At 70.6% G+C, this 56206-nt stretch carries 56 protein-coding genes and 3 tRNA genes (2 of these 59 running past the window's edge); 30 read left to right on the forward strand and 29 right to left on the reverse strand.

Annotated elements, in window-relative coordinates:
* Positions 1 to 99 carry the 3' end of an amidase gene (locus tag AC4D16_RS13790; protein ID WP_490955382.1) on the forward strand. Its footprint begins 1296 nt before the window's first position, so the window shows 99 of its 1395 coding nt (coding positions 1297-1395); the start codon falls outside the window, past its left edge; its stop codon occupies positions 97 to 99.
* 78 nt (positions 100 to 177) lie between these two features.
* Here AC4D16_RS13790 and AC4D16_RS13795 read toward each other — a convergent pair whose 3' ends face one another.
* The gene (locus AC4D16_RS13795; protein WP_490955383.1) at positions 178 to 471 is read right to left on the reverse strand and encodes a hypothetical protein; all 294 of its coding nucleotides are present in this window, start codon (positions 469 to 471) and stop codon (positions 178 to 180) included.
* A gap of 212 nt (positions 472 to 683) precedes the next feature.
* On the opposite strand from AC4D16_RS13795, the gene AC4D16_RS13800 reads away from it, so the two are divergent.
* A complete protein-coding gene (locus AC4D16_RS13800) occupies positions 684 to 1823 on the forward strand; it encodes an aminotransferase class V-fold PLP-dependent enzyme (protein WP_490955384.1) in 1140 nt (379 codons plus the stop codon).
* Between the two features lie 81 nt (positions 1824 to 1904).
* A complete protein-coding gene (locus tag AC4D16_RS13805; protein ID WP_490955385.1) occupies positions 1905 to 2078 on the forward strand; it encodes a hypothetical protein in 174 nt (57 codons plus the stop codon).
* A 57-nt stretch (positions 2079 to 2135) separates the two neighbouring features.
* Here AC4D16_RS13805 and AC4D16_RS13810 read toward each other — a convergent pair whose 3' ends face one another.
* The 3 genes from AC4D16_RS13810 to AC4D16_RS13820 all read right to left on the reverse strand — a co-directional run bounded on the left by AC4D16_RS13810 (position 2136) and on the right by AC4D16_RS13820 (position 3234).
* Positions 2136 to 2315 (reverse strand): hypothetical protein, encoded by a 180-nt coding sequence (locus tag AC4D16_RS13810; protein WP_490955386.1) that lies wholly within the window; start codon positions 2313 to 2315, stop codon positions 2136 to 2138.
* A 103-nt stretch (positions 2316 to 2418) separates the two neighbouring features.
* Positions 2419 to 2661 (reverse strand): hypothetical protein, encoded by a 243-nt coding sequence (locus tag AC4D16_RS13815; protein ID WP_490955387.1) that lies wholly within the window; start codon positions 2659 to 2661, stop codon positions 2419 to 2421.
* Positions 2662 to 2760: 99 nt separating this feature from the next.
* Entirely contained in the window at positions 2761 to 3234 is a 474-nt protein-coding gene (locus tag AC4D16_RS13820; protein ID WP_490955388.1) for a Fur family transcriptional regulator, read from the reverse strand.
* A 175-nt stretch (positions 3235 to 3409) separates the two neighbouring features.
* Between AC4D16_RS13820 and AC4D16_RS13825 the strand changes: the two genes are divergently transcribed.
* Positions 3410 to 4543, forward strand: a complete 1134-nt coding sequence (locus tag AC4D16_RS13825) for a DUF2382 domain-containing protein (protein ID WP_490955389.1) — start codon at positions 3410 to 3412, stop codon at positions 4541 to 4543.
* A 7-nt stretch (positions 4544 to 4550) separates the two neighbouring features.
* Here AC4D16_RS13825 and AC4D16_RS13830 read toward each other — a convergent pair whose 3' ends face one another.
* From AC4D16_RS13830 to AC4D16_RS13870, 9 genes are all read right to left on the reverse strand, one after another.
* Positions 4551 to 5336 carry a hypothetical protein gene (locus tag AC4D16_RS13830; protein ID WP_490955390.1) on the reverse strand — a complete coding sequence of 262 codons (786 nt, stop codon included), beginning with the start codon at positions 5334 to 5336 and terminating at the stop codon, positions 4551 to 4553.
* Positions 5337 to 5503: 167 nt separating this feature from the next.
* On the reverse strand, positions 5504 to 6949 hold the full coding sequence (locus AC4D16_RS13835) for a sensor histidine kinase (protein ID WP_490949661.1): 1446 nt from the start codon (positions 6947 to 6949) through the stop codon (positions 5504 to 5506).
* Between the two features lie 85 nt (positions 6950 to 7034).
* Entirely contained in the window at positions 7035 to 8162 is a 1128-nt protein-coding gene (locus AC4D16_RS13840) for a phosphotransferase (protein WP_490955391.1), read from the reverse strand.
* Positions 8162 to 9409, reverse strand: coding sequence for a phosphotransferase family protein (locus AC4D16_RS13845; RefSeq protein ID WP_490955392.1), 1248 nt, complete (start codon positions 9407 to 9409; stop codon positions 8162 to 8164). The genes AC4D16_RS13840 and AC4D16_RS13845 overlap by 1 nt, the downstream gene beginning before the upstream one ends.
* Positions 9409 to 11355, reverse strand: coding sequence for an ABC transporter ATP-binding protein (locus tag AC4D16_RS13850; protein WP_490955393.1), 1947 nt, complete (start codon positions 11353 to 11355; stop codon positions 9409 to 9411). The genes AC4D16_RS13845 and AC4D16_RS13850 overlap by 1 nt, the downstream gene beginning before the upstream one ends.
* 17 nt (positions 11356 to 11372) lie before the next feature.
* Positions 11373 to 12500: a glycosyltransferase family 4 protein gene (locus AC4D16_RS13855; RefSeq protein ID WP_490955394.1), complete on the reverse strand. Its 1128-nt coding sequence runs from the start codon at positions 12498 to 12500 to the stop codon at positions 11373 to 11375.
* Positions 12497 to 13765 (reverse strand): glycosyltransferase, encoded by a 1269-nt coding sequence (locus AC4D16_RS13860; protein ID WP_490955395.1) that lies wholly within the window; start codon positions 13763 to 13765, stop codon positions 12497 to 12499. The genes AC4D16_RS13855 and AC4D16_RS13860 overlap by 4 nt, the downstream gene beginning before the upstream one ends.
* Entirely contained in the window at positions 13752 to 14954 is a 1203-nt protein-coding gene (locus tag AC4D16_RS13865) for a glycosyltransferase family protein (RefSeq protein WP_490955396.1), read from the reverse strand. Before AC4D16_RS13865 ends, AC4D16_RS13860 begins: the two co-directional genes overlap by 14 nt.
* Positions 14955 to 15069: 115 nt before the next feature.
* Positions 15070 to 15714: a nucleoside/nucleotide kinase family protein gene (locus tag AC4D16_RS13870; RefSeq protein ID WP_490949654.1), complete on the reverse strand. Its 645-nt coding sequence runs from the start codon at positions 15712 to 15714 to the stop codon at positions 15070 to 15072.
* Positions 15715 to 15969: 255 nt separating this feature from the next.
* Here AC4D16_RS13870 and AC4D16_RS13875 point away from each other — a divergent pair, with 255 nt between their 5' ends.
* From AC4D16_RS13875 to AC4D16_RS13895, 5 genes are all read left to right on the forward strand, one after another.
* Positions 15970 to 18456 (forward strand): sensor domain-containing protein, encoded by a 2487-nt coding sequence (locus AC4D16_RS13875; protein WP_490955397.1) that lies wholly within the window; start codon positions 15970 to 15972, stop codon positions 18454 to 18456.
* 489 nt (positions 18457 to 18945) lie between these two features.
* A complete protein-coding gene (locus AC4D16_RS13880; RefSeq protein WP_490949652.1) occupies positions 18946 to 20406 on the forward strand; it encodes a hypothetical protein in 1461 nt (486 codons plus the stop codon).
* Between the two features lie 59 nt (positions 20407 to 20465).
* Entirely contained in the window at positions 20466 to 22160 is a 1695-nt protein-coding gene (gene pelF / locus AC4D16_RS13885; RefSeq protein ID WP_490955398.1) for a GT4 family glycosyltransferase PelF, read from the forward strand.
* Positions 22157 to 23251, forward strand: a complete 1095-nt coding sequence (locus AC4D16_RS13890; protein ID WP_490949650.1) for a putative glycoside hydrolase — start codon at positions 22157 to 22159, stop codon at positions 23249 to 23251. Before pelF ends, AC4D16_RS13890 begins: the two co-directional genes overlap by 4 nt.
* 150 nt (positions 23252 to 23401) lie before the next feature.
* Positions 23402 to 24820: a hypothetical protein gene (locus AC4D16_RS13895; RefSeq protein WP_490955399.1), complete on the forward strand. Its 1419-nt coding sequence runs from the start codon at positions 23402 to 23404 to the stop codon at positions 24818 to 24820.
* Positions 24821 to 24839: 19 nt separating this feature from the next.
* Here AC4D16_RS13895 and AC4D16_RS13900 read toward each other — a convergent pair whose 3' ends face one another.
* The 4 genes from AC4D16_RS13900 to AC4D16_RS13915 all read right to left on the reverse strand — a co-directional run bounded on the left by AC4D16_RS13900 (position 24840) and on the right by AC4D16_RS13915 (position 28755).
* Positions 24840 to 25838, reverse strand: coding sequence for an acyl-CoA thioesterase (locus AC4D16_RS13900; RefSeq protein ID WP_490955400.1), 999 nt, complete (start codon positions 25836 to 25838; stop codon positions 24840 to 24842).
* 19 nt (positions 25839 to 25857) lie between these two features.
* Positions 25858 to 26241 carry a DUF1801 domain-containing protein gene (locus tag AC4D16_RS13905; RefSeq protein WP_490949647.1) on the reverse strand — a complete coding sequence of 128 codons (384 nt, stop codon included), beginning with the start codon at positions 26239 to 26241 and terminating at the stop codon, positions 25858 to 25860.
* Between the two features lie 39 nt (positions 26242 to 26280).
* On the reverse strand, positions 26281 to 27330 hold the full coding sequence (locus tag AC4D16_RS13910) for an alcohol dehydrogenase catalytic domain-containing protein (protein ID WP_490955401.1): 1050 nt from the start codon (positions 27328 to 27330) through the stop codon (positions 26281 to 26283).
* A 207-nt stretch (positions 27331 to 27537) separates the two neighbouring features.
* Positions 27538 to 28755, reverse strand: a complete 1218-nt coding sequence (locus AC4D16_RS13915; RefSeq protein ID WP_490955402.1) for an MFS transporter — start codon at positions 28753 to 28755, stop codon at positions 27538 to 27540.
* Positions 28756 to 29100: 345 nt separating this feature from the next.
* Here AC4D16_RS13915 and AC4D16_RS13920 point away from each other — a divergent pair, with 345 nt between their 5' ends.
* Positions 29101 to 29811: a helix-turn-helix transcriptional regulator gene (locus tag AC4D16_RS13920; RefSeq protein ID WP_490955403.1), complete on the forward strand. Its 711-nt coding sequence runs from the start codon at positions 29101 to 29103 to the stop codon at positions 29809 to 29811.
* Between the two features lie 12 nt (positions 29812 to 29823).
* On the opposite strand, the gene AC4D16_RS13925 is transcribed toward AC4D16_RS13920, so the two are convergent.
* Together AC4D16_RS13925 and AC4D16_RS13930 are read right to left on the reverse strand one after the other, a co-directional pair.
* Complete coding sequence (locus AC4D16_RS13925) at positions 29824 to 30099, reverse strand: hypothetical protein (protein WP_490949643.1); 276 nt, start codon at positions 30097 to 30099, stop codon at positions 29824 to 29826.
* A gap of 161 nt (positions 30100 to 30260) precedes the next feature.
* On the reverse strand, positions 30261 to 31181 hold the full coding sequence (locus AC4D16_RS13930) for an AEC family transporter (RefSeq protein WP_490955404.1): 921 nt from the start codon (positions 31179 to 31181) through the stop codon (positions 30261 to 30263).
* 230 nt (positions 31182 to 31411) lie between these two features.
* On the opposite strand from AC4D16_RS13930, the gene AC4D16_RS13935 reads away from it, so the two are divergent.
* The 4 genes from AC4D16_RS13935 to AC4D16_RS13950 all read left to right on the forward strand — a co-directional run bounded on the left by AC4D16_RS13935 (position 31412) and on the right by AC4D16_RS13950 (position 34126).
* Positions 31412 to 31753, forward strand: coding sequence for a thiamine-binding protein (locus tag AC4D16_RS13935; RefSeq protein WP_490949641.1), 342 nt, complete (start codon positions 31412 to 31414; stop codon positions 31751 to 31753).
* A gap of 25 nt (positions 31754 to 31778) precedes the next feature.
* Positions 31779 to 32318: a GNAT family N-acetyltransferase gene (locus AC4D16_RS13940; RefSeq protein ID WP_490955405.1), complete on the forward strand. Its 540-nt coding sequence runs from the start codon at positions 31779 to 31781 to the stop codon at positions 32316 to 32318.
* Positions 32315 to 33157: a spermidine synthase gene (locus AC4D16_RS13945; RefSeq protein WP_490955406.1), complete on the forward strand. Its 843-nt coding sequence runs from the start codon at positions 32315 to 32317 to the stop codon at positions 33155 to 33157. The genes AC4D16_RS13940 and AC4D16_RS13945 overlap by 4 nt, the downstream gene beginning before the upstream one ends.
* Positions 33158 to 33235: 78 nt before the next feature.
* Complete coding sequence (locus tag AC4D16_RS13950; RefSeq protein WP_490955407.1) at positions 33236 to 34126, forward strand: cation:proton antiporter domain-containing protein; 891 nt, start codon at positions 33236 to 33238, stop codon at positions 34124 to 34126.
* Between the two features lie 497 nt (positions 34127 to 34623).
* Here AC4D16_RS13950 and AC4D16_RS13955 read toward each other — a convergent pair whose 3' ends face one another.
* From AC4D16_RS13955 to AC4D16_RS13965, 3 genes are all read right to left on the reverse strand, one after another.
* Positions 34624 to 35142: a GNAT family N-acetyltransferase gene (locus tag AC4D16_RS13955; protein ID WP_490955408.1), complete on the reverse strand. Its 519-nt coding sequence runs from the start codon at positions 35140 to 35142 to the stop codon at positions 34624 to 34626.
* 84 nt (positions 35143 to 35226) lie between these two features.
* A complete protein-coding gene (locus tag AC4D16_RS13960; protein WP_490949636.1) occupies positions 35227 to 36540 on the reverse strand; it encodes a hypothetical protein in 1314 nt (437 codons plus the stop codon).
* Between the two features lie 222 nt (positions 36541 to 36762).
* Positions 36763 to 38214: an NCS2 family permease gene (locus AC4D16_RS13965; RefSeq protein ID WP_490949635.1), complete on the reverse strand. Its 1452-nt coding sequence runs from the start codon at positions 38212 to 38214 to the stop codon at positions 36763 to 36765.
* A gap of 157 nt (positions 38215 to 38371) precedes the next feature.
* Between AC4D16_RS13965 and AC4D16_RS13970 the strand changes: the two genes are divergently transcribed.
* Positions 38372 to 38998 (forward strand): copper resistance CopC family protein, encoded by a 627-nt coding sequence (locus AC4D16_RS13970; RefSeq protein WP_490949634.1) that lies wholly within the window; start codon positions 38372 to 38374, stop codon positions 38996 to 38998.
* A gap of 137 nt (positions 38999 to 39135) precedes the next feature.
* Here the strand turns inward: AC4D16_RS13970 and AC4D16_RS13975 are convergent, their stop codons facing one another.
* Positions 39136 to 39789: an FAD-dependent monooxygenase gene (locus tag AC4D16_RS13975; protein ID WP_490949633.1), complete on the reverse strand. Its 654-nt coding sequence runs from the start codon at positions 39787 to 39789 to the stop codon at positions 39136 to 39138.
* 253 nt (positions 39790 to 40042) lie between these two features.
* Between AC4D16_RS13975 and AC4D16_RS13980 the strand changes: the two genes are divergently transcribed.
* Complete coding sequence (locus tag AC4D16_RS13980) at positions 40043 to 41074, forward strand: universal stress protein (RefSeq protein ID WP_490955409.1); 1032 nt, start codon at positions 40043 to 40045, stop codon at positions 41072 to 41074.
* Between the two features lie 8 nt (positions 41075 to 41082).
* On the opposite strand, the gene AC4D16_RS13985 is transcribed toward AC4D16_RS13980, so the two are convergent.
* Positions 41083 to 41454: a metallopeptidase family protein gene (locus AC4D16_RS13985; protein WP_490949631.1), complete on the reverse strand. Its 372-nt coding sequence runs from the start codon at positions 41452 to 41454 to the stop codon at positions 41083 to 41085.
* Positions 41455 to 41639: 185 nt separating this feature from the next.
* Between AC4D16_RS13985 and AC4D16_RS13990 the strand changes: the two genes are divergently transcribed.
* The 14 genes from AC4D16_RS13990 (at position 41640) to AC4D16_RS14055 (ending at position 52077) form a co-directional block, all read left to right on the forward strand.
* A tRNA-Glu gene (locus AC4D16_RS13990) sits at positions 41640 to 41712 on the forward strand.
* 88 nt (positions 41713 to 41800) lie between these two features.
* A tRNA-Asp gene (locus AC4D16_RS13995) sits at positions 41801 to 41874 on the forward strand.
* 70 nt (positions 41875 to 41944) lie between these two features.
* Positions 41945 to 42017: transfer RNA gene (locus AC4D16_RS14000), tRNA-Phe, on the forward strand.
* Between the two features lie 185 nt (positions 42018 to 42202).
* On the forward strand, positions 42203 to 44218 hold the full coding sequence (locus AC4D16_RS14005; RefSeq protein WP_490955410.1) for an alpha/beta hydrolase: 2016 nt from the start codon (positions 42203 to 42205) through the stop codon (positions 44216 to 44218).
* A 278-nt stretch (positions 44219 to 44496) separates the two neighbouring features.
* The gene (locus tag AC4D16_RS14010) at positions 44497 to 44997 is read left to right on the forward strand and encodes a hypothetical protein (RefSeq protein WP_490955411.1); all 501 of its coding nucleotides are present in this window, start codon (positions 44497 to 44499) and stop codon (positions 44995 to 44997) included.
* A gap of 144 nt (positions 44998 to 45141) precedes the next feature.
* Entirely contained in the window at positions 45142 to 45678 is a 537-nt protein-coding gene (locus tag AC4D16_RS14015) for an Asp23/Gls24 family envelope stress response protein (protein ID WP_490955412.1), read from the forward strand.
* Positions 45679 to 45685: 7 nt separating this feature from the next.
* Complete coding sequence (locus AC4D16_RS14020; protein ID WP_490949627.1) at positions 45686 to 45877, forward strand: DUF2273 domain-containing protein; 192 nt, start codon at positions 45686 to 45688, stop codon at positions 45875 to 45877.
* A complete protein-coding gene (locus tag AC4D16_RS14025) occupies positions 45874 to 46269 on the forward strand; it encodes a hypothetical protein (protein WP_490949626.1) in 396 nt (131 codons plus the stop codon). Before AC4D16_RS14020 ends, AC4D16_RS14025 begins: the two co-directional genes overlap by 4 nt.
* On the forward strand, positions 46266 to 46868 hold the full coding sequence (locus tag AC4D16_RS14030) for a DUF6286 domain-containing protein (protein WP_490955413.1): 603 nt from the start codon (positions 46266 to 46268) through the stop codon (positions 46866 to 46868). The genes AC4D16_RS14025 and AC4D16_RS14030 overlap by 4 nt, the downstream gene beginning before the upstream one ends.
* The gene (locus tag AC4D16_RS14035; protein ID WP_490955414.1) at positions 46865 to 47521 is read left to right on the forward strand and encodes a hypothetical protein; all 657 of its coding nucleotides are present in this window, start codon (positions 46865 to 46867) and stop codon (positions 47519 to 47521) included. Before AC4D16_RS14030 ends, AC4D16_RS14035 begins: the two co-directional genes overlap by 4 nt.
* A 171-nt stretch (positions 47522 to 47692) precedes the next feature.
* The gene (locus AC4D16_RS14040; protein WP_490949623.1) at positions 47693 to 49039 is read left to right on the forward strand and encodes an ABC transporter substrate-binding protein; all 1347 of its coding nucleotides are present in this window, start codon (positions 47693 to 47695) and stop codon (positions 49037 to 49039) included.
* Between the two features lie 95 nt (positions 49040 to 49134).
* On the forward strand, positions 49135 to 50100 hold the full coding sequence (locus AC4D16_RS14045; protein ID WP_490949622.1) for a carbohydrate ABC transporter permease: 966 nt from the start codon (positions 49135 to 49137) through the stop codon (positions 50098 to 50100).
* A gap of 74 nt (positions 50101 to 50174) precedes the next feature.
* The gene (locus tag AC4D16_RS14050) at positions 50175 to 51062 is read left to right on the forward strand and encodes a carbohydrate ABC transporter permease (protein WP_490950117.1); all 888 of its coding nucleotides are present in this window, start codon (positions 50175 to 50177) and stop codon (positions 51060 to 51062) included.
* A 4-nt stretch (positions 51063 to 51066) separates the two neighbouring features.
* Positions 51067 to 52077, forward strand: a complete 1011-nt coding sequence (locus AC4D16_RS14055) for a LacI family DNA-binding transcriptional regulator (RefSeq protein ID WP_490949621.1) — start codon at positions 51067 to 51069, stop codon at positions 52075 to 52077.
* A gap of 154 nt (positions 52078 to 52231) precedes the next feature.
* Here the strand turns inward: AC4D16_RS14055 and AC4D16_RS14060 are convergent, their stop codons facing one another.
* The 5 genes from AC4D16_RS14060 to AC4D16_RS14080 form a co-directional block, all read right to left on the reverse strand.
* Positions 52232 to 53077, reverse strand: coding sequence for a DUF8083 family protein (locus AC4D16_RS14060; RefSeq protein ID WP_490949620.1), 846 nt, complete (start codon positions 53075 to 53077; stop codon positions 52232 to 52234).
* Entirely contained in the window at positions 53074 to 53883 is an 810-nt protein-coding gene (locus AC4D16_RS14065; protein ID WP_490955415.1) for an exodeoxyribonuclease III, read from the reverse strand. The genes AC4D16_RS14060 and AC4D16_RS14065 overlap by 4 nt, the downstream gene beginning before the upstream one ends.
* A 26-nt stretch (positions 53884 to 53909) precedes the next feature.
* Entirely contained in the window at positions 53910 to 54734 is an 825-nt protein-coding gene (gene nadE, locus AC4D16_RS14070; RefSeq protein ID WP_490949618.1) for an NAD(+) synthase, read from the reverse strand.
* 155 nt (positions 54735 to 54889) lie between these two features.
* Positions 54890 to 55894: a sugar phosphate isomerase/epimerase family protein gene (locus AC4D16_RS14075; protein ID WP_490955416.1), complete on the reverse strand. Its 1005-nt coding sequence runs from the start codon at positions 55892 to 55894 to the stop codon at positions 54890 to 54892.
* Positions 55891 to 56206 carry the 3' end of a Gfo/Idh/MocA family protein gene (locus AC4D16_RS14080; RefSeq protein WP_490955417.1) on the reverse strand. Its footprint extends 893 nt past the window's final position, so 316 of the gene's 1209 nt are visible here — the last part of the coding sequence; the start codon falls outside the window, past its right edge — the gene reads right to left on this strand; the stop codon is at positions 55891 to 55893. The genes AC4D16_RS14075 and AC4D16_RS14080 overlap by 4 nt, the downstream gene beginning before the upstream one ends.

The raw sequence follows: 56206 nt of genomic DNA on the forward strand, positions 1-56206 counted from the left end.
CAGATCATGGGCAGGCCCTTCGACGAACGGACCGTGCTCACCGTCGGGCGTAGCGTGGAGCAGTCGAGCGACGCAGCCGGGCGGATCGCGCCGGTCTGACCCCGGCAGGTCGGGGACTCTTCCGGCGGGTGGATGGACGTCGCGGCCGTCGGGTGACGGGGTCGAGAAGCGCGCAGCTCAGGCAGGGGTGTTGAGGGAGCGCAGCCAGGCCTCGGCCTCGTCGCCCGTACCCGTGGGCAGGCTGATCCTGTCGAGACGCTTGCGGTAGCTCTCGGTGATCTCGCGCTGCAGCCGGAGCCGTGTCTCGTCGCCGGGTTCGGCATGACCCGCCGCCACGCGGTCCGCGATGCCGATGAGCTCGGCCTGGGATGCAGCGATGGCGGTGACCAGGAGATCGAGGTCCCTGGTGCGGACGGGGCGAGGACCGGTGGAGGGCCGCATGGAGCGGCGGATCCTGGTGAAGATGTTCATGCTGCCCCTGCTCTCCTCGGCCGGACCACGGTGTGCGGCTCTGCGGGTTCTACTGCAACCGTTCTTCGACAGTACCCGGAGCACTCATGACCCATCTCACTGTGCACGGGCAGCGTTGGCGCAGTTTTCCCCGAGGCGATCGGAGCCGGGACAGCGTTTCCGCACCGACGTTCTTCCGGTCGGCACCGTCAGCCGGGGGATAGCGTGGACCCATGACCAGCGCCGCGGCACGGCAGGATGCCGACCTCCTCGACACCTACTCCGCCGCGTTCTCCGAAGCGGAGGGCTATCTGAACTTCGCCTCGTACGGACCGCCGTCGAGCCGGGTCACCGAGCGGATCGCGCACCTCGCGGCGATCGCCGCAGCCGGTGGCCCGGACGCGATGGGTCTCCTCGCAGCGGAGGAACTCCGTGCGCGGCGTTCGCTCGCCCGGCTTCTCGGCTTCCCCGTGGACCAGGTGGGCCTGACCAGCAGTACGTCGCTGGGGCTCTTCCAGGTGGCCTTCGGACTCACCGGCGGCACGGTGCTCGTCGGTGCGGGCGAGTTCCCGTCCAACCTGTACCCGTGGCTCCGCACCACGGACCTCGGCCGTGCACGCCTCGAGTCCATGGGCACTCCCGGCGAGCCCGTGACGCCCGGCGTCGTCGCGCGTGCCCTGACTCCGGACACCGTGGCCGTGAGCGTCAGCGCCGTGGACTTCCGCACCGGCTTCCGCGCGGACCTCGTGGGTATCCGCGACGTCATGGGCCCCGACCGCCTGCTGGTGGTGGACGGCATCCAGGCGCTCGGCGTCGCCGACGTGCCGTGGACGGTCGCGGACGTGGTGCTCGCAGGCGCGCAGAAGTGGGTGCGCGGCAGCTGGGGCGTGGCGGGGATCGCCTTGTCCGAGCAGGGCGTGGAGCGCATCGAGCCCCTGCTCACGGGCTGGACGGGCGTCACCGATGCGAGGACGTACGACGGCGAGGAGCACGCGCCGCTGCCCGGTGCGCCCCGCTTCTCCATCGCGAACCTCTCGCCCTACTCCACCGGCGCGTTCGCCGAGGCGCTCGAGCTCATCGATCTGGTCGGGATCAGGGCGATCGACGGGATCGTCTCGACGCACGCCGCGGCGCTCATCGAGGCGCTCGACGCCGCCGGGGTACCCGTCGTCTCCCCACGCGAGCGGGGGGACCGCGCCGGGATCGTCGTCGCGCACCTCCCGGGTCGGGCGGCGGAGGCACACTCCGCGCTCGACGCCGCGGACATCACCGCGACCGTGCACGGCGAGGACCGCATCCGCCTGTCGGTCCACGCGACCACGCGCTCCGAGGTCTTCGCGGAGGCGGCACGGGTGCTGGCCGACTTCATCTGAGGCGACGTCGATCGCCCGTCCGGCTAAAGTAGTAAGCCACCTGATGTTCCGGGTGCAGAGGCGGAGTCGAAGGAGACCAGCATGGGTATCAGCAACATGATCAAGAACGCGGCCGGACGCTACATCGGACGCGCCGGCACAGGTACCGGTGCTCCGAGGACGGGCGCACCCGGCACCGGAGCGGCAGGTCGTGGCACACCCCTGCCCGCAGGGAAGGCCGGAGGCATCCTCCGGAAGCTGCTCAACCGCCGCTAGGCAGCTGCCGGCCCTGCCCCGATCCCCGGGGTGGGGCCGTCGCTCTGTCCCAGCTCGTCAGGAGCGCTTCCCTGCCCGCGCCATGGTCCTGAGCTCCTCCTGCACCCGCAGCAGCTCGAGGGAGCGCCGGAACACCTGGTCCACGGTCTGCCGGGTGTCCGGGGTGCTTGTCAGGTCTCGGTGCCGGTCCCGGTCCTCGGTGTCGAGCGGGTCGTGGAACAGGTCATCGCCGGTCATGGGGCTCCTTCTCGCGGGAAACGGATGCCGCGACTCTAATGGCGACGTGTTTCCGGCTCTTTTCCGTCAGTGGTGGTTGAGCGCCGCCGTCCTGCAGGTGACGTCAGCCGGTGAACGTGTAGGTGCCGCCGGTGAGTGGTGAGCGCGCGGGCGTCGTGACGTAGGTGCCGCGGGTCGCCGGAGCCGAGAGGGAACCGGTGCCGGTGTAGGAGCCCTCGACGGACGGCCGTCCTGCCGCGCCGGACACGTAGCGGCCCCCGAGGGGGCTCGGGAGTGCGGGATCGGCGGGCGACGTGGCGATCGTGGCGCGGTGACGTGCTGTGGGGCGGTCGATGATCGTGCTCATGGTGGATCCTTCGGTCGTGCGCCGCGGACGCGGCGACAGGGTTTCGGGCATGGGGTATCGCGGTACGTGCCCCGCTGGGGACACGGTGATGCGGGGTGGTCAGTCGGGGGAGTCCGACGGATCGGTGGGAGTGCTGGTGCGGCACGGGCCGCACAGACCGTTGAAGGTCACCTCGGCGGCGAAGACGGCGAAGCCGGACGTGTCCGACGGCGTGAGGCAGGGGGCTTCCCCGATCACACAATCGACGTCCTTGATGTCCCCGCACCGCACGCACACGAGGTGGTGGTGGTTGTCACCCACCCGACACTCGAAGAGGGCCGGGGAGCCCGCCGGGTCGAAGCGCCGCACGAGCCCCGCGCCGGTGAAGGCTGCGAGGATCCCGTAGACCGCCTGGCTCGAGGTGCCCTCCAGGACGGACCGCACCCGGTCGGTGACCTGCTCGGCACTCGAATGAGGGTGATCCTGGAGCGACTCGAGAACGGCGAGGCGCGGAGCGGTGACCCTGAGCCCCGAAGCGCGGATGGAGTGCCGCAGGGCATCCGTCCGGGCGGCGTGATCCGTGGTGGTGGTCATGACCCCAGCCTAGGTCTTCTTTTGAGTAGATCAAAAGAAGAAGGGCGTCGGCTTCGTCACAGCCCAGTGAGGCTACTCCGCGTGTCGATAATAAGCATGCTTGTTATCGGCGTCCCACAGACCTACTGTGGGGTCCTCCGCCGAGGGCGGCCGACGACGACGACAGGACCTCCACATGCTCACCATGGACGATCTCACTCCTCTGCTCCGCCGCCGCAGCACGGTGGTCACCGGCCAGGGCGAGAAGGTGGGGACCCTGGGGGTGGTGTACCTGGACGACGCCGATGAGCGGCCCACCTGGGTCACGGTGCACACGGGTCTGTTCGGCACGCGCGAATCCTTCGTCCCGCTCGACGGCGCCGTCGTGCAGGGCCGTGACCTCGTGATCCGTCACGAGCGTGATCTCGTGACGCACGCTCCGTCCGTGGATCGCGACGGTCAGTTGAGCCCGGAGGAGGAGGCCGTGCTGTACCGGCACTACGGGATGCGGGCGACGGCTCCGCCGGCTGCGTCGATGCCGGTTGCGTCGATACCGGCTGCGTCCTCGTCAGCGGAGGATCCGACTGCATCGGCGCCCAAGGCGCAGCCCGTTCCGTCCCTGCCTGCCGAGGGGTCGACGCCGTCGTCGCCCGCGGCGGTCACGGTGCCGTCGTCACCCGCTGCGGTCACGGTGCCGTCGTCGCCCACGGCGGCGCCGGACGTCGAGCGGTCGGATGTTCCGGACGCACCGACGGAGGGTGACGAGATGGCGCGCGAGGGGATGCCGCGCGACGCCGGCGGTACGCCGTGGGTGGTGCGGTCGGAGGAGAAGCTCCTCGTCGGCACCGAGCGCTACGAGGCGGGGCGGGCCCGCCTCAGGAAGTACGTGGTCACCGAGGAGGCGAGCGTCACCGTCCCCCTGGTGACGGAGACGGTGCGGGTCGACGTCGAACCGATCACGTCGTCGACCCCTCCGGGGTCGGGGACGCCGTTCCAGGAGGAAGCGGTGGAGCTCACCGCGAGGGAGGAGTTCGCCGTCGTCGGGACCGAGACGGTGGCCGTCGAGCGGGTGCGGATGAGGCGGGTCGAGGTGACCGGGCGGTCGACCGTGCGGGCCGAGGTGCGGAAGGAGCGCGTCGCTGTCACGATCGACGGCGAGGAAGCCGGGGGTGGGTTCGAGGCCGGTACTCGCAGCGCACGCCGCCGTCCCAGGAAGGCGCGTCCATCCGCACAGGGGCCTGCCGCCGCGGGCGCCGGGACTCCTGATGCGTCCTCGATCCCGACGAAGGGAACGAACGCCCTCCTGAAGGGCGGGAAGAAGCGGCGCTGAGTGGTGCTCAGTGGGTGCGGCGGGGCCTCCGGGGCTGAGCCACCACGGCGATCGCGAGGGCCAGGACCACGGCGACGATGCTCAGCACCCCCGCCGCGACATAGCGCGCCGAGGGTTCCATCGAGGCCACTTGCGTGCCCGAGCCCGAATCCTCCGCGACGGGCGGGCCAGCGGGTGTGGTGGTATCCGCGCCCGGAGGCGTCGTCGTGGTGAGGGAGCGCGTCGTTGCCGGCGCCGGCGAGGGCACGGGGTTACGTCGCGTGTCGGGGACGACGCCGGCAGGAGCGCCCCCGGACCCGGATCCGGCACCGCCGGGGGCGACGGCGGAATCCATGGCGGGATCCTCGGTGGGATCCTCCACGGAGCCCTCTGCGGGCGGGGTCGTAGCCGACGCACTCTCGCTCGGTGCGGGCACGGGCGCCTCGACCGGTTGATCCGGAGTGGGGGCGGGCGTCGTCGTCGGCGAGACGGGCGACGGCGCAGGCGCGACGACGGGCGGGAGGGGCGCGGCGGTCGCAGGTGGTGTCCCGGGCTCGGTCACGGGCGGGACCGGCGGTGGGTCACCGGGATCGACCGGCGGGCCGGGCACCTCCGGCCCGCCCACCCCCGGGCCGCCCGGCGGCAGGATGCTCCCGTTGCCGCCTCCGGGTGGGTTGGGATCAGGTGGGCCGGGATCGGGTGCAACCGGGCCGTTGCCCGGCGGCGCGTCGAGGGCGTACGCCGCGCCGGCTCCCGGGGCGAGCAGGAGGGCGGCGCTGAGCGCTAGGGCTGTGGTGACGCTGGGAACACGCATGGCGCAATCTTTTTCGAGGGACGGCTCGGTGACAGGTATAGCAAGCATGCTGATCGTCGCTCCCCATGGTACGCGGGACGGTGGGCGCTGCCCATGCCTTGACGGGACGCCGGGCATGGTTTTCGCGTCCTGGACCCCGCGGTCCGCACGGGCCCGCAGCGGCTGGTTCACTCCGCCGCGAGCGAGGCGACGTCGGCCGGGACGAAGGGGAACCGGACCTCGAACGTGGCACCCCAGCCGTCCCGGTCCACGAGGCGGGCCTCACCCTGGTGGGCCGCGGCGATCGCCGAGACGATGGACAGACCGAGGCCCGCGCCGGGCTGCTGCGTGCGGGCGTCCGCGGACCCGCGGGCGAAGCGCGTGAAGATCCGCCCGCGGTCCGACTCCGGCACCGAAGGGCCCGCGTTCGAGACCCACAGCCTCACCGAGTCGTCCTCGAGCCGGGCTCCCACCTCGATCGCATCGCCATCCTTCGTGAACTTCACGGCGTTGTCCGCGAGCTGCAGCATGGCCTGTGTCAGCCGGTCACGGTCCGCGATCAGCCACGCCGGCGCCGGCTCCGTGCAGCGCCAGTCGCGGTCGGCGAGCGCCTGCATCTTCCGGTGCACCGTGAGTACGAGGTCGGTCAGTTCCAGGGGCTCCGGCACCAGGAAATCGGCGCGCTCGGCGCGGGCCAGGAGGAAGAGGTCGGAGACGATGCGTTCCATGCGATCCGTCTCGTCGATGATCATCAGCACCGTGCGCGAGCGCTCCTCGGGCGTCTCGTCGAGCTCGAGCAGTTCGAGGCTGCCGCGGATGATGGTCAGCGGCGTGCGCAGTTCATGGCTGGTGTCGTCGAGGAACTGCCGCTGCGTGACGAAGGACTGCTCGAGGCGGCCCAGCATGTCGTTGAACGCCAGGGCTATCTGGGAGGCCTCGTCCTCGCCCGTCACCGGGATGCGGCGGCTGAGGTCCGTCTCGGAGATCCGGCGTGCCGTCCGCGCGAGGTGCTTCAGCGGGCGCAGCACCCGCCCGGCGAGCGCCAGCCCCAGCAGCGAGGCCACGAGGGTGGTGCCGAGTTGCACCAGCACCTGCGTCTGTAGGGCGTCGGTGATCTCGCTGCGCTCGTTCGCCGGGAAGTTCGCGACCACGAACAGGGCATCGGCCTCGCCGTCGCCGAGGGGCACGGCCACGTACTGCGCCCGGCCGCCGTCGGTCTCGACGGCACCCTTCGTGGGTTGCTCGAGCGCCAGCCACTCGTCGAAGGTGGTGCCGATCTCGGTGGCGTCCGGCACCTGCGTGGCGCGGCTCGACTCGTAGAGCTCGCCGTCCACGAACGCCAGCAGTGTCTCGCCCTCGTCCGCCACCTCGCGGGAGAAGTAGACGTCGAAGATCGCCTCGACGTCGTTCCCGAAGGGCCGGCCGGAGCGGGGGTCGGTGCCGGCGGCGAGGAGCTGGAACTCCTCCGCCTCGCGGTCGAGGCTCTCGGTGATCTCGTCACCGAGCCGTTCGAAGAGCACCAGGCGCAGCAGGAGCACGGAACCGATGGAGGAGAGCAACAGCAGGACGACGACGACGGCGACGATCCGCACCCGCATGCTCGCGGTCCACGGTGGTGACGCGTCTCTGGCCATGGGCGTCAGAGTACGGGACCGGCGTGAGGGCGCAGGGGGTGCCGGTGGGGGGATCGCGCGGCGCGGGCACCGGCCGGGGTGCGCATCAGACGGACCGCACCCAGTCGAGAGCGAGCTTCTGCCAGCGCGGCCGGAACGCGTACACGCACGCGAGGCGCAGGCGGGTGGACTGCGCGTAGGCGGCGAGCCGGTCGAGGGGCACGGCGAGCTGTTCCGCGACGGCCAGGATGGCCTCCTCGCCGACTCCGCGCGACGACGCCCCGAGGAGTCCCTGCGCCTCCCGGAACTCCAGGTGCACCAGCAGGTTCGCGAGGTCGAGGGCCGGTTCGGCGAGAGCCAGGGTGTCGCAGTCGATCAACCCCACGGCGCTCGGCGAACCCGCCTGCGCGCGCCGCACGAACAGCTGCTTGTCGTGGAGATCGCGATGGGCGAGCCCGGCGCGCTGCAGTGTTCCGCCGAGGAGGGCGGCCCGCGCGCGAACGGCCGCCGTTTCCAGCAGGGAGGGCTCGACGGGCAGGGCTGCGAACGTCAGGCACCGGGTGACCCACGCGTCCAGGGTGCGCGCCTCGTCCCCCGGCCCGTAGGAGGGGACGGCGGCGGTGCCCTCGGCGACGGCCCGGTCCGACGCCCTGACGAAGGCGGGCCAGCGGTCCGCCCAGGAATCCCATGCCTCCTCGACGGCGCCGCAGTGGTGGGCGGAGCCGGCGGGGTCCGCGGGGTCGGCGGGGCCTGCGGTGTCCTCGTGGGCGTCGGCGACGTCGTCGGCCGCTGCTGCGCGTCCCGCATCGTGCAGGCTGATGCCCTCCACCACCGAGAGCGTGAGGGTGCCGCCGTCGAGCCCGAGCACGGTCGGTACGGCGATGCCCGCGGGGCCGGCGAGACCCGCGGCGATGCGGTGCCGATCCGCGACGTCGGCTGCCTTCCGCTGCGGCAGCACCTTGAGGAAGGCCCCGTTCGCACGGATCACGGCGCGTTTCCGGTAGCGGTGCACCAGCAGTTCGCCGGCGCCGGCGGCCGTCGGCAGGTCGGGCAGCGAGGGGTCCTCGGCGTAGCGGGACACCCGTATCCGGCCGTCGGTGCCGAGCATCCCGGCGCGGAGGTGGCCGGCGGCATCGACGGATTCGAGGGTGAGGCGGCCGTCGTCGTGCGGCCAGGCGCGCCGGACGGTCAGGATGCGGCCGTCGGGGTCCTCGACGGTGAGGGGCAGGTGCATCAGCGGGGCCCGCGGTCGAGGACCTGCTCCACCTGGTCGAGACGCGCCACCATGCCGTCGCGCCAGCCGGGCGAGCAGCTCCGGAACGGCTCGTCGAGGCGGTCGAGCAGGTGTGCCGCCACCCAGGCCGGGAGGTCGCCGCCCCGCAGGTCCCCGCCCGCAGCCGCGTAGCCCTCGAGGAAGGCCCGCCGTGGTGCGTGACCGCCGGTCTGCAGCAGATCGGCGGCCACGAAGCCGCCCACGTCGAGGCCGGGAGGCGCCGTGGTGGCGCGGTCGAAATCCGCGAGGAGCACGCTCCCGTCTGCGCCCACGAGGACCTGATCCGCGGAGAAATCACCGTGGGACAGCACGGGGTGGGAGCCGCCGTCGAGCCGGCGGACGAGCGTCGCGAGCAGTGCGTCCAGGCGCTCCGCGTGGGCGGGAAGGAGCCGCCTGTTCCGCTCGACGACGGAGATCAGCTTGCGTGCCGCGTCATGCCGGGCGGTCCCGAGGGGTGCGGCGATCGCGAGGGGCTGCGCGTGCAGCGCGGCGAGCGCCGCGCCGGCCGCCCCGGCGGTGCGTGCGGCATCCGGTCCGCGACCGCCGAGCTCCTGGAGGTCGCCCACCCCGAACCACGGGTAGTAGCGCAGGCCCTCGCGGCGGGGAGCGTCCTGCGGGAAGGCGCGCTGCAGCACGGGAACGCCGCGCGCCACGAGATCCGCGAGGAGCGTGCTCTCGACGGTGCTCCCCGCTGCCTCGGAGCCGTAGGTGCCGGCCTTACAGACCACCGTGCCGAGGGAGGTGCCCAGGCGGAACACCACGCGGCGGTGGGGGTTGTAGTTCAGCACCGCGCCGTCCGCGAACTCGACACGACGGGCGGTGTCGCCGTGGTCCCCGGAGCCGGGCCGGAAGCCCCGCAGTACGTGGTGGAGCTTGAGGTCCACGCCGATGGGTCCGATGACCAGGGTGGACCCGCCGGACACCTCCACGGTCTCGAGGTGGTAGCCGGACGCCGCGGCGCGCTTGAGTGTCTTGTCGAGCTTCGCCGCGTGCCCCGCCGCATAAACGGCCAGCCAGCGCGGAGCCGGTTGCGGCGCGTCGCGCGTCTCCGGCATGCTGCGCAGACGCGCGACGGCGGACACCCCGCGTTTGTGCCGCACCCTGTCAGCGGACACGGGACGTCCGAGCAGCTCGGACAGGTGGGCCGGGTCGAAGACGGCGGAGAGGGCCGGCAGCGCCGGGTCCACGACGTCCGTCACGGCGGGCATCAGGCGCCCGCCGCGCTGCGTGCGGGTCCCGAGCGGGCGGGATCAGCGGGCGGCTCGGCAGCACCGCGGGAACGAGCGGGTGCGGCGTCGCCCGGAGAGCCTGAGGACGAGGCGGGCCCGGGGAGCGCGCCCCCGGCGACGCCGTCCGCCTCCGCGGCCCACGCGCCGTACACCGGGTGCACGCGGATCTCCTCCGGCGGCCCCTCGAACCGGACCTCGCCGTCCTCGAGCCACACGATCCAGTCGTGCGTGAGGGCCAGGGCCGGCTCGTGCGTGATGGTGATCGTGGTGCGGTGGCGCGAGAGGACGTCGAGGCCCTTCAGTACCTCGGCCCGCGACTCCTTGTCGAGCCCCGTGGTCACCTCGTCGAGGATCACCATCGGGGCGTCCCGCAGCAGGGCCCGGGCTATCGCGATGCGCTGGCGCTGCCCGCCCGAGAGCGTGCCGCCGCGCTCGCCCACCACGGTCCCGTACCCCTCGGGGAAAGCGGAGACGAAGGCGTGCACGTTGGCCAGGCGGGCCGCGTACTCCACCTCGTCGTCCGTGGCGTCCATGCGCCCGTAACGGATGTTCTCGCGGATGGTGCCCGTGAACAGGACGGCGTCCTGGAGCACCAGGCTCACCTGCGAGCGCAGGGATCCGAGCGTGACGTCGCGGAGATTCCGCCCGTCCAGGTGCACGCTTCCTCCCACCGGGTCCATCATGCGCACCGCGAGGGACACGAGGGTGGACTTGCCCGAGCCGGACGGTCCCACGACGGCGGTGCGCCGGCGCCCCATGAAGGTCAGGTCGACGTTCTTCAACACGGTCTTGTCCGCGGTGTACGCGGCAGTCACACCGCGCAGCTCGAGGTCACCCCACACGCGCCCGAGTGGCTTCGCCCCGGGGGAGTCCTTGATGTCGATACCTTCGTCGAGCAGATCCGCGACGCGCTCGCCGGAGGCGGTTGCCCGCGCAATGCGTCCGGTGTACTTGGCGAGATCGCGGAGGGGCTTCATGGCCGTCTTCAGGTACATGAGGAACAGCACGAGGTCCCCGGGGGTCATGGCGCCCTGCACCACGCGCCAGCCGCCGCCGGCGAGGACGACGGCGGTCGCGATACCCACGATCACGTCGGTGCGACGCTCGAGGGCGGCGGCCAGGCGGCGTGCGAGGACGCCGTCCTTCAGGGTCTTCTCGTTGCTGCTGTCGAACTGGCGTGCGAGGGTCTGCTCGAGGCCGTAGGTCTGCACCACGCGGATGGCCCCGAGGCTCTCCTGGGCCGTGTTGGCGAGCGCTCCCTCGCCCTTGCGGGTGCGGCGGGCGGCCACGGTGATCTTGCCGGTGCTGAGGCGTGAGAGCAGGAGGAACGCCGCGGCGGCGGCGATGACGACGACGGCGAGCAGCGGATCGAGCCAGAACATGACGCCGCCCATGGCCAGCAGGGTGATGCAGTTGGCGATCAGCGGCAGGCCGGCGCTGACGGCCACCTCCTGGAGCTTCCCGACGTCCCCCACGAGCCGCTGCACCGTATCGCCGGTGCGCGCCCGGGAGTGGTAGCCGATCGAGAGCGCCTGCACGTGATTGAACACGCGTGCCCGGAGATCGGTGGCCACGCGCGAGCCGGCGAGGGCGAAGGCGATGGTGGCGAGGAAGTTGAAGAGCGCGCGGAAACCGATGATCGCGATCAGCGCCACGCCGCAGACGATCAGCAGACCCGGGGTGGCAGCCGCTGCGCCGCCTGAGAAGTCGGCGCCGAGGCTCCGGGTCACGGCGTCCACCACGAACTTCACGGGCCACGGCTCGAGCACGCGGAACGCGACTTCCAGCAGGAGCGCTGCGACGCCCCCGGCCATGAGGGTGCGGTGCGGCCCGAGGTGCGGCCGGACCATGCGGAGGGTCCGGCGGAGCGGCGAGCCGGGCTGCCCGGACGGGCGTGCGCCGTCGGACGCGCTCGTGGCCTTCACTGCCGATGCGCCCCGCCTCACGGCGTACCGTCCACGATCGCGCCGAGCGCGGCGTCCCAGCTGTGATTCTCCGCCATGAGGCGACCGGCACGGGACATGGCCTGCCGGGCGATCGGCGCGGACGCCAGTCCGGTCAGCGCGCCGGCCAGTGCTGCAGGGTCGGAGGGCTCGACGAGGAGCCCCGTGACGCCGTGGTCGATGATGGCCGGGATCTGCCCCACGGCCGACGCCACCACCGGCAGCCCGGCGGCGCAGTACTCGTAGATCTTCAGGGGTGAGAAGTACTGGTCCTCCTCGCGGGCGGTGCCGGGGTACGGGGCGGCGGCGATGGCGCAGCCGGCGAGCATGCCCGGCATGTCCTCGGGAGCCACGGCGCCGGTGAACTCGACGTCCACCCCGAGTGACGCCGCGAGGCTCCGCAGGGATGCGGCCTCGGGGCCGTCGCCCACGATCCGCAGGTCCCAGGACCCGTCGGAGAGCGCTCTCGCGCGGATCAGGTCGCTCACGCCGTGCCACGGTTTCAGGGTGCCGACGAAGACGACGACGGGCGTGCCGTCCGCCTCCGGCGAGGGGACGATCCGCTGCAGGTTGACGCCGTTCGGCACCGTGCGAACGGCCTCGCGTGAGCCCGAGGGGGCGTGGCCGGCCACCCAGGCGCTGACCGGTTCGGACACGCACGCCACCGTCGTCGCCGCCTGCAGCTGGACCTTCAGTGCCTGGAGCGCCGCCTCCTCGTCGTGGAGCACGCGGTGCGTGCGCTGCTCGTCGATCAGGGGTGCGTTGACCTCGAGGTAGCCCGGCACGGAGAGTGCCGCGGTGATGCGGGCCAGTGCGTCGCTGAACAGCGAGTAGCGCTCGTAGACCGCGGTGACGCCGTCGTGCACGGCTTCGGCGGCCAGTGCCGCCGCGGCCTCCGCCTGCGCCCGCTCGCGCTGGGCGCCGGTGCCCTTCGGGATGGGATGGGTGACCACGCGCACCCCCGCGAGGTCGCCCGGCACGGCGTCGCCGGCGCGCGTGCAGTAGATCGTGACGTCCGCGCCGCGCGCGAGCCAGCTGCGCACGATCTCCTGGACGTGGACCGAGGCGCCCTTCGTGCCGAAGACGGGGATCCCCGGATCCACGCAGACGTAGGCGATGTGCGTCATGACGCCACCTCCAGTCGGGGTGCCACGGCGGCGTGGGGATCCTGCAGGTGGAGCAGGCGCCGCGCCTGCACGGTGGCGTCGAAGTGCTCCTCGATGAGGCGGCGCGCGGCCCGCGCCATCGACGTGAGATCGCTCGCGGCGCAGTGGGCGAGGGCCTCCACGAGATCGGCCGTGCTGCCGGCGCGCGTGAGGATGCCCGTGGCCGGACCGTCCGCGGCGCCGAGGAGCTCCGGGATGCCCGTGACGTCGCTGGCGATGCACGGCACGCCCGTGGCCATCGCCTCGAGGAGCACGGTGGGCAGCCCGTCCATGTTGCCGTCCGCGGCCACCACGCACGGAGCCACGAAGACGTCCGCCCAGCGCAGCAGCTCCACCACCTCGGCCTGCGTCCGTGGTCCGAGGAGGGTGACGTCCTGTTCGAGGCCCAGCGCGTGCACCAGCCCGAGGAGCTCCTCGTACAGGGGCCCGCCGCCGGCGATCCGCACGTCGAGCGCCACGCCGTCGGCCTTCAGCTGCGCGGCCGCCGTGAGCAGCAGCGGGAAGCCCTTCTTCTCCACGAGCCGGCCCACCGCGCAGACGCGGAGCACGTCAGCGCGCCGCGCCGGATCGCGGTAGGGGAAGCGTGCGAGTTCCAGCCCGTTGTAGACGCGGTGCACGGGAAGGTCCGCGCCGCCGGCGAGGCGCTGCAGGAAGCGCTCGTTGAAGTCGCTGACCGTGACCACGTGGTGCGCGCGGCGCATCAGGTCCAGGAGCACGGTGGTGTCCACCTCCTCGTGGAAGATGTCCTTGGCGTGTGCCGTGAAGGAGAACGGGATGTCCGCGAGGTCGCTGGCGATGGCCGTGACGCGCGCGGACATGGTGCCGAAATGCGCGTGGGCGTGCGTGATGCCCTGGCGCACGAACTCGGCGGCCAGGGCAACCCCCTGATGGACCTCCACCGGGTCCATGGGCAGCAGGTCCGGAAGGGCCCGCACGAGACGTTCCGTGAACCCGGGAACGACGGCGTGGCCCTCGCCGAGGAGGCCCCACGCCTCGAGGATCTTGCCCGGCTTGGGGACGTAGGTGACGCCGGCGCGCACCCTCGCGAGCTCCGGGTGGAAGCGCGGGTCCACGGGCGGTCGCAGCGAGAAGAGGCGGAGGTCCTCGCCCTGCGCCTCCCGCGCCAGGATCTCGGTGACGATGAACGTCTCGGAGAAGCGCGGGTACATCTTCAGCACGTACGCCGTGCGGGCGTCGAGCCTCGGGCCACGCTCAGCCTGCAACACGGGCGGACCCCCACTGCTCGCTCGGCACGTCGGTGGCGAGGAGATCGGCCGCGAGAGGTGCCACGGCCGCGAGGCCCGCGAGGTCGACGCCGGAGCGGTCCACCCGGGTGCCCGCCGCGTGCCGGAACCAGCCGGCGATCACCTCGGGGGAGACGCGGTCCGGATGGCACACGTCCACGATCTCGTGGCGGGCGAGCGCCTCGGCGCGGATCAGCTGTTCCAGGCGCGGTTCGATCCGCGGTACCACGAGGGCCGGAGTGCTGGTGGTCATGATCTCGCTCACCGAGTTGTAGCCGCCCATCGAGATGATGGCCGCTGCGCCCTCGATCTCGGCGAGGGCGTCGCGCACCTTCGCCACGACCCGCGTACCGGGCCGGGCGGCATGCTCCACGAGGCGGCGGTGCTCCTTCGGCATCTGCGGGCCGGTGATCACCAGGTGCTCGTAGCCCGCGGGCATCTCGGCCCTCGCCGCGGCGAGCACGAGGGCCAGTCCGTCCGAGCCACCGCCGGCCATCGTCAGGAGGTAGGGCTTCGTGACGGGCGTGGAGGGTGCACCCGAGACCCGGCCCGCGGCGAGGTAGCCGGTGTAGCGGATGAGCGGGGCCAGTGCCTTCGGGATCTCCCCGGTCTGCAGGGGGTCGTGGATGGCAGGGTCCCCGTACACCCAGAGCTGGTCGAAGGCGGCTGCGACAGCGCCCAGGTCGCCGAGCTTCTTCCACTCCTGCTTCACCACGTGCGGGCTGTCCAGCACCTCGCGCAGGCCGAGCACCACCTTGCAGGACGGGCGGTCGCGGCGGAGGTTCCCGAGGGCCTGCCGGAGTTCGCCGTCCACCCCGAAGGCGTGCCGGTCCACCACCACCAGATGCGGCCGGAAGTGGGCGAGCACCGCGTCGATCATGTCGGTCCGCAGGCTGATGAGGCTGTCCTGGCCGATCGAGAGGTGGCGGGGCCGGTAGCCGCCGTCGCCCTTGCGGATGCCGGGGAGCACCACCCAGTCCCAGCCGTTCGGGACGTCGAAGCGCGTGGCGGAGGACTCGCCCGTGACGAGGAGGCCCGTGACCTTCCGGCCCGCCGGCTGACCCGCGGAGAGGGCGTGCGCGAGGGCGAGGTTGCGGCGCGTATGCCCGAGTCCCTGGGAATCATGGGAGTAGAGGACCACTCTGAGTTCTGCGGGCTGTGAGCGTGCCATCGGTGTTCGCCTTCTTGCCTGTGGGACGGGGAAATGGTGTTCCCCTATTCAGACAGCGCTCCATGAGCCGAAGGTGAGGGCCGCATGAGAAGGTTCTCATCCGGCGTACCGCACGTCAGGTGAGGTGCCAGCCGGAGAGGTCGAGGTGCCGGTCCGCCCGCTGCCGCGTGGCGCCGATGAGTTCCGCGTTCGGCTCGTCGACGCGCTGCACCCATGCCTCGGCGGCCTCGGGCGTCTTGCCGAACAGCACGTGCCGCGCCACGAGCCGTTTCCGCCGCTCGGCGGGGTCCACGTCCACGAACCACACCTCGTCGAGCAGTGCCGCCGCGTCCCTCCACCCCGGGGCCTCGAGCAGGAGGTAGTTGCCCTCCGTGACGAGCAGGGACGACGACGGCGGCACCGGCAGCGCGCCGGCGAGCGGCTGTTCGAGGTCCCGCTCGAAGGCCGGCACGTACACCGTTTCCGCCGGGCGGGCACGGAGCCGCGCGAGGAGGGCCGCGTAGCCGTGGGCGTCGAAGGTCTCCGGAGCGCCCTTCCGGTCCAGCAGTCCCAGCCCGCGGAGGGCCTGGTCGGCCAGGTGGAAGCCGTCCATCGGGACGATCGCGTGCTCGGCCGGATCGAGGGCCGCGATCGCCGTTGCCACGGTGGACTTACCGGCGCCGGGTGCACCCACGATGCCCAGCATCACGCGTCCGCCGTCGACGGCGCGGGGCAGGAGCGCGCGGAGGTCCTCCGCGTCCGTCACCACCACGGATGCCATGCATGATCTCCCGTTCGTCCTGTCCGCCCCTCATCATGCCCCGTCCGTGCGGCGTGCGCGCGGCAGAAAAGGTATCACCGGGAAATTTTCCCCCACGCAGGTCGACGCAGGAATATCCTTCGCCTACGGGGGCGGAGGACCGGCCTCGTGGCGCGGGAGGGCGCAAGCCCTCCGCACGGCGGTGATGCAGGGGCGGCGGTGTAGCGACAGCTGGTGTGCCCTGCCGCTGCCCGGACGGGTAGGGAGCCGCACCAGATGACAAGCGAGACCGACGACATGACGGACGGCCGACCGGGTGCGGACCTGACGGCGGGCGGACTGTCGCTGTTCGAAGCAGTCGTGGTGCACGCCAACGACGTCGTGCTCGTCACCGAGGCCGAGCCGATCGACGCGGAGGACGGTGGGCCTCGGGTCATCTACGTGAATCCGGCGTTCACGAGAATGACGGGGTACGAACCGCACGAGATCGTGGGCCGCACCCCCCGGCTCATGCAGTCCCCGGACACGGACCGCGCCGAGCTCGACCGCCTACGCGCGGCGCTCGAGACCTGGGCTCCCGTGGAGGTGGAACTTCTCAACGTCCGCAAGGACGGCGTCGAGTTCTGGGTCCAGCTCAACATCACCCCGCTGAGGAACGACGACGGCATCTTCACCCACTGGATCGCGATCCAGCGAGACATCACGGTGCGGCGGCACCGCGAGATCGCGCTGCGCTCGATGCTCGACAGCACGTCCGACCTGCTGCTGGTGATCGACGACGCCGGCTGTGTCACCGCGGTCAGTGCGGCCTCCGAGCGCGTCCTCGGCCACGACCCCGAAGCGCTCCGCGGATCGGACTTCACCGCGCTCGTGCACCCGGACGAGCGCGGCGCCGTGCGGGAGCTCCTGCGCGACACCGAGCACCGATGCCTCGGCGCGCGGGCAGCGGCGACGGCGCGCGTGAGTGCGGCCGACGGTACCTGGCGGTGGCTGGAACTCACGGCCGTCGACCTCGAAGGACTCGCCGCCGGGAGCATCGGCGTCGCCTGCGCCGACGTGACGGAGCACCGCCGGGTCCAGGCGGCGCTCGAGGAGGTCAACGGCCGCTTCCGGAGCGCGTTCGACGACGCCCCGATCGGCATGGCCATCACGGATCTGTCCGGCGGCTTCATCCAGGTCAACGCCGCGCTCTCCGATCTCCTCGGGCACCCCGCGGCGGAGTTGCTCACCCTCTGCGTGCAGGACGTGACGCACCCCGACGACACCCAGCACGCGGAGCGCCACCGCCTCGCCCTGACGCACGGCGACCACGACAGGCTGCGTCACGAGACGCGCTTCCTCCACGCCGACGGCTCGGTGGTGGGGATCCTCCACTCCTCGTCCGTGGTCCGGGACGCCGAGGGCCGGCCGACCCTGCTCATCGACCACATTGAGAACATCACCGAACGCCAGGTCCTCGAATCGAGGCTGCAGCACCAGGCGCTCCACGACCCGCTGACGGGGCTGCCCAACAGGGCGCTCTTCATGGACCGGCTGAACCGTGCGCTCAGCGCCGACCGCACGGACGGCGGGCACGTGGCCGTCCTGTTCTGCGACATCGACCGGTTCAAGACCATCAACGACACCTACGGTCATCACATCGGCGACCTGGTGCTCACCACGGTCGCGCAGCGCGTGCAGTCGGTGCTGAGGCCCACGGACACCGTGGGCCGGCTCGGCGGTGACGAGCTCGTGATCCTCTGCGCTTCGGCGGGCCAGGAGCAGGCAGAGCAGACGGCGTCGGACCTCCGGACCGTGCTCGCCGATCCGATCATGATCAACGGGGCCTCCATCGTCGTCACGATCTCCGTGGGCATCGCGCTCTCCTCCCGCGGGCAGGTGGACGGCGAGCAGTTGCTGCGCGACAGCGACGACGCCATGTACGCGGCGAAGAACTCGGGCAAGGACCAGTACTCCGTGTACGACCAGGCCAACGCGCGGAGCAACCGCAGGCGTCTCCTCCTCGCGGCGGACCTCGCGGGCGCCATCGGGGGCGACGAGCTACGCCTGCACTTCCAGCCGCAGATCGACCTGACGACCGGCGCCACGGTGGCGCAGGAGGCCCTCGTCCGGTGGGAGCACCCTGTGCACGGTCTGCTCATGCCCGTCGAGTTCATCCCCCTGGCCGAGGACGCCGGCCTCATGCGGGAGCTCGGCCGGTGGGTGCTGGAGGAGGTCCTCGCCCTGCAGGCCGCCCGTATGGCGCCCCCTGCCCGCAGGGCGGGCGATGCCGCGGAGGCGCCCGTGATCTGGCTCAACGTCTCGGCCACCGAGCTCGACGACGGCGCGTTCGTGGCCGATGTCGAGGAGGCCCTGGGGCGCCACGGCCTCCGCGGGTCCTCGATCGGCATCGAGATCACCGAGAGCGTGCTGATGACCAACCTCTCCCGCGCGCACTCGAACCTCGCCCTGCTGCGTTCCCTCGGGGTCCAGCTCGCCATCGACGACTTCGGGACCGGCTACTCGTCGCTCTCCTACATCGGCCAGTTCCCCGTGGACACCGTGAAGATCGATGCCTCCTTCGTGGCGGGCCTGGACAGTCCGGCGCGCCGCCGCGAGTCCTTCGCGGTGGTCACGGCCGTCATCAGCCTCGCCCACTCGCTCGGCCTCACCGTGATCGCCGAGGGGATCGAGTCCGAGACCCAGGCGCTCATCCTCCACGGCCTGGGCTGCGACGAGGGCCAGGGGTACCTGTACGGGAAGCCGCAGCCCTTCGGTTTCTGAGCAGGAACCGCGACCCAAGGATCGACGACGTCACGACGTCACGACGGCACGTCGGCACGTCGTGCTTCCGGTCATCCGGTGATGTCCTGGCAGGTGAGGCCGAGGGTGGCCTGGTTCTCACCCTGCCCTCCTATGGTCTTTGTCACATCACCTTCGAGCATCCGCCCTTCACCGTCCGCGCCATTGCGCGAAAGCGCGCGGAACGGAGGCGATCGGCCGAGTAGGGCGAGCGGGCACCCGAGTAGTCGCGTGAACGTGCGATGAACACGATCGGCTTTCGTAGGTGTCTGCTACTCGTGTGCAGGCGCGACGGCGCCCGTTAGTTTGATGACGGTCCTCGCTGGCGATACCGGCGCTGGAGCAACACTGCCCTTCCGTCGGAAACCGACTGAAGAGAGCCCACCCCTTCGCGTCAGGGTCGACGCACTCTCTCCGTCACATCTCACGCACGCCGAGGTCCTGCAAAGGCACGATCGGCCAGGGAACCCCATGACCTCGTTCGCCTCGCTCTTCCACGACTCCTTCACGCGCCACCGCGCCATCATCATCGTTCTGGCGCTGATCCTCACGGCGCTCGTCCCCTCCGCCGACTCGATCCTGCCGACCGGCTGGTCCTTCACCCTGCTGGCGCTCGGTGCGGTGCTGCTCATGGTCGGCGTCCTGCTGGCCTCGCGGCCCTGGACGTCGCGTGGAAGCGGGGAGCGCGTAGCTCAGGGCGAAGGGAGGCCCGGGGCCGGGCTCCTGCTCTATCTCTCGCCCGTCATCCTGTTGAACCTCGTGTACCCGATGGTCAGCCCTGCCATGGCGGCGGTGAACGTGGGCGGCGTGCAGCTCACGCTGATCGTGCTCGCCTCGTCGATCACCGTCCCCTGGCTCGCGCAGGCCGCGTGCCTGCCCGCCTACCGGGCCATCGGTGACCTGATGGCGGAGCGCAACATGACGGCGATCACGCGCCGGTTCTGCACCACGTGGCCTGCCATGTTCGTCCAGGCACTCCCTCTCGTGATCGTGTTCGCCGTGCCGTTGTGGCTCGCCACCCAGTGGTCCCTGACGGCGCTGGCCACCTACGCCGCACTGTGCGCACTCCACCTGCTGTTCGTGCAGTCCCTCGTGCTCGCCAATGTCGGCGACCGCAGGGGGTTGTGGGCCCTCGCGTGGCTGGCCTACGCGGTTGCACTCTTCACCGCTCCGACGCTGTGGTGGCTCCCGCCCCTGCTCGGTGCTCTCACGCAGATCGTCGCGATGGGCCGAGGGCTGGCCGCCGTCAGCTTCACCCGACGCCTCGGTGCTCGCGACTTCTCGACCGACCTCGTGCGGGGGCTCCTCCTCGGCGCCGTCCTCTGGGCCGACAAGTTCGTGCTGTTCCTCATCACGGACGGAGACTTCCAGGTGGTGGTCGTGTTCCTGGCGATGCTCCCCGCGGTGATCGCCTACAACTACTACTTCGTGAACCTCGCCCCCCGCGTGGACGCAGCCGTCGCATCGCTGCACCGCACCATCGCGGAGGACCCGCTCACCGTGTTGGCCACGCAGTCGAAGCGGCTCAGCCGCACCGTGGACCGCGCCGTCCTCAGCACCGGCGCCGTCGGCATGGTGCTCACCCTCGTCATCGCACTGCTCCTCGAGGGGCTGGCGCCCGTCAACGTCCTGCTGTCCGTCGCGGTGGGCGTGGCGTCCTGGGCCTTCATGATCCTCACGCTGCTCAGCTACGAGCTCGACTACATCGGCGAGAAGATCGTCCCGCAGCTCCTCGGTGGCGTTCACCTCGCCCTCTGCGTAGCGACCTTCCTGTGGGCCGACGCGGCGCAGAGCGCCGGCGGTGCGGCACTCGCATACTCCGCGCTCGTCGTCGCGGACCTCCTGCTGGTGGGTCTCGCGTGGTCGCTCTACAAACGCCACTGGACGCAACCGGAGTACACCCTGTTCTGGCGTCACGCCACCTCCTGGTAGCCCTGCCCCACCTGCTGCACGCCCTCACACCGCTCGACTCTCTCCGCGAAGGAAGCACCATGTACGGCTTCACATCATCGAAGGCCCGCCGAGCTGCTCTCGCGCAGACGGCCGGGCCCGTTCCGAAGGCACTCGCCGCCGCGCAGGCCCAGTACGAGGACGTCGACGTCGCGATCGTCATGGAGTCGACCTACCCGTACCTGAAGGGCGGCGTCTCGGCGGTGGTGCATGACATCGTGACCCACAATCCGGATCTCACCTACGGGATCATCCACATCACCTGGGACTCGGATGCACCCCACGAGGACCTCTACGGCATGCCGGACAACGTGGTGTGGGTGCGCCCGGTGTACCTGAGCATGCAGGAACACCGCCACGACTTCATGGCGGCCACGGCCAAGGATCTCGGGATGAGCCCCGCCGAACGCGCAGCGCTGGCCGATCGCCTGTTCGACGCCCTGTACGCGCTGTCCGAGCACCGCGAGGTGGAGCCCCTGTGGCAGCTCATCGACGAGGGCTTCAACGAGCGCACCCGTCAGTACCCGCTCTGGGCCCTGCTCGGAACGCGCGAGTTCATGGAGGCCCTCTCGGTCCGGATGCCGCAGCTGGACCTCTCGCTCGCGAACTCGTTCTGGACGCTCCGCAACTTCCTGTCGCTGGCCTTCGCGATCCTCGGGGACACCATGCCGAAGGCCCGGGTCTACCACGCGCACACCACGGGCTATGCAGCCCTCCTCGGAGCGGCGGCGGCGCGCGATCACGACACGTCCTTCCTGCTCACCGAGCACAACCTCTACGTGAGGGACACCGTCAACACCCTGCTCGATCGGAACATGGCGCTCTCCATCACCTCGGAGGACTACCGGACGTTCGACGTCACCGCGGAGCAGCGCGCGTGGATGGCCTGGTGGACCGAGATGGGCCACTTCTGCTACCCGAGCGCCTCCCTCATCACCTACCTCTACCCGACCGCGATCACCGAGGCCGCGCGCCTCGGAACGGACATCGACAAGGCCGTCGTGGTACCGAACGCCATGGTCATCGAGGAGTTCGAGGAGAAGTACCGGGCGCGGTTGGCGGCACGGGAGGTCATCGCCAGGAGCGGTGACGAGCACGTCTGGAAGCTCGTTTACATCGCTCGGCTGGTTCCGATCAAGGGGCTGCTCGACCTGCTGTCGAGCATGGACGAGCTCCGCCGCCATGGATTTCCGAACCTGCACCTGGACGTCCTCGGCCCCACGGAGCACGTGCCGGAGTACTACGAGGCGTGCCTCGCGAAGATCGAGAGCCTCGGCCTGCAGGACCACGTGACGATCCACGGCACCGTGAACGTCCGCGACATGCTCGACCAGTTCGATCTCCTCGTGCTCCCGAGCTACAACGAGGGTCAGCCGATCGTGGTGCTCGAGGCCATGGCAGCTGGCATTCCCACCGTCGGCACCGAGGTCGGCGGCATGCGTCAGCTGATCGGGGACGACCTCTACACGACCGACGGACGCACGGTGGGTGCCTGCGGGGAACTCGTCGTGGCGGGCGACGTCCAGCAGATGGCCGACAGGGTGCGCGCCGTCATCGGGAACCGAGCCCTCTACGCCAGGTACGCCGAGAACGCCCGTACGCGCGTGCAGGAGTTCTTCCAGATGCACGAGATCATGTCCTCCTACAACCAGATCTACCGGACCGTGGGCGATATCGCCGACCTCCAGGAAGTCATCGTCAGCGACTTCGAGGACCTGACCCGGGCGACCTCGTGACGGGAGTGGGTGCCTGGATCAGGTACGGGGACCCGCTGCTGCCCGGGCAACTCGCCTTCGCCGCCGAGCACTACCGCGCGGCGATCCTCCAGCCCTGGGAGACCGAGGCGGCGATCGAGCTCAAGCGGCTCCGCCCGGACATGACGGTGCTCTGCTACAAGTGCCTCTCCTCGGCGCGCGACTACGAGCCCGGTCCCGTCTTCAGTTCCGGCGTGTCCCACGGCGAGGCCGAGAACGCCGGTGGTCGGGGGAGGGACGGCGCCACCTGGTTCGCGACGCGCCCCGACGGCAGCCGCATCGAGTGGGAGCGGTATCCCGGGCACTGGCAGTTGCAGGTCTGGAACCCGGAGTATCAGCGGCGGTGGGTCGAGAACGTGGTCGAGGAGCTCCGTGATTCTCCGTTCGACGGCGTCATGGCCGACAACGACGTCTTCGAGGACTACTACGGCTTGCGCCCGCCCCTGAACGGTCTCGCCGACATGGCCGCGATGCGCGCTGCTCTCGGTGACCTCGTCCGCTCGGCCGGCACGGCCCTGAATGCCGAGGGGAAGATCCTCGTCCCCAACATCGCCGAGTCGCGCCGCGAGGACGGCCGGTGGGAAGAGCACGCGGCCTTCGGTGGCGGGTTCGAGGAGGTGTGGCTGGGCTGGAGCCCCGTGAACCTCTTCGACCCGGTGACCGCCGAGGCCCAGCTGCACCAGGCGAAAGGCCCTGGACTGTCGATCTTCCGCGTCCCGACCGATGGTGACGACCAGCACCCGAACGTCGCCTACGGACTCTCCGCCTTCTGGATCTTCGGCGAGGGACGAGGCGCGTACGCAGCCACCGCTCACGACGACTACAGCCGAACGCAGCACGCGCCCGAACTCGACTGGCAGCTCGGGGCGCCGCGCACCGCGCCCAAGGGCAGGAACCACGCCTGGTGGCGGGAGTTCGACGGCGGGTTCGCAGCGGTGAACTTCAACGAGGACGGCCGACGGCGCCGCAAGGTGAAGATACCAGCGGGGATGATCGACGCCGCAGGGGCGCCTGCGCCGTCGTCCGTGGTTCTGCCCCCGCACCGGGGCGTAATCTACCGCCGCGCCACCTGACGCCAAGAGGACCTGCGCCTGCGACAGTGACGCATGTGTGAGGTTCTCCTCAGGATTTACCCCATGTGCCTCCCACGGCATCCGGGTGCCGCCCTCGTGGTCCACGCTGTGGGCATGAGACCGATCGCCGCTGGGGCATCCTTCGTTTCGATGGCACTCGCTGCCGTCCTCGCCCTCTTCGCCCTCGCCGTCCCCGCGCAGGCGGCGGACCTGACGTCGAGTACCGGGCAGAAGCTGCCCGCGTACCTGCAGGGCTACCGGCAGGGCCAGCTGCTCTGCCCGGGGGCTGCGCTGACGGGCAAGGTCTCCGTCGCGATCGTGGATCCCATGATGGCGACCACGGACGCCCCGGGGGATTGCACGCTCTCCGACATGAAGGCCGCCAACCCCGGCACCACCTTCCTCGCCTACCTGAACATCGGCGCCATGCGGGACTTCGAGTCCTGGAACGGTGTGTTCCAGAACTCCTGCGCGGACACCGCGACGGCGGCGGGCCGCCAGTTCGCCGTCACCACGACCAACCCGAAGGTGGCGCGCACCGACGACGGCTTCGCCGGGTATCCGGGTTTCTCCTACCTGACCGTCGCCGATCTCTCGCCCGCCTACGCGGACGCGTGCGCGGCCACGGCCCGCACCATGCTCAGCACCGACGCCCAGCGCGGCACCACGAACGCTGCTCCCGCGCGCTTCGACGGCATCTTCCTCGACGACGCCTCGATGTCGCCGTCCCACGGCCAGGACATGGTCGACGTGGGTCAGTGGGGCCCGTGGGCGGACGACGACGCCTACGGCCGCGCGCTGATCGCCGCGGTGCAGCGCTTCGACGCCACGCTCACGCGCACCATGGGCCGGAACGTGCCCGTGGCCGTCAACCTCGGCGTGTACCCGGCGTGGAGCAACCAGGTGAACCTCGCGAAGCAGCTCGCAGCCACGAGGAGCGTGGACTTCGCGCTCCGGGAGCATGTGGTGGCCAGTGGTTCCGGGCGTCCGTTGCCCGCCGTGGACCTCTCGCAGTCCAGGGTGGCGCACCGTGCGATCACCGCGGCAGGGATGCCGGTGATGGAGCACGATTACTCCGTGCCGCTGCGCGAGTTGCCGACGACGTCCTACCGCCAGGGCACGGACATCGGGTACTCGGCGCCCTGCCTCCGCGACACGTACGGCACCAAGTTCACCGTCACCGCGTACGGCAAGATCCGCAGGACCCTCGATCACCGGATGACCCTCGGCCACCTGCTGCAGGCCCGCACCGTGGCGGCGCGCAGCATGACCGCCACGCTCTCCCAGGCCGAGCCCACCTGCCAGGACAACGCGTGGGACGACGGCTCCCACTTCGAGGACGTGACCGCCGCCTCCGTCAACGCGCTCGACACGCAGGTGACGGCACTGACCGCCGCCGTCACGTCCGGCGCCTACGCCACCGCGGACCCCGTGGACCTCGCAGGCATCACTGCTGTGAAGCTGTCGTCGGGTGCCGTCGTCGCAGTCAACACGACCCTCGTCAACAGGACCGTCACGGTCCACGGCAAGACGCTCACCGTCCCGGCCCGGTCGGCGACGATCGGCTGATCAGGACCCGCGCTCCTCGTCAGGAGCGGCTCCCGCTCGCCGCTCGGTCCCGCAGGTGCGTGGGGAGGGTCGCCCCGGGGGCCAGGCTGCGGATGCGCATCAGCTCGCGGGCGTGCTCGTGCAGCCGGCGGTCCTCCGCGGACACCGGCTCCCATGCCGGCACCGGCACCGCGGTGCCCTCGTCGTCGCGCGCCACCATGACGGTCAGGCACGTGGTGGTCAGGTCCATCTCGCGGGACCTCGGGCTCCCGGACCGGACGTGCACCGCGACGTGCATGCCCTTGGTCCCCGTGTACACGAGGCGGGCCTCCACCTCGACGACGTCCCCGATGCACAGTGCCTTCAGGAACCGCACCCCGCCGGAGAACACCGCCACGGTGTCGCGGCCGCACCAGCGCGTGGAGCAGACGTAGGCCGCCTCGTCGATCCAGTCCATCACCGTGCCGCCGTGCACCTTGCCGCCCCAGTTGACGTCCGTCGGCGCCGCGAGGAAGCGCAGCACCGTCCGCTCGGCCGTCCCGGCATCGGTGTACTCCTGGCGGCGCATCTCCTCCACGATCCGCTTCCGCACGTCCACGCGAGCCACCGCGTGCTCGCTGTCCAGCCGCTCGGCGTCGGTGCCCGGCTCGAACGCGGGGACCGGCACGGGCCTGCCGTCCTCGCCGACCGCCACGAAGATCACGAGGCACTCGCTCCGCCTGCCGCCGTCGTCGCCCGTGACCGACCCGGACGCCACCGAACCGGAGGAGACGCGCGCCCGGATGTGCATGGAGGACGTCCCGGTGTGGATGATCGTGGCCTCCACCTCCACGAGATCGCCGACCATCACGGGGTCCGCGAAGTGGATGTTGCCCACGTAGGCGGTGACGCAGTAGGTCTTGGCCCACCCCACGGCGGCGGCGTAGGCGGCCTTGTCCACCCATTCGAGCACCGTTCCCGCGTCCACCGTGCCGCTGTGGCCGAGATCCGTGGGGGAGGCGAGGAAGCGGAGGGTCACGGTGTTCGGCGCGGGGCTCATGGCGTCCATTGTTCGCGCCTCAGGCCTGGAACCAGGCGAGCAGCAGCGCGTCGAGACGCGCCTGGCGCGCCCGGGCGTCCGCCAGATCGGTGAAGGTGACGGTGCCGCGGTCGGCGGTGATCTTCCGCAGCAGTCCCGAGGGGTCGGCGAAGGTGAAGGAGTCGACGTCGTCGCGCGTCCGCGCGCCCCGGTGGAGGACGAGGTGCACGCCGTCCGTGGCGCGGAGGTTGAACGTCACGCGGTCCTCGCCCTCGTGCACGTAGCTCGGTGCGCTCCACTTCACGTGCTCCTCGATCACGAGCGGCAGCGCCAGGATGGACGTGCGGACGAACATCAGGGCGTCCCGGAGCGGGTGATCCGAGCGCTCGAGGAGGGTGTCGACGGCGGGCGAGGGTTCGTTCATGCCCCAGTATCCCCACGCGGCGCCCGCCACCGGTAGGTGTCAGCCGGCGGGGGCGACGTCGATCACCGTGACGCCGCCCACCGTGCGGTCGTCCGCCATGGCGAGCATGGCCGCGGGCACCTCCTCGAGCGGGATCCGCCGCTCCACGAGGTCCTGCGGCCGCAACCGCCCCTCCGACACCAGGTCCATGAGCCCCGGGTAGTCCCGGGCCGGCATGCCGTGGCTGCCGAGGATCGAGAGCTCCCTGCCGATCACGGCGCCCATGGGGATCACGGGTTCCGCGGGGAACAGTCCTATCTGGACGTGCCGCCCGCGGGGCCGGAGGGCGAGGATCCCGACGGCGGCGGTCTCCTCCCGACCGAGGGCGTCGACGGACACATGGAAGCCTCCGGCAACCGCCGCGCCGAGTGCGGCCAGGACGTCCGAGCGGGACAGCCCGGCGGAGTCGATCGTGGTGGACGCGCCCACACGCGCGGCGCGCGCCAGGGCGTCGCCGTCGATGTCCACCGCGGTGACTTCCGCGCCCAGCGCCACGCCGATCATCACGGCGCTCAGGCCCACGCCGCCGCATCCCACCACCACGAGGTGTTCGCCGGCCTGCAGCCGGGCGTGGTGCACGAGCCCGCGGTAGGACGTCGCGAAGCGGCACCCGAGCAGGGCGGCGGCTCCGGCGTCGAGGGACGCGGGGACGGGGATCAGGTTGGTGTCGGCGTCGTGCAGCGCCACCTGATCGGCGAACGAGCCCCAGTGCGTGAACCCGGGCTGCGTCTGATTCCGGCACACCTGGCCGTTGCCGGAGAGGCATTCCGGGCAGCGGCCGCACGCGCAGACGAAGGGTGTGGTGACGCGGTCACCGACCGCGAAGCGCTGCACGCCGTCGCCCACGGCCGCCACGGTGCCCACGAGTTCGTGGCCGGGTACGTGCGGGAGGGAGATGCCGTCGTCGTGCCCGAGCCAGCCGTGCACGTCGCTGCGGCAGAGGCCCGTGGCCTCCACGCGGACGACGACGCCGCCCGGCGGGGCCGTGGGCTCCGGCACCTCACGGAGTTCGGCGAGGGCGGAGAACTGGTCGAAGCAGACGGCGCGCATCGCCCCATTCTGCCCCGCAGTGGGAGATGCGATGACCGCCACGTGCGGCCGGACGCCGGTGCCCTCCGGTCCGTGATGGAGCGGGGGTCACCGGCAGTGTTCAGCAGAGATCGCCGTCCCGGCCGAGTGACCTCCCGCGCGGTCAGGCGTCTGAGGACGACTGTCAGCCTGAATACGGAATTTCTTCCTCACGCGCCCGCAGGCTGGTCAGCCCGCGTGCAGCCTGTGGCGTTCCCGACGGTCGGAGACCGTATCCGTGGCGAGGCTCAGGCCCAGCCCGAGTGCCACCAGGGCGACCATGACGACCGGCAGGACCTCGAGGCCCACGCCCTCCAGCAGCAGGCCTCCGAGGAGGGCGCCGCCGCCGATCCCGATGTTGAACGCCGTCGTCTGGAGAGCGGCGGAGAGGTCGCGCAGGCGGAACGAGGCCGTACGCAGCATGCGTGTCTGCAGCAGCGCCGGGATGCCGCCGAAGGCAGCTCCCCAGACGATCACGGCGGCGAGCACCACGGCCCGGTTGCCGGTGGCCAGGGCCAGCACGAGGACGGCGGCCATGACCACGAGAACCACGCCGACGAACGCCTTCCGTGGGAAGCGGTCGGCGGCGTACCCAGCCCCGAAGAGTCCGATGATGCCGGCCCCGCCGTAGAGGAACAGGACGAGTGCCACGGAGCCCGGCTCGAACGTGGAGACCTCGGTCAGCCAGGGTGCGATGTACGTGTAGAACGCGTTCTGCCCGGTCAGGAGGATGAGGATCACGGCGCAGAGCAGCATGACGGCCTTGAAGCTCGGGTCGCGTCGCAGGGGCACGCGCACCTCTCCGGCAGCGCGCTCCACGCGGTGGTTGACGGGCGGCAGGAACTTGATGATCACGACGGCGAGCAGCGCCACCACGACGCCGATGACGGCGAAGGCGGTGCGCCACCCGAGAGTGGTGCCGAGCGCGGTACCGACCGGGACGCCGGCCACGAAGGCGGCCGTGCCACCGCCCGCGGTGATGGCGACCGCCCTGCCGAGCTGGTGCGGCGGTACGAGGTGGGCGGCGTACGCGGCGACCACGGCCCAGAACAGGCCGTGCGCGAGGCCGCCGAGGATGCGCGCGCCCACCAGCACCCCGTAGGACGGCGCCAGGGCCGCGAGGACATTGGCCACGGCGATGACCGCGAGCACGATGACGATGAGCCGCTTGCGCGACACCCGCTGGGTGATGGCGGCCAGGGGAGTGGTGGCGACCACGACGGTGCCGGCGAACACGGTCACGAGATAGCCGGCCGTGGAGATGCTCACGTCGAGGTCGCGTGCCATGGCGGGCAAAAGGCCCGTGGGCAGGAACTCGCTCGTCACGGTGACGAAGATGGCACCGGCGAGGGAGAGCAGGCCCAGATAGGGGAAGGGAGCGGTGGTGGTCAGCTGCGGAGAGGTCACAGGCACGGGGAACCGATCATCGGGTGGGGTGGGCATCGTCCCGGCGGCGCCGTCGAACGCCGGGAGCAGGCTGTCGCCGGGCCGCTCCGGGCCCGACTCCTACGCGCAACACCGTAGCGGGCGCAGGAATTCCGCGCCCGAGTATCGTCGGGGACCGCTGCCCGTCGTGGGGCCTGCGTATCACGGCCGGGCGGCTACATCTTCGCTGTCCCACCGGTCAGAATTGGGCTCAAGTATTCTGCGGCAAATGTCCGAGTGGTCAGTACACTGAACGAGTAGCCAAGGGGGGCTGCTCGTTCACGGCAAGGCGGGGGCATGAGACCAGCTGTACGAGTGCAGGACTGCGTGAAGGTTCATCTTGCGTCCCGCGACGTCCTGACGATCGCCGGCCTCAAGCAGCTCATGAAGCCCTGTTCCTTCATCACGGTGACCGGGACGAGCGCATCGGAGCAGGGCACGCTCGTCGCCCTCCGCTCCGCCGTCCCCGATGTCCTGGTCATCAGCGCCGCCGACGAGCGCGAGATCCACGCCCTGGCCCGCGCAGCCCGCTCCGTGGCCGAGAACCTCAAGATCGTCGCGCTGGCGGACGAGAAGCTCGCGCCCCTTCTCGCCGCGGGAATCCGGACCCGCCTCGAGGGCATCCTCGTGCGGGGCGGCGACCATCTGGAGGACATCGGCGCCGTCCTGCGGATCGTCCACCGCGGCGGTCGGGTGACCTCCGAGTACCACGAGGCGGTGCCGGCGTCGGCCGCCCCGCGGGTCAATCCTCGCCTGGCCGCCCGGTTGAACTCCCTGACCGGCCGCGAGACCGTCATCCTGCAGGATCTCGCGAAGGGCCGCACCAACGCGCAGATCGCCCAGCCCCTGCATGTCAGTGTGGCCACCATCAAGGCCGACCTCGCGAACATCATGCACAAGATGGGCGCAGCCGGTCGCGTGGAGCTCGCGGTGCTGGCCGCGCAGTGCGGTCTCGTGGGCGAGGGCAGCATCGCCCGCTCCGCCGGGGAGGGTGACCGCCGCTCACGCCGCCCGGACGACGTCGGTCAGTTCGCCTGACGCGGCCCGCCATCAGCGCTGCTCGCCCACCCGCTCCTCGATGGCGTCAGCGGCGTCGTCCGCCTGATGATCGACGACGAGCCTGAGGCCCGGCCCGGAGTCCCGCTCGTCGAGCTCCTCCCGTAGTTCCTCCTTGCGGGAGGAGGTCTCGGCGTCCACCTCGCCCGCCGTCGCCACCTCGTGCTCCATCTCGCGGTGCACCTTGCTGTTGAGGATCTCGACGTCGTCGGTACGCAGCCTGCGGAGATCCGCGGGGAATGGTTCGTCAGGGGTGATCCGGCTCTTCATGCTGTGTCCTTCCGCGTACCGGGACCCGCCCCGGTGACAGCGAGAATGCTAGGTCGCGACAACCGGGTGCGACAAGCAGGGTACTGAGCGCTTCGAGAACGCGGGCCGTCGCGTTCCGGGCGCCGCCGGCAGGATCAGTCCCGGCGGCGTCACGGCAGGTCTCAGGCGAGCAGGGCGGCAACGACCACGAGCGCCGGGATCGCCAGGACCGACGAGAGCAGCACGGTGTCCCTCGCCAGGGGGATCCCGCGCCCGTAACGGCTGGCGAACATGAACACGTTCTGCGCCGTGGGGAGGGCGGAGACCACCACGGCGCCGAGCAGCATGGCGCCGTCGAGCCCGAAGGCGAAACGGGCCACGAGGTAGGCCGCCACGGGCATCAGGGCGGTCTTCAGGAGAGTCGCGATCACCACCTGCAAGCGGTCCGGGCCCGCCTTGAGCGGGCGGCTCCCGGGCAGGGACATGCCGAACGAGATCAGCACCATGGGGACGGCGGCTGCGCCCACCAGCGACACCGCATCCCACACGGGGACGGGCGGCTGCACGCCGGTCGCGGCCACCAGGACGCCGAGGATCGACGCGATGATCATCGGGTTGCGGAAGGGCTGCGTCAGGACCGCCCGGACGGACGGCTTCCGGCTGGAGCTGAGGTCGAGGACCGTGAGGTAGAACGGCGCGAGCACCAGGAGCTGGACGAGGAGCACGGGCGCGATCAGCGTCGGGTCACCCAGCGCGTACACGGTGATGGGGATGCCGATGTTGTTGGCGTTGACGTAGGAGCTCGCCATGGCGCCGATCGCCGTCTCGGCGGCGGGCCGCCGGAAGAGGAAGCGGCTGATCAGCACGTAGAGCCCCGCGATCGCCAGTGAGGACAACAGGGCCACGGGAACGTAGGCGGAGAACACCGTGCCGAGATCGGCCTCGGCCAGCACGGTGAACAGCAGGGCGGGGTTCGTCACGAAGAACGCCACCTGGTTGAGGGCCTGGCCGGCCTGTGGTCCGCCGATCACGAGGCGGCCGGCGACGTAGCCGACGAGGATCACCGCGCCGACCACCGCGAACCCGCTGAGCAGACCGAGCATCCCATCTCCCTCCGCGCCCCGTTCCTCCCTCGAACCTAGCGGGTACGGGCCTGCGCGCACCTGTCGCGTCCTTCCACGCGGTCCGCCGCGGCGGGTGCTCCTTCCCGGGGGATCTGCACCCGCGCAAGGGAACATGTGCCCCGGGTCCGCCGCCCGGCGAGCCCGGCAACGGCTCCACCACCGGGTGGAACCCGCTCCCGACCGCGAACCTCCCGTGCCAGACTGGACCCATGCTCGTAGCCTTCAGCGTCGCCCCGTCCGGAACCTCCGAGATCTCACGCGAGAACCCCGAGGGGTCGGTGCACGACGCCGTGGCCGCCGCGGTCGCCGTCGTCCGTGAATCGGGACTGCCGAACCACACCGACGCCATGTTCACCACCATCGAGGGCGAGTGGGACGAGGTCATGGCCGTCGTCAAGAACGCCACCGAGGCCGTGGGCCGCTACGGCAGCCGCGTCTCGCTGGTGCTGAAGGCGGACATCCGCCCCGGCCGCACCGGCGAACTGACCGGCAAGCTGGAGCGGCTCGAGGCGGCGTTGGCCGAGCAGGAGCAGTTCGAGGGTCACTCCTGATCCACCCGGCTACTAGGCTGGAACGGTGACACAGCTTCCCTCGCCGACGCTGCGGTACCTGATCCGGCCTGCCGGCGTGGAGGATGCCGAGGTCTACGCCCGCACCCACGTGGCCGGTCTCCACGAGACGTACGAGCGCATCATGCCGCGCGAGTACCACGAGTACTACGACGCCGAACTGCCCGCGATCATCGAGCGGCGCCGCGCCGCTCTCGAGGAGTCGGAGCGTACCCCCGGGAGCGCGCAGAGCTGGCTGGCGTTCGACGACGACGGCGAGCCGGTGGCCGTCGCCACGTCAGGGCCGGGGCGCGACGACGACCGCCCTGACTTCGAGCTCCACCACATCTACACGCTGCGGTCCACGCACGGCAGCGGGCTGGGCCAGCGGTTGCTCGACACCGCGATCGACACGCGGGGCGCGTACCTCTGGATCCTCGACGGCAATCCGCGCGCCGAGCGCTTCTACGTCCGCAACGGTTTCCGCCCCGACGGCACGTCGATGCTGTGCGGCCCCACCTGGCACTACCGTCCCATGTTCCGCATGGACCGTCCGGATCAGGGGTGACGGCGCGGGGTCAGGGCCCTCGCCCGGAGATCGGTGAGTTCCCGATCGACACGGGGACCTGCGAGCTCGAACCCGATCCGTACAACCCGAACGGCTGGGTGCTGCGCATCAACGGCGTCCCCAGCTCCCACATCGACGTCGCGGACCCGCTCCGGCTCGACTTCGAGTACATGCGCTGGATCGCGTCCCTCGTCGATTCCCGCTTCCCCGCGACATCCCGCCTGAGGGCGCTGCACCTCGGCGGCGGTGCGTGTTCCCTGGCGCGCCGGTTCGCGGCCTCGCACCCGCAGGCCCGGCAGGTGGTCGTCGAACTCGACGGCCGGCTCGCGGAACTCGTGCGCGAGTGGTTCGACCTCCCGCGGGCACCGCTGCTGAGGATCCGCGTCGGCGAGGCGCGCGCCGTCACGGAGTCGCTGAGCGAGGCGAGCCGCGACCTCCTGATCCGCGACGTCTTCGCGGGTGCCGTGACGCCGCCGCCGCTGACCACGGCCGAGTTCACCCGGGTGGCCAAGCGTGTCCTCGCGCCCGACGGCGTCTACGTGGTCAACTGCGGCGACAGCCCCGACCTGAGGACGGCCAAGCGCGAGGCGGCGACCATCGCCGCGGAGTTCGCGCACATGGTGATCATCGCCGACCCCGCCATGCTCAAGGGCAGACGCTTCGGCAACGTCATCATCGCCGGGAGCGATGCCCCGCTCGGCGGTTCCCCCGGCCTCGTCCGTGAGCTGCTCGGCGGCGGCGTGCCGGCGCAGCTCTGGCAGGACGCCCGGGTCAGGGCCTTCGCCGCGGGAGCGCAGGGCCTCGCCGATCGACCCTCCGGCGTGCCACCGGCAGAGTGAACCCCGCACGGTGATCGACGCGACGCGATTCCCCGCCCGGGGTTCTCCTCCCACTGAACTTGCACGGTGGAAGTGGGCGTGCTCGGCAACATCGGTATAGCGGTCCTCGTCTCCGTGGCCGTCCTCTCGCAGCGCGTGGGGGTGGCCGCGCCGTTGCTGCTCGTGGTGGTCGGTGCGGCGGTGGCCGACTTCGCGTTCGCCGTCGTCGTCGCCGTGGTGGTCGGCTACGCGGTGGGCGTGCTCACCGGGTACGTCCGCTCGAAGCTCGGAGATCCGGTGCTGGACACCGCCCTCTCCCTCGCCGTGCCGTTCATCGCGTTCATTCCCGCCGAGGAGCTGAGCGCCTCGGCGGTACTGGCCGTCGTCGTCGCCGGGATCTACACCGGGCACCGCAGTGCCAGCCACCTCGACGCCCGGGCCCGCATCAGCGACAACGTCAACTGGCGGACCGTCCAGTTCCTGCTCGAGAACGGCGTCTTCCTGCTGATCGGGCTCGAGATCCGCGGGCTGCTGCAGAACATCGACGAGTCGCTGCTGACCGTCGGGCAGACGGTCATGATCGGGCTCCTCGCCACCCTGGTGCTGATCGCGCTGCGCTTCTTCTGGGTGTTCCCCCTCGTGCTGCTCATGCGGAAGCGGCCGAGCAGGGCTGCCCGCCGGTCGCTCCAGCTGCGCCGGGCGCTGGGGCGCCTGAAGAAGGTACCCACGCTAGACGCCCGGCAGGAGCGGCGCAAGCGTGCCCTGACTCGGATGTACGAGCGGAGGCAGGCGGACCTCGACCTCGAACGGCGTGAGGGGTTCGGCTGGAAGGGCGCCACGGTGCTCGGCTGGTCGGGGATGCGCGGCGTGGTGACCCTCGCCGCGGCGCAGTCGCTGCCGTCGTCGTTCGCGTACCGCGAGCAGCTCGTGCTGATCGCGTTCACGGTGGCGGTCACCACCCTGCTGGTGCAGGGCAGCACCCTGCCCTGACTCATCCGGGTGCTCAGGGTCGAGGGGATCGACGTCGAGTCGGACCGCGAGGAATCGGCCACCCTGTTCGACGAACTGCGGACCGAGGGGCTGCGGGTCCTCGAGGATCCGGCGCCGATTGTCGGCGAGGGCGAGGGCGTGGAGGTGGACCAGGACGTGCTGGACCGCGTGCGGACGGACACGGGGATGCGCTCCGAGTTCGAGTGGGAGAAGGCGCGCCTGCCGGAGCAGAGGCTCGTGCGCTCCCCGCACCGCCAGTACCGCGACCTCCGGCTCGCCGTCCTCGACGCCGAGCGGCAGGCGCTCCTGGCCGCTCGCGCGCGCGGCACCTACTCGTCATGTGTCCTCGCGAAGGCCCAGCGCATCCTCGACGTCGAGGAGACGCGGTTGCGTCCGCGGCGGGCCGTCCAACTGAGAACCATCGTGCCGGCGAGGCACGGGCTCGAGGACCTCGTCGGAGGAGGTGCTCCCGAAGATCATGCTCACCGAGTGGGCCATCAGGCGTCGAGGCGCCACTGGTCCAGATGTACCTTCTCTCCGCGTTGGGTGCCGAGAGACCTCCCCACCACCCTGAATCCCGCACGAGCGGCCACCCGTTCGCTCGCGGTGTTGTCGGAGATGGTCTCGAGCATCACGACGGCGAACCGCTGGGCGAACAGCCATTCGTTCAGGAGCCGCACGGCGAGAGTTGCCGTGCCACGGCCCCGACCGCGCGGGGCCAGGACGTAGAAGACCATCGGCATGGAGACGTCGAGCAGTCCCATTCCCGCGGTGCCGACCGCGACGCCGTCCACCACGACCGCATAGCGGCCGGCCAGGCGTTGCTCGTGGCGTTCGTGCGACCGGATGATCCGGCGTCGCGCGCTTGCCTCGTCGAGGTCGGAGGGGTAATAGGTCCAGCGCGGCACATCGGGTACCCGGCTGAGCTCGTACTCGAGCCGCCAGTCCTCGTCCCGGAGGGTGCGCAGCGTCAGCGGGCCTCGGCGCAACTCATCGGGCAGGGCGACGGGGAACACGGAGCTCCACTCCTCGGGATGGTCGGGCGGTGGTGCCGACAGGCTACGCCACAGCCCGCCCTGCCGCTCGTCACGGCTCACGGCTCACGGTGGGGGAGCACTGCGTTCCCGGCGCACTGACGTCTCCCGCCCCATGATTCCCGATCGCCGGACGCCCCGGATGACGGCCACCGCGAAGGCGATCCGGGCCGTCAGCAGGACCGACCAGATGTACTCCGGTTCGCCGAGTCCCAGCCCTGCCAGGACGAGCAACGCGGGGAGGGTGAACGCGCAGCTCACCAGGAACAGGGCTCTCATGCCGAACGTCGGCGCCTCGATGATCTTCATGGAGGCGAAGAGAAAGCCCGTCACGGGTTCGAGCAGCAGCTGGGCCGCGAGCAGCCCCACGAGGACGAGGCTCACCGATTCCGGGAGGATCCCCGCCACTTCGAGCAGGAGGAGCACGACGGCGCCTGCGGCCAGGAGTGCGGTGACCACGACCAGCATCCGGCGGACCAGCTCGCCTTTCAGCTCACCGGCGGCGACCGAGAGGCGGCCGCCGACCATCCCGAATTGCTTGAGGGGCAGCACCAGTGTCCTCACGAGTGCGGTGGCGGTCAGTACCGCGGCGCCGGCGTCCACGTCCTGCCACGTCGCCACGAGGCCGGCGGTGAGGAAGACCGACATCAGGATCAGTCCGTCCGCCGCTGCTGCTGCCACGGGAGGCACCTGCCTGAGGGTCGCCGACGGGGCCCGGAGGACGGTGGTGAGCGCCTCGCGCCACAGCCCATCGAGTTCCGTGTCCCAGGCACGGCGGACGGCTCGGGATCTCAGGACGAGCACCGTGGCGTCGGACGCGGCGTTGACGAGCGCCACGCAGGTGAGAGCGAGCACCGCGTTCTCAGGGACCATTCTCGTGACCACGATCGCCGAGGTGAGGGCGACACCCGCCGAGATCAGGCTGAGTTGCAGGACCTTCCCGTCGGCGTTCCTGACCTGCAGCAGGCCGGTCTGCCAGGAGGTGAAGACGGTCGCGACGAGGCTGATGATCGAGACGTACCAGTAGACGACGAACTGGACCGGGTCGATCCCGCCGAGCACCGAGGGAAGGACGACGCCGGCGGTCACCGCGACCACCGTGATCAGGCCCGCCCCGGCGAAGGCCACCGCTCCGCGCTCGATGGCTATGGCACGCGCACCGGCTCCGCCCCGGAGCTTCTTGATCGCGAAGACCGTCGTGATGTTCAGCCCGACCAGCGCCACGATCGTGAGCCCGAGGAACTGCGAGGAGAGACCGAGCGTCGCGGCGGCGGCCGGCCCGTAGGTCGCCCCGATCAGGAGCAGCAGCACGGAGGCGCGCGCACCGGGGATGAACGTGGCCAGCGCCGCGATCGAACCGAGCCGCAGGAACTGCTTCATCGTGCACTCCTCGGGGCGCCATCGTGCCTGATTCGCTTCTCCACCCAGGGACGTCGTCCCGGCCGCGAGCCGACCTGCCGTCGTCGCCCATCCCACTCTGCCGCATCGGAACGTGGGCATGTGCTCAGCTGCCCACGGAAGGAACGCCCACCGTGGGAGGGTCCGAGCCCCCCGAAGTCAGAGCCCGCGGAGTCAGAGCCCCCGGAGTGAGAGCCCGCGGACTCAGAGGCCGAGGAGTTCCTCGATGGGCCCGAGTCCGAAGAAGACGACGAACGCCGCGGCAACGGCCCACATCAACGGGTGCACCTCACGGCCACGGCCCTGGATGGCACGGATCAGGACGAAGGCGATGAACCCGGCGCCCAGGCCGTTCGCGATCGAGTAGGTGAACGGCATGAGGATGAAGGTGAGGAACGCCGGGATGGCGATGCCCCAGTCGTCGAAGTCGATGCGGCCCACCTGCGCCACCATCATGAAGCCCACCACCACGAGCGCCGGGGCCACGGCCTCGAAGGGCACGAGGCTGATGAGCGGGGTGAAGAACATCGCGAGCAGGAACAGCACGCCGGTCACCACGTTCGCGAGGCCCGTCCGGGCGCCTTCGCCGATGCCCGCACCGGACTCGACGTAGATCTGGTTGGAGGAGACGGACCCGGCTCCGCCGGCCACGGCTCCGAGCGCGTCGACCACGAGCACGCGGTTCACGCCCGGGATGTTTCCCTTCGCGTCCACGAGCTTCGCCTCGTTGGCCAGGCCCACCATGGTGCCCATCGCGTCGAAGAAGATGCTGAGCAGGATGGTGAAGGTGAGCAGCAGCGCCGCGGTCCCGCCGAGGTGCCCGAAGGCCCCGAACAGGCTCACGTTGCCGATCAGGCTGAGGTCCGGCACGCCCACCCATGCTCCGGAGGGCAGTTCGGGAACCACCAGTGACCATCCGGCGGGGTTCGGTTCCTGCCCGGGTGTGAAGCTCGGCCCCACATCGAACACGGCCTCGAGGACGACGGCGAGAGCGGTGGCGGCGAGCACGCCGATGAGGATGCCGCCGCGCACCTTGCGGACCACCAGCGCGATGGTCAGGATGAGGCCGACGACGAACACCAGCGTGGGCCAGCCGATCAGCACGCCGCCGAAACCGAGACCCACGGGCACCGTGGTGCCGGCGACGTCGGGCACACGCCGCACGAAGCCCGCGTTGACGAGCCCGATCAGCGCGATGAAGAGTCCGATCCCGACCACGATCGCCGTCTTCAGGCTCTCGGGTACCGCGTTGAACACGGCCGTTCGGAACCCGGTCAGCACCAGGACCAGCATGGTGAGGCCAGCCAGCATCACGAGGCCCATGATGTCCGGCCACGTGAGCCCGGGATTCGTGGCGACCGTGATGGCCACGAACGCGTTGACGCCGAGGCCGGTGGCCAGCGCGAACGGGTACTTGGCCCAGGCGCCCATCAGGATGGTCAGCACGCCGGCCACGAGCGCGGTGACGGCGGCTACCCGCTCGAACCCGAGCTCCGCTCCCGAGGAGTCGGCGCCCGCGAGGATGAGCGGGTTCAGCACCACGATGTAGCTCATGGCGAAGAACGTGGCGAGGCCGCCACGGATCTCCCGGGAGAACGTGGACCCCCGCTGCGTGATGTGGAAGTAGCGGTCCAGCACGGAACCGGTGGTGAGCATGGGGATCCTTGGGCGGAAGGGGCGTGGACGGTCGCAGGAATTCTATCCGGCGGCCTGTGACGAACGTGTTTCGCCCCCTCGTCGGCCGGAGGTGCTGCACGGGCTGTCGAAGCCGCCGGTCCAGCGGGCCCTCAGGGTCTCCGCGTAGGCTAGTCGTATGGCTGCCCTCCCGTCCCCGCCCGCACAGCGTCCCGAGCCCGCGGAGGCCGGTCGCCGTCGTCGCCCGGCCCTGGCCCCCCTCGTCACCGCCGCCCTGCTCGCGCTCGCGGTGTTGATCGGTGGGAGCGCCCCGGCCAGCGCGCACGACGAGCTGACGGGCACCACCCCGGCCGAGGGTGCCTCCGTGGCCGTGCTGCCTCCCAGCCTGGAACTGAACTTCTCGAACGTTCCCTCGGGCCTCGGCGCCCAGGTGCAGGTGGTGGACGAGTCGGGTACCGACTGGGCTGATGGGGCCGTGCAGATCGTGGACCGCACCGCCACCCAGGCCCTCCGCGCCGGTGCGCCGGCAGGGGAGTACACGGTGAATTGGCGCGTGGTCAGCTCGGATTCCCACCCGATCGAGGGTTCGTTCGTGTTCACCGCGCAGCAGGGCTCGACGACGGTGCCCGACGCCGCCGGTACCGCGGCTCCCGTGGAGACACAGGAGGACCAGGCGGGCGAGATCCAGACGGCGGGAGTGAGCGATTTCCCGTGGAGCATCGTGCTCATGATCGCCGCGCTGGTGGCGATCGCCGTCGCACTCGCGGTCACCGCGCGGAAGCGGTTGGGCGCCGGTCGGCAGTAGCCCGGAACGCCCTTACAAGGAGCGCGCAACGCCCCTGGCAGGAGCTCGCACAGGGCAGCTCCTGCGCTACAGGGCCGGTTCGGGACGCGATCAGGCGAGTGCGGTGTGGAGCCTCGACGGCCGTCAGGCCCGCAGGATCAGGCGCGCAGCGGGGAGATCGCCGCGAGCGGCGGGGTGAGCCGGTTGAGGGCGGAGGGTCCCTGCGCCACGATGGCGTCGCTGACCAGCTTGGCCTGCCGGACGATCTCCCGCGTGGTGGGTGTGAGCATCTCGCCCACGCCCACGAGGTGGAGCCCGATGGAGCGGAGCGCCGCCTTGAGGTCACGGCCGATCGCGATGCCCATCGATCTCAGGAACTTCCGCAGTTCGTTCTGCGGGTACTTCGTGAGGACCACGTGATCGGCGAGGAGCACGCCGTCGGCCGTCTGGACCGCCCACTTCTTGCGGCCCACCGGGGTGGTGAGGAGTTTCGGGTGTCCGATGATGCTGAGGTGCTCTGCCACGGTGGTCTGGCGGACGTCGAGCTGGTGGGCCGCGGCGTATCCGCGGAGCAGGCGCATGAGCTCCGTGCGTTCCGTGAGGGAGATGGTGTCCGTCATGACGGTGCGCATGGCGCCGGAGTCGGCGCATTCGAGGCTCTCCACGACGATCGAGTCGATCCCGCGGCGGCTGAGCTCACTCGCGACGGCGAGGCCGGAGAGCCCTGAACCGATCACCACGGTGCTCGTGGACTCGGCGGCCTGGGGCATCGCGGACGCTGACCGGGCCGGGTCGAGCGGCAGGGAATTCACCAAAGAACCTCCACGAAGCATTGGTTCCGTACGGCCCGGCGCCTCTTCCGGGCCGTACGGACTCTTGGCTGCGAACGGGTCAGCCAAGAGCACTACGCGCGGGGTTCGTCCCGGAATTCGGGAGACCCCCGCAACGGGTCACTGAAGACTATAGAACTTCGAGGGTGGTGGATAGACCGATCCGGACCTCGTGCGCTACAAAGGGTGGACCCGCTGCGGCACGTGGTGGGAGTGGGGCCGAGGGAGGTCTGCCGTGGGCAGTGAACACGCACGAGGGTCATCGCCGGAGTCCCGGCCGGCGCCGGTTCCGCACGGCGTCGTCGTCGGCGTCGACGGTTCGGACCAGAGCACCTGCGCCCTGCTGTGGGCGGCTCAGGAGGCGGCGCGTCGCCGGGCTCCGCTGTACGTCGTGACCGCCTACACGGTGCCGGTCTTCGCTGCCTCCAGCATGGACGCCGGGTATGCGACGGTGGACGACGACGTGATCCGCGAGAGCGCGCAGACCGTCCTCGCCGAGTCCGTCCAGCACCTCGACGGCATGGACCTCGAGGTCCACACGCGCATCGAGGCCGGTGACGCCGCGGGCGTGCTGCTGGACCTCTCGGAGGACGCGGAACTCATGGTGGTCGGGTCCCGCGGCCGCGGAGGCTTCGTGGGAAGGCTCCTGGGGTCCGTGAGCAGTGCGCTCCCCGCTCATTCCACGTGCCCGACGGCGGTCATCCCCGTGTGCACGGGGGCGCGGCTCGGGCGGCCGGACCTCGGGCAGAAGTCCGCGAAGGCCGGGAGGGGCCGCATTGCGCCTCCCGCCACAATGGAGGACGTGGTGGTGGTGGGCGTCGACGGTTCCGAGCAGGCGCGGATGGCCTCGCTCGTCGCCGCCGAGGAGGCGCGCGCCCGTGACCGGAGCCTCCGTGTGGTCTGCTCGGTGGCTCCCTTCAACGGTTCGCTGGCCTGGGTGCCGGCACCCGTGGACCGCGAGGCCCTGCATGCCGACCTCGCCGTCCAGCTCGCCGCCGGCCGTGACTGGCTGCAGAGCCACTACCCCGACGTCGAGATCACCGTGGAGCTCAAGGACGGCCCTCCCGCTGAGGTGCTGATCGCCGCGTCCGCGACGTCCGAGCTGCTCGTCCTCGGGACGCGCGGCAGGGGAGGGTTCGCGGGCATGCTCATGGGGTCCACCAGCCAGGGGGTGCTGCATCACGCGCGAGGCCCGGTGCTGGTGGTCCCGGACCGCCCGGACGCGCGCCTGGAGGACCGCAAGCGTTTCGGCCCGATGGTGCGCTGAGCGCTCGGTCAGCCCCACCCGAGTTCGTGGAGGCGCTCGTCGTCGATCCCGAAGTGGTGGGCGATCTCGTGGACCACCGTCACCAGGATCTCCTCCACGAGGTCGTCGCGCGAGTCGCAGAGCCGCATGAGGGGGCCGCGGAAGATGCTGATGCGGTCGGGGAGGGAGCCGGCCTCCCACCAGGAATCGCGTTCGGTCAGCGGGGTGCCCTCGTAGAGTCCGAGGAGTTCGGTGTCCGCGGGTTCGCCGGGCGCCGGTTCGTACTCCTCAACCACGAAGATCGCCACGTTGTCCATGGCCTGGGCGAGATCGTCGGGTATGCGGTCGATCGCGTCGTCGACGGCTTCCTCGAACTCTTCCCGGCTGATCTCGAACGGCACGCCCTGATCGTACCGACCCGCGCCGCACCCGCCGGTCAGGCCGATCAGGCGCGAGGCAGGGTCCGGGAAGCAGATTTTGTGGATCGGGAAGCGAGCCCCTATAGTTTTACAGGTCCACGACGGGGAGAGACCCACCGGAAGAGCACGTGTCCGGGGAGTCGCAGGAACCCCTCCCGTGGGTCCGGGCCCCCATCGTTTAGCGGCCTAGGACACCGCCCTTTCACGGCGGCAGCACGGGTTCGAATCCCGTTGGGGGTACGCAGGTCATCGCCTCTAGGGGCGGTCGGTCGACCGGACAAGTGCTGGTAGGCTGAAAAGCCTGCACACGTGAAAATGCAGTTCGCAAGGCCCTGTAGCGCAGTTGGTTAGCGCGCCGCCCTGTCACGGCGGAGGTCGCGGGTTCAAGTCCCGTCAGGGTCGCTCAGGCGGCCGGAATCCTCGAGGAAACCGGCTCGGCTGGAGACGGTGATCATCACTACGATGGTCGCAAGGCTCTGTAGCTCAGTTGGTAGAGCGTTCGACTGAAAATCGAGAGGTCACCGGATCGACGCCGGTCGGAGCCACGTCGAGAAACCCGCACTTCCCCCAGGGAAGGCGGGTTTTTTCGTGTCCCCGAAAGCCTCTCTCGGCGGGGACCTGGGCGTGCTGCGCCTCCCCGTCGGCTCGCGGCAGCTTCTCCTCGCAATCTGGGAACGTTCCCAGTAGGTTCGTGAACGTCCCTGTTCAACGAAGAAGTTGGAGCACGCGCATGCCGCAGTACCCCTCCCCGTTCCTCCGCCGGCTGGTCGCGTCCCTCGCGGTGACCGCCGTCGTCCTCAGCCCCGCGCTCCCTGCCGCGGGCGCCCCCGCGCCCGGAAGCCCGACCACCGTGAGCCCGATCGCGCCGGCCGCGGAGGGTGCCGCATCGGTGAACCTCGATCTCTCCGGTACCTGGAAGTTCGTGGCCGGAGATGCCCTCGAGTACGCGGACCCGGCCTTCGACGACGCCGCCTGGACCTCCCTGCAGGTCCCGCAGACCGACGGCGCCCCCCAGTTCGCCGACTACGACGGCTTCGGCTGGTACCGCCTCACCTTCGACCTCCCGGCCGGTGCGGACGGCCAGAACCTCGTGGCCTCCCTAGGGTTCCTCGACGACGTCGACGAGGCCTTCCTGAACGGTGTGAAGATCGGCGGCTCGGGATCCATGCCGCCGAACGCGCAGAGCCAGTGGTTCGAGCAGCGGCTCTACCCGGTGCCCGCCGACGCGCCCGTCTTCGGCGGCACGAACACGCTCGCCGTCCGGGTCTACGACATGTCCGGCGGAGGTGGCTGGTACCAGGGCCCCGTGGGGATCTTCTCGAAGGACGCCGTGCGCGAGGAGGTCTACGGCATCGCCGGAGCGCCCGCGGACACGGCGACCACCGCCTGGGTCACGGACCTGCTCGAGCAGCAGGCCGATGCGCTCGCCCGCGGCGACGTGGACGCCTACCTCGAGACCCTCGCCGGCGGCTACTTCCACGACGGCCGCGACCTCGAGCGGCGTGAGCGTGAACTGCGCGACTGGGTCGCCGCGTCCGGGACGCTCCGGCTCGACGACGCCGGTGTGGAGGTCATCGCGTCCGAGGACGGGCGCCTGCTCGTCGACACGAACCGCACCATCTCCGGCACGAAGGACGGCGTCCCGTTCGACTTCCAGCCCCGCACGCAGGAGTTCCTGACCATCGACGCCGCCACGCGGACCGAGAGCGGCAACCTCTCGCGGTTCTTCCGGGACGCCGTCGAGTCCGACCTCGAGGGCGCACGGCGCGAGTACGTGACGTACCTGCCGCCGTCCTACCTCGAGGAACCGAACCGCGAGTACCCCGTGGTGTACCTGCTCCACGGCGTGAACGGCGGCAGCCGTGAGTGGGAGCCGCGTGACTTCGGCGCCACCCTCGACGCGCTGTACACCTCCGGCGGGCTCGAGGAGTCGATCGTGATCATGCCCGACGGCGAATCACTCTGGTACGTGGACAACGAGGGCGGCACGCCCTGGCGCAGCATGTTCATCGACGAGCTGATCCCGCAGGTCGACGCCGAGTACCGGACCATCGCGGACCGTGAGTTCCGCGGCCTCTCGGGCGTGTCCATGGGCGGCTTCGGCGCGTATTCGATCGGTCTGGCGCATCCGGAGCTCTTCTCGTCCCTCGCCTCCCACATGGGCGCGCTGAACCTCGCGCCGGCCGTGGTCGGCGTGACCTCACCCGGCGGACCCGCGGGGCAGTCGCTCTCCCCGCTCGCCGACGTCGCCGCGAGGACCACGGAGCAGCTCTCGCAGTACGACTTCTTCTACGACGCCTGCGAGGAGGACGACTTCCGCTTCGACAACGCCGTCCGCTCGCTCGACGGCCTGCTGACGGCCAAGGGCGTCCCGTACACCTCGGCGATCTACCCCACCGGACGTCACAACGACGAGTGCTGGGTGCCGCGCGTGGCGGACTCCTTCGGCCTGCACTCGCACCACGTGCGTGAGGTCCTCGAGGCCGACACCACCGCTCCGACGGTGGCGCTCTCGCTCGATCAGGCCTCGCGCACCGTGAGCCTCTCGGCCACCGACGCGTCCGGCCTCGCGCGCCTCGAGTACTCCCTCCGCGCGAAGGGCCCGTTCACGGAGTACATGGAGCCCATCGCCCTCGGCAAGGGAGCCGCGACGGTGTACGTGCGCGCGGTCGACGCCGCTGGTAACGCCGGCGCCGTCACCGAGGAGAAGTTCCTGCCGCCGAAGGCGAAGGGCGGCAAGCGCTGACCACGGGCCCTGCTGGGAGGAAGGTGCACGGGCGCCCTCCTCCCAGCGAACTCCGGGGTGGTTCGCCTACCATCACAGAGGGCCGTCACGGCGCTCCTGCTGTTGCCTCTGGGAACCATCGAGGAGAGTAGTGGGGGTTCCGCGCGTTGTACCCCTGGTGCCGCACCGCGCGCCTGGAGAACCCGCACCATCCGAGAACGCACCGAGAACGCACCACCGCGAACGTACCGAGCACGCAGGGGCACGTGCCGTGCGCTCACCGAGTCGAGAGGGCACCCGTGAGACTGCTGTATCCCGCCGTCGGGCTCTGCGTCCTCTCGTTGGCCCTGACCGGATGCAGCACCGGTGGGTCCGCACCCACCGAGACCATGCTCTCCATGCCGGCCAGCCCGTCTCCCCCCACGGAGCCCCAGGCGCCGACCCCGGACCCGCAGGCGGGTGACGCCTCGGGAACCGGCCCCGACGGCGGCGCGCGGCCGGATGCCGTTCCCGCCACGGCGTCACCGCACTGCGTGATCGTGGCCGGCGGGGTGACCACCGCGATGCTGGCGCCCCTCACCCTCCGGTCCGAGAGCGATCCGAAGGAGCTCGTGGCACTCCGGCAGCAGATCCTCGACCTCCGCGGGAAGGTGCCTGCCGACCTGCAGGACGACTTCGAGGTCATGGCGGAGTCCGTCGAGGCACCTCCGCGCGGTTCGGGTACGTTCGACGAACGGTCCTTCCGGGACGCGATGGTCCCCGTGCAGGACTGGCTCGCGCAGCACTGCGCCCACTCCTGAGGACACCGGTGCGTCGGCCGCCCGAGGCCGCTGCCCGACGTCGATGAGTAGCCCGCCGCAGGACGTCGGTGCGTCGGCCGCAGAAGGCCGCGCCGGTGCGTGCGCAGTGGCTTAGGCTGGGCTCACGCGAAAGGGGACCGTCCGATGATCGATCAACCGAGTGCACCGCCGCCGCTGACCGGCGTCGCGCCTGCCGGGAGGACCGTGATCGGCGATCCGGCGGCGGCGAAGATCGCAGCCATCGCCGCACGAGCCGTTCCCGGTGTGTACACCCTCGGGGCGGGGAGCGGCAGAGCGCTCGGGGCCATCCGTGACGCCGTCGGAGCCTCCGATCTCTCGCACGGCGTGAAGGTGGAGGTGGGCCAGACCCAGCTCGCCGTGGACATCAGCCTGATCGCCGAGTACGGGTACCCGCTGAACGTCCTTGCGGACACCGTCCGCGCGGCGGTGTACGACGCCCTGACCGATCTCGTGGGGCTGGAGGTCATCGAGATCAACGTGGAGGTGCTCGACGTCCACTTGCCGCAGCCCACGACGTCGGACGCGCGCGCCGAATCACCCGCCGACTCACGCGCGGGTTCGAGGTCAGGGGCGCGATCGGACTCCGGGTCGTTCCCCCAGCGATCGGTGGAGCCGAGCGCCCGGCCCACCGGAGCCACCCCCGTCACGATCGTCGAGTGAGGACACCATGACTCCCACCACCCTCGGCATGCTGACCGGGGCGGTCCTCGCCTTCGCCGCGCTGATCTTCGGCTTCTGGGGCTTCCTGCTGACCCTCGTCCTGGTGCTCTGCGGCGCCGTCGTGGGGCGTGTCGTGGAGGGCAAGCTCGACGTCCGCGGCGTACTCGACGCCCTGTCCGGCCGACGCTCGTCGTCGTGACGGCGGAGCCCTCCCTAGCCGACGCGCCGTCGGCACGCCCGCGGACGGCGGCGGGGCACAACCGCATCACGGGCCAGGCCCTCACCAGCACGGCCAGGGCCGTGGCGGGCGAGGTGCTCGGCGTCGAGCCCTCACAGGTGCGGGTCACGCTCTCCGACGACCGCGGTCTGCTCGCCCTCCTGCTCGCGCTGCCCCTGTCCGTGCCTCCGCTGACCCGCGTGCTGGAGGATCCGGCCGTGGTCGGAATCTTCGGCGGCCCCCTCCGGGAGCGCGCCGAAGCCGCTCGTTCGCCCATCCGCGAGCGTGTGCAGCAGCTCACCGGGGCCCACGTGAGCCGCGTGGACATCCGCGTGGTCGGGACCACCGTGACGAGAGGCGCGAGGGTCCGGTGAGCGTCCCGCCCGCCGACCGCGCGACGGCGCCGCACATCGCGCGGCTCGTGCGCCGCGAACTGCACTCCTCACGCGCCGTTACCTCCGTCGTCACGGCCGCACTGCTTGTGCTCGCCTGCCTCGTCCTTCTGTTCGAGGTGCTCCTCGAGGCAGCGCGGGACGAACCGTTCCTGCTCGACCTCGACGCCGCGGCGGCCTGGCTCGGGGCCCTGCCCGGTGGCGTGCCCCCCTCGCTGCTCGGGGCGGGGTCCGCGCTTCTCCTCGTCCTGGGCGCACTGCTCCTGATGCTGGCCCTGCTGCCCGGCAGACGGGCGCGCTACACCATCCCGGACGGGCGGGCCGCCGTCGTCGTGGATGCCGAGGTGGTGGCGTCCTCCCTGGCGCGCCGCGCCCGGCTCGCCGCCGGCGTCACGCCGGAGCAGGTCCTCGTGACCGTCGCGAGGTCCTCGGTCTCCGTACGGATCAGGCCCACCTCGGGTATCCCGGTGGACGCCGAAGCCGTGCGGCTCGCGGTCGCCGACGATCTCGAGCGCGCGTCCGTCAGCCCGCAGCCACGCATCTCCGTGCAGGTCAGCGAGTCAGGGGTGATCGGCCAGTGAACACCACGCCGCGTCTGCTGAACAGGCTCGTGCTCGCCGTCGTCGGGCTCCTCTGCCTGGCCGCCGGAGCGGCAGGGATAGCCCTGCTCGTGCTCCCCGGTGCCGCCTCGTGGTGGGGAGACGCCGCGCCGCGGGTGGGGGAGACCCTGCAGGGCGTCCGCGTGGACACGACGGCCGCGGGGCAGCCGGACACCTGGTTGTGGATCGCTCTCGCGGCCGGGCTCGTGCTGCTGATCGTGCTCCTCGTCCTCTGGGTCCTCGCGCAGGGCAGGGGCCGCGCCGGAGTGTTCCTGACCGGGGCGGACGGCCCTACGGGGCGCGGCACTGCCGGCAGCAGCGGCTCTGAGGGCACTGAGGGCACTGCCGGCACGGTCACCATTTCCGCCGCCGCGGCGGAGCAGGTCCTCAGGGCAGCGCTGCTGGAGCGGCCGGATCTCGTGGGGGCGTCCGTGAGCACGTGGTTCGTGCGCGGCGTACCGGGGCTCCGCGTGCGGGTGCAGCCGCGCAAGGGCACGCCACCCTACGAGGTGGCGGCGGAGGTCTCGCGGCTGGTGGAGGCGCTGGACGCCGTCATGGGTACATGCGTGCCCGTGCTGATCAGCATCCGGACCGGAAGCCGTGTGCGGTGGTCGAGGGCAGAGCGCGTCGTCTGAGGTGTGAGCCGGGTCACGGTTCCGTATCGATCCCGGGATATCCACAAGATCGCTGGATGTAAGCGCTTACTGTTGCGGAACCGAATCAGTGAGGCGGCACACGACCGGTAGGGCGGCAGCGACGCCATGAACCCTCGAACGGTGTACCGCACGACAAAGGAGTCTGTTTCAATGGCGAACATTCGCTCACGGAAGTTTGTGCTGCCGGTTGCGGCACTCAGCGTTTCCCTCCTCGCCCTCGCCGGGTGCGGTTCCGAAGGATCCGACGGCGCCGGCGCAACCGACGCAGACTGCGCCGACTACGAGTCCTACGGGACCTTCGACGGCGCCGAGGTCAGCGTCTACTCCACGATCGTGGACCTCGAGGCGGAGCGCCTCGAGGAGTCCTGGGCCGACTTCAGTGAGTGCACCGGCATCGAGGTCGCCTACGAGGGCTCGAAGGAGTTCGAGACCCAGATCGGTGTCCGTGCCCAGGGCGGCACCGCACCCGACCTCGCGATCTTCCCTCAGCCCGGTCTCCTGGCCGACCAGGCACCGAACCTCAAGCCGGCGCCCCAGGCCGTCTCCGATCTGGTGGACGAGAACTGGTCCGCGGACTGGAAGACCTACGGCACCGTGGACGGCACGTTCTACGCGGCGCCGATGCTCGCGAGCGTCAAGGGCTACGTCTGGTACGTCCCGGCTACCTTCGAGGAGAAGGGCTGGGAGGTCCCCACCACTTGGGACGAGATGCAGGAGCTCACCGAGAAGATCGCCGGCGAGGATGAGGAGATGAAGGCCTGGTGCGCCGGCTTCGAGTCCGGTGAGGCGACCGGCTGGCCCGGGACCGACTGGGTCGAGGACGCAGTGCTCCGTGAGCACGGCCCCGAGGTCTACGACCAGTGGGTCACGCACGAGATCCCGTTCAACGACCCCAGGATCGTCGACTCGTTCGACCGCGTGGGCGAGATCCTGAAGAGCGACGACTACGTCAACGGCGGTTTCGGTGACGTCCGGTCCATCCTCTCCACGGCGTTCGCCGAGGCGGGTCAGCCCGTACTCGACGGCTCCTGCGCCATGCACCATCAGGCCTCCTTCCAGGCCGCCAACTGGCCCGAGGAGACCGTGGTCGCGGAGGACGGCGACGTGTGGGCCTTCATCACGCCGCCGATCGATGCCTCGCAGGGCACCGCGATCACCGGCGGCGGCGAGCTCATCGGAGCCTACGCCGACCGTCCCGAGGTCCAGGCACTCCAGACCTACCTCGCCAGCGCGGAGTTCGCCAACACCCGCGTGGCCCTGGGCGGGGCGATCAGTGCCAACACGGGCCTGGATCCCGAGAACGCGCAGTCGGAACTCGACCGTCAGTCCATCGAGCTGCTGCAGGACCCGAATACGGTGTTCCGCTTCGACGGCTCGGACCTCATGCCCGGCGCCGTCGGTGCCAACTCCTTCTGGAGCGGCATCGTGAACTGGATCAACGGCTCCTCCACGGAGGAAGTCACGCAGACCGTCGAGGACAGCTGGCCCTCCTCCTGATCGGGTAGCGGGACGGGTGGCACGCCAACTCCGGTCGGCGTGCCACCCGTCCGCACCTGCTTCCCCTCGACACCCGCACCCCAGGAGGCCCGGCCGTGGAAGACATTGCAGAAAAAGGTATTCAGGTGGTCATCGGGCTCGCGGTCTTCGCCGCGATCATCGGACTGATCATGCTCGTGGTGGATCGTGCGCCGAAGTCCGGCAGAGAGAAGATCCAGGTGGCGGCGTTCCTCGCGCCGGCACTGATCCTCCTGGCGGTCGGGCTCGTGTTCCCGGCGCTCCAGACGTCCTACCTCTCCCTCACGGATCGCAACGGCGACTTCGTGGGGCTCGACAACTTCGTATGGATGTTCACGCAGGCCGAGGCTCTCGTGACCCTGCGGAACACGGTGATCTGGGTGGTCCTCGTGCCCCTCCTGGCGTCGTCGATCGGTCTCGCGTACGCGGTGTTCATCGACCGCGCGCGCGGCGAGAAGGCCCTGAAGGCCCTCGTGTTCATGCCCATGGCCATCTCGTTCGTGGGAGCCGGCGTGATCTGGCGCTTCGTCTACGCGTACAAGGGCCCGGAGCAGGATCAGATCGGACTGCTCAACCAGGTCCTCGTCTGGTTCGGCCAGGAGCCCAAGCAGTTCCTGCTCGATGCCCCGGAGAACACCCTGTTCCTCATCGCGGTCATGATCTGGATCCAGACGGGCTTCGCCATGGTGGTGCTCTCGGCCGCGATCAAGGGCATCCCGACCGAGATCGTCGAAGCGGCACGGCTCGACGGCGCCAGCGCGTGGCAGCAGTTCCGCAACGTCACCATCCCCACCATCCGTGGCTCGCTGATCGTCGTGGTTACCACCATCACGATCGGCACGCTCAAGGTCTTCGACATCGTCCGGACCATGACCGCCGGTCAGTACGAGACCTCCGTGGTGGCCAACGAGATGTACACCCAGGCGTTCAGGGCGGGTGAGCCCGGTAGGGGCGCTGCGCTGGCGCTGGTCCTGTTCCTCCTGGTGCTGCCCGTGGTCGTGTACAATGCGCGGCTGCTCCGCAAGCAGAAGGAGATCCGATGAGTACGGTGCCCCTCGAGAACAAGGAGCCGCTCCTGCCCGAGGTCGTCGAGGAGACACCGCAGGAACGCCCCACGATGCAGAAGCGCGTGAAGCAGCGCCTCACCTCGCGCCGCGCGACCGCTGCCGCCGTGATCATCGCGATCATCTGGACGGTGCCCACGTTCGGCCTGCTGATCTCCTCCTTCCGCCCGGAGGACAACATCAAGGGCAACGGGTGGTGGAACGTCCTCACCGACCGCCAGTTCACGCTCGAGAACTACGCCGACGTGCTGAGCCCCGGCGGGAGCCAGTCGCCCAACCTGCTCTCCTACTTCGTGAACTCGCTGGCGATCGTCATCCCCGGCACCATCTTCACGCTGGTGCTCGGGGCCATGGCCGCCTACATGTTCGCCTGGGGGAGGTTCCGGGGCAAGGACGGCCTGTTCATCTTCGTCTTCGCCCTGCAGATCGTGCCCCTCCAGATGGCCCTGATCCCCCTGCTGCAGCTGTTCACGCAGGTGCTCACGATCGGCGACTTCCAGCTCCTGCCGTCCGGCACGTACGCGCAGCTCTGGGTGGCGCACACCATCTTCGGCCTGCCGCTGGCCATCTTCCTGCTCCACAACTTCATCGCGGAGATCCCCGGCGAGGTCATCGAGGCGGCTCGGGTGGACGGTGCCGGTCACAGCACCATCTTCTGGCGCATCATCATCCCCCTGGCCACACCGGCGCTGGCCTCCTTCGGCATCTTCCAGTTCCTGTGGCTCTGGAACGACCTCCTGGTGGCGCTCGTGTTCTCGGGCGGAGGCGCCGACGTCGCGCCCATCACCCAGCGCCTCGCCGAGATCCAGGGCTCACGCGGTGGCGAGTGGCAGCGGCTCACGGCGGGGGCCTTCGTGTCCATCATCGTGCCGCTGGCCGTCTTCTTCGGCCTGCAGCGCTACTTCGTCCGGGGCCTGCTCGCCGGAGGCCTGAAGGGTTGAGGGTATGACCAGCATCGACGACGTCGCGGCATCCCTCGGGGTGTCCACGGCCACGGTGTCCCGCGCCCTGCGCGGGCTGCCGGGCGTGGCCGAGCAGACACGCGAGCGGGTGACCGCGACCGCGAGGAAGCTCGGCTACGTGCCGTCGTCGGCGGCATCCGGGCTCGCCTCCGGCCGCACCATGGCCATGGGCGTGCTGGTCCCCGTCATCGATCGATGGTTCTTCTCGGCCGTGCTCGAGGGAGTGGACCGCCGGTTGCGCGCTGAGGGCTACGACCTCATCCTGTTCAGCCTCGGGGGCGACGGCGTCAACCGCGACCGCGTGTTCCACCGCTCCATCCTGCGCAAGCGCATCGACGCCCTGCTGGTGATGTGCATGCATCTCACCGACGAGGAGCGGGAGGCGGTGCAGCAGCTCGACTACCCCACGATCGTGATCGGCGGGGCGGTCGAGGGCGTGCGCCATGTCGGCATCGACGACGCCCAGGCCGCCCGCGACGCCGTCTCCCATCTCATCGCGCTCGGCCACACGGACATCGCGCACATGCGCGGCGGCGGGTCCTTCGACATCGACTTCGAGGTGCCACGGATCCGCGAGCAGGCGTTCCGGGACGTGATGGGCGAGCACGGTCTCACGGTCCGTGAGGAGCGGCAGGCCTTCGGTGACTTCCGCTTCGGTACCTCCCGCACCGCTGCTCTCGATCTCCTGGCCGACCCCGCCGACCGGCCGACGGCGGTCTTCTGCTCCTCCGACGAGATGGCCTTCGGTGTGCTGACGGCCGCTCGGGAACTCGGGGTGGCAGTACCGTCCGAGCTCTCGGTCATCGGTATCGACGACCACGAGTTCGCGGCACCCCTGGGTCTCACCACCATCCGCCAGGATCCCGGGGAGCAGGGCGCGTACGCGGCGGACCTCCTACTCGGCGAGCTGCTGCGGAGCGCTCCGCCCGACTACCCGCCGTCGCGCCCGCACGCGCTGATCGAGCGGTCGACCACGGGGCCGGTACCGAAGTAGAGCGGGCCCGGCCCGGCCCCGTCAGGACGCGCTCGCGGCCTCGCCAGGACGCACGAGCAAGCCGGTCAGGACGGGCTGGCGGCCTCGCCAGGACGCACGAGCAAGCCGGTCAGGATGGGCTGGCGGGCTCGTCAGGAGATGCGAGAGGGCCTGGTCAGGACGCGCGGGCGAGCTGCCGGATCGGGATCCAGCGGGAGGCGAGCCTCCGGTAGGACGCCGCCGCACTCAGCATGTCCGCCTCGGCCAGGCTCTCGATGCCGAGCCGCACGTCCATGGGGGAGTCGTCGGGGAACACGCGATCCGCCACCGGCCCGTAGTCCACCTCCACCACCGCGTCCCGGTGGAACAGCTCGAGCCACTCCACGATGTCCGTCAGCTCGTCGAGCAGGTCCATCTCCGGTGCCCCGATGGCGAGCTGCGCCACCGAGCGCCGGCCGCGATCGATGCAGTCGCCGATCTGCGCGGTGATGCGCACGGTGAGGACGCGGCCGTCGTCCTCGACGACCTCCGTGAGATCGTCCTCGTGGATCAGCGCGAACCAGGCGAAGGGGACGCCCCAGGTGGCCGAACGGGTATGCAGCTTGGCCACGGAGTCGGCGAACGTGTCGGGATCGAGCCGCGCCTGGTGTGCCTCGCGCGCCGTGTCCGGTACCAGCACGTCGATCAGCGGGCCGCGGAGGTTCTGGTCGAGGGACTCCGCGGCGAGGGTCGTCCGGACAGCGAGCTGGTTGGGGCAGTAGTAGGGCGCCGTCGTCCCGCTCGTTCCGGGGAACTGCGTGACCCGGACGAGATCGGGCTCGTGGTGCGGGAACGGGTCCGAGAGCGTGCGGAGGACGCGGCGCAGGGACTGCTCGTGGTCGAGGCGCTCCGTCAGCTCGCGCTTCCGGTCACGCTGCTCGAGGATGGCGAGCTGCTGGGCGTCCGAGAAGGCATCGAGCGGCTCGTAGACCCGCAGGTGGGACACGTAGGGGAAGGGCCCACCTCCGCCCACGGGGCTCACGGGCCGCTGAGTTCCACCACGACCGGCGCGTGGTCCGAGGCGCCCTTGCCCTTGCGCTCCTCGCGGTCCACGAAGGCGTTCGTGGCGCGCTTTGCCAGGGCGGGGGAGCCGAGCACGAAGTCGATGCGCATGCCCTCCTTCTTCGGAAAGCGCAGCTGCTTGTAGTCCCAGTAGGTGTAGAGGCCGGGGCCGGGGGTGTAGGGCCGGGCGAGGTCCGCGAAGCCGGAGTCGAGGAACGCCTGGAAGGCGGCCCGCTCAGCGGGGCTCACGTGCGTGTAGCCGCCGTTGACGAAGAGGTCGATGTCCCACACGTCGTCGTCCTGCGGGGCGATGTTCCAGTCACCCATGAGGGCGATCTGCGCCTCGGGGTCCTCGGTGATCCACCGCTCGGCATGCCCGCGCAGGGTGTCCAGCCAGTCGATCTTGTAGGGCATGTGGGGGTCGTCGAGGGCCCGGCCGTTCGGGATGTACAGGCTCCACACGCGGACACCGCCGCAGGTAGCGCCGATGGCCCGGGCCTCCTGCACCGCCTCGGTGCCTGGCTTGCCGAAGGTGGGCTGGTCCGGGAAGGTGCGCGTCACGTCGTCGAGCCCTACCCGTGAGGCGATCGCAACGCCGTTCCACTGGCTGAGGCCGAAGTGCGCCACCTCGAAGCCGGCGTTCTCGAACAGGTCCCAGGGGAAGTTCTCGTCCTTGCACTTCGTTTCCTGGATGGCCAGGACGTCGACGTCGGACCGGTTGAGCCAGGCCTCGACGCGGTCGGCTCGGGCTCGGAGGGAGTTGACGTTCCACGTGGCGATCTTCACCCGCCCTACGTTACCAACGGCGCTGTTTACTCCCGCCACCAGGTGTCGAAGACGGTCACGGGTACGGTGCGCTTGTGCCGCGTGATGTAGTAGCGGTGCTCGATCGCCTTCGCGGCGTCGGCCTCCACCTCGCGGCCCTCGAGGTAGTCGTCGATCTGCTCGTAGGTCAGGCCCAGCTCGTGCTCGTCCGCCTGGCCCGGGGAATCGTCGAGCAGGTCGGCAGTGGGGATCTTGTCGTAGAGGGCGGCCGGGGCGCCGAGCTCCTCCAGCAGTGCACGGTTCTGGCGCTTGTTGAGGCCGAACAGGGGCAGGATGTCCGCTCCGCCGTCGCCGAACTTGGTGAAGAACCCGGTGACCGACTCCGCGCCGTGGTCCGTACCGACGACCAGCAGGTTGTGCTGACCCGCCACCGCGTACTGGGCCACCATGCGTGCGCGGGCCTTGGTGTTGCCCTTCGTGAAGTCGGAGATCTCCTCGCCCGTGGTGTCCACGAACTGCTGCTCGAAGCCGTCCACGGCACGCTCGATGTTGAACACCTTCGAGGTACGCGGCTGGATGAAGGCGAGTGCCGCCTGGGCGTCCTCCTCGTCCTTCTGTACGCGGTACGGCAGCCGGAGAGCGATGAAGTCGGCGTCGAGCCCCTCCGAGCGGAGCTCGTCGACGGCGAGCTGGGCGAGCTTGCCCGCAAGGGTGGAATCGAGCCCGCCACTGATGCCCAGGACGAACCCGCGTGTGCCTGTGGACCTGACGTAGTCCTTCAGGAAGCCGACCCGGCGGCGCACCTCGGCCGCGGGGTCGATGGTGGGCTTGACGCCCATGTCCTCGATGATCTGTGCCTGGAGTTCACGCATGGTCCAAGGCTACTCCCGCCGCATTTCTACAAGGTTACGAATTCGACGGAGATCACACCCCGGTCCGGTCCGCCGCGGCGGATGGGCCGACCCGGGGGTACTGCACCCCCCCAAAGGAGCAGTACCCCCGGGTCTGCGTCCCGGACGAGGAGAGCTCAGCCCTCCTGGCTGAAGGCGGCGTCGAAGGACGTCTCCGACGGCGCGAAGTCGAACGTCTTCAGGAACGCCAGCGCCTCGGGTGCTCCCTGCAGGCGGTCCATACCGGCGTCCTCCCATTCCACCGAGATGGGCCCGGTGTAGCCGATGGCGGTGAGGGCTCGGAAGCTGTCCTCCCAGGGCACGTCACCGCGGCCGGTCGAGACGAAGTCCCAGCCACGCCGCGGATCGCCCCAGGGCAGGTGCGAGGACATGATGCCGTTCCGGCCACCGCCCATGCGCATCTTCGTGTCCTTGCAGTCCACGTGGTAGATCCGGTCCTTGAAGTCGGAGATGAACGCCACCGGGTCGATCTGCTGCCACATGAAGTGGCTCGGGTCCCAGTTGAGGCCGAACGCGGGGCGGTGGCCGATGGCTTCGAGGGTGCGCTGCGTGGACCAGTAGTCGTAGGCGATCTCGGAGGGGTGCACCTCGTGGGCGAAGCGCACACCGCACTCGTCGAAGACGTCGAGGATCGGGTTCCAGCGGTCGGCGAAGTCCTGGTAGCCGGCTTCGATCATGGCCGCCGGGACGGGCGGGAACATGGCCACGTACTGCCAGATCGAGGAGCCGGTGAAGCCGACCACGGTGTCCACACCGAGCTTCTTCGCGAGCCTCGCCGTCAGCTTCATTTCCTCGGCGGCGCGCTGCCGGACGCCCTCGGGGTCGCCGTCACCCCACACCTTCGGGCCCACGATGGCTTGGTGCCGGAAGTCGATCGGGTCGTCGCAGACGGCCTGACCCTTCAGGTGGTTGGAGATGGCCCAGACCTTCAGGCCGTTGCGCTCCAGGATGTCAAGGCGGTTCTGGATGTAGGCGTCGTCGTCCCAGCGCCAGGCGTCCAGATGGTCGCCGGACACGGCGATCTCGAGGCCGTCGTACCCCCACTGGCCCGCGAGTTCCGCGACCTTCTCGAAGGGGAGGTCGGCCCATTGGCCGGTGAACAGGGTGAAGCTGCGGGTCATGCGTTCTCCTTGAGGAACGAGCGGGTGTGCGTGTCGGAACCGACGAGGACGACGGCGCTCTTGGCCGCCGCGCTCTCCTCGACGGCGGCGAGGACGCGCTGGATCTGGAGCCCTGCCTCGAACGAGGGCTGGGGAGGTTCGCCGGACCGGATGGAGGTGAGGAAGTCGCGGAGCTGGTGCGTGAAGGTGTGTTCCCAGCCGATGATGTGGCCCTGCGGCCACCACGCGTCGAGGTACGGATGCTCGGGTTCGGTGACGAGGATGCGGCGGAAGCCCTGCTCGGTGGCCGGCCCCGCGGTGTCCATGAACCAC

It is taken from the genome of Arthrobacter sp. TJ-236, assembly GCF_058269235.1.

Coding starts and splice junctions, on each gene's coding strand:
- AC4D16_RS13795 (WP_490955383.1), bottom strand. CDS start 471: ATGAACATCTTCACCAGGATCCGCCGCTCCATGCGGCCCTCCACCGGT.
- AC4D16_RS13800 (WP_490955384.1), top strand. CDS start 684: ATGACCAGCGCCGCGGCACGGCAGGATGCCGACCTCCTCGACACCTAC.
- AC4D16_RS13805 (WP_490955385.1), top strand. CDS start 1,905: ATGGGTATCAGCAACATGATCAAGAACGCGGCCGGACGCTACATCGGA.
- AC4D16_RS13810 (WP_490955386.1), bottom strand. CDS start 2,315: ATGACCGGCGATGACCTGTTCCACGACCCGCTCGACACCGAGGACCGG.
- AC4D16_RS13815 (WP_490955387.1), bottom strand. CDS start 2,661: ATGAGCACGATCATCGACCGCCCCACAGCACGTCACCGCGCCACGATC.
- AC4D16_RS13820 (WP_490955388.1), bottom strand. CDS start 3,234: ATGACCACCACCACGGATCACGCCGCCCGGACGGATGCCCTGCGGCAC.
- AC4D16_RS13825 (WP_490955389.1), top strand. CDS start 3,410: ATGCTCACCATGGACGATCTCACTCCTCTGCTCCGCCGCCGCAGCACG.
- AC4D16_RS13830 (WP_490955390.1), bottom strand. CDS start 5,336: ATGCGTGTTCCCAGCGTCACCACAGCCCTAGCGCTCAGCGCCGCCCTC.
- AC4D16_RS13835 (WP_490949661.1), bottom strand. CDS start 6,949: ATGGCCAGAGACGCGTCACCACCGTGGACCGCGAGCATGCGGGTGCGG.
- AC4D16_RS13840 (WP_490955391.1), bottom strand. CDS start 8,162: ATGCACCTGCCCCTCACCGTCGAGGACCCCGACGGCCGCATCCTGACC.
- AC4D16_RS13845 (WP_490955392.1), bottom strand. CDS start 9,409: ATGCCCGCCGTGACGGACGTCGTGGACCCGGCGCTGCCGGCCCTCTCC.
- AC4D16_RS13855 (WP_490955394.1), bottom strand. CDS start 12,500: ATGACGCACATCGCCTACGTCTGCGTGGATCCGGGGATCCCCGTCTTC.
- AC4D16_RS13865 (WP_490955396.1), bottom strand. CDS start 14,954: ATGGCACGCTCACAGCCCGCAGAACTCAGAGTGGTCCTCTACTCCCAT.
- AC4D16_RS13870 (WP_490949654.1), bottom strand. CDS start 15,714: ATGGCATCCGTGGTGGTGACGGACGCGGAGGACCTCCGCGCGCTCCTG.
- AC4D16_RS13875 (WP_490955397.1), top strand. CDS start 15,970: ATGACAAGCGAGACCGACGACATGACGGACGGCCGACCGGGTGCGGAC.
- AC4D16_RS13880 (WP_490949652.1), top strand. CDS start 18,946: ATGACCTCGTTCGCCTCGCTCTTCCACGACTCCTTCACGCGCCACCGC.
- pelF (WP_490955398.1), top strand. CDS start 20,466: ATGTACGGCTTCACATCATCGAAGGCCCGCCGAGCTGCTCTCGCGCAG.
- AC4D16_RS13895 (WP_490955399.1), top strand. CDS start 23,402: ATGGCACTCGCTGCCGTCCTCGCCCTCTTCGCCCTCGCCGTCCCCGCG.
- AC4D16_RS13900 (WP_490955400.1), bottom strand. CDS start 25,838: ATGAGCCCCGCGCCGAACACCGTGACCCTCCGCTTCCTCGCCTCCCCC.
- AC4D16_RS13905 (WP_490949647.1), bottom strand. CDS start 26,241: ATGAACGAACCCTCGCCCGCCGTCGACACCCTCCTCGAGCGCTCGGAT.
- AC4D16_RS13910 (WP_490955401.1), bottom strand. CDS start 27,330: ATGCGCGCCGTCTGCTTCGACCAGTTCTCCGCCCTCGCCGAACTCCGT.
- AC4D16_RS13925 (WP_490949643.1), bottom strand. CDS start 30,099: ATGAAGAGCCGGATCACCCCTGACGAACCATTCCCCGCGGATCTCCGC.
- AC4D16_RS13930 (WP_490955404.1), bottom strand. CDS start 31,181: ATGCTCGGTCTGCTCAGCGGGTTCGCGGTGGTCGGCGCGGTGATCCTC.
- AC4D16_RS13935 (WP_490949641.1), top strand. CDS start 31,412: ATGCTCGTAGCCTTCAGCGTCGCCCCGTCCGGAACCTCCGAGATCTCA.
- AC4D16_RS13960 (WP_490949636.1), bottom strand. CDS start 36,540: ATGAAGCAGTTCCTGCGGCTCGGTTCGATCGCGGCGCTGGCCACGTTC.
- AC4D16_RS13965 (WP_490949635.1), bottom strand. CDS start 38,214: ATGCTCACCACCGGTTCCGTGCTGGACCGCTACTTCCACATCACGCAG.
- AC4D16_RS13970 (WP_490949634.1), top strand. CDS start 38,372: ATGGCTGCCCTCCCGTCCCCGCCCGCACAGCGTCCCGAGCCCGCGGAG.
- AC4D16_RS14005 (WP_490955410.1), top strand. CDS start 42,203: ATGCCGCAGTACCCCTCCCCGTTCCTCCGCCGGCTGGTCGCGTCCCTC.
- AC4D16_RS14015 (WP_490955412.1), top strand. CDS start 45,142: ATGATCGATCAACCGAGTGCACCGCCGCCGCTGACCGGCGTCGCGCCT.
- AC4D16_RS14020 (WP_490949627.1), top strand. CDS start 45,686: ATGACTCCCACCACCCTCGGCATGCTGACCGGGGCGGTCCTCGCCTTC.
- AC4D16_RS14040 (WP_490949623.1), top strand. CDS start 47,693: ATGGCGAACATTCGCTCACGGAAGTTTGTGCTGCCGGTTGCGGCACTC.
- AC4D16_RS14050 (WP_490950117.1), top strand. CDS start 50,175: ATGCAGAAGCGCGTGAAGCAGCGCCTCACCTCGCGCCGCGCGACCGCT.
- AC4D16_RS14055 (WP_490949621.1), top strand. CDS start 51,067: ATGACCAGCATCGACGACGTCGCGGCATCCCTCGGGGTGTCCACGGCC.
- nadE (WP_490949618.1), bottom strand. CDS start 54,734: ATGCGTGAACTCCAGGCACAGATCATCGAGGACATGGGCGTCAAGCCC.
- AC4D16_RS14075 (WP_490955416.1), bottom strand. CDS start 55,894: ATGACCCGCAGCTTCACCCTGTTCACCGGCCAATGGGCCGACCTCCCC.